Annotated in this window: 32 protein-coding genes (1 of these 32 cut by a window edge); 9 read left to right on the top strand and 23 right to left on the bottom strand. The window is 63.1% G+C overall.

The genetic code is table 11. The features are described from left to right. The 14 genes from typA to AC07OK_RS15830 form a co-directional block, all read right to left on the bottom strand. Positions 1-1,788, bottom strand: partial view of a translational GTPase TypA gene (gene typA, locus AC07OK_RS15895; protein ID WP_494691226.1) — the 5' portion only. Its footprint begins 45 nt before the window's first position; only the first 1,788 of its 1,833 coding nucleotides appear in the window; the start codon lies at positions 1,786-1,788; its stop codon lies beyond the left edge, outside the window. Between the two features lie 141 nt (positions 1,789-1,929). Then, complete coding sequence (gene truB, locus AC07OK_RS15890; protein WP_494691225.1) at positions 1,930-2,865, bottom strand: tRNA pseudouridine(55) synthase TruB; 936 nt, start codon at positions 2,863-2,865, stop codon at positions 1,930-1,932. Between the two features lie 13 nt (positions 2,866-2,878). After that, a complete protein-coding gene (gene rbfA / locus AC07OK_RS15885; protein WP_116993391.1) occupies positions 2,879-3,295 on the bottom strand; it encodes a 30S ribosome-binding factor RbfA in 417 nt (138 codons plus the stop codon). Between the two features lie 90 nt (positions 3,296-3,385). Further along, positions 3,386-6,256 (bottom strand): translation initiation factor IF-2, encoded by a 2,871-nt coding sequence (gene infB, locus AC07OK_RS15880; protein ID WP_494691224.1) that lies wholly within the window; start codon positions 6,254-6,256, stop codon positions 3,386-3,388. A gap of 46 nt (positions 6,257-6,302) precedes the next feature. Then, positions 6,303-7,868 (bottom strand): transcription termination factor NusA, encoded by a 1,566-nt coding sequence (gene nusA / locus AC07OK_RS15875; RefSeq protein WP_008445733.1) that lies wholly within the window; start codon positions 7,866-7,868, stop codon positions 6,303-6,305. Further along, complete coding sequence (gene rimP / locus AC07OK_RS15870) at positions 7,865-8,353, bottom strand: ribosome maturation factor RimP (protein ID WP_026335094.1); 489 nt, start codon at positions 8,351-8,353, stop codon at positions 7,865-7,867. Before rimP ends, nusA begins: the two co-directional genes overlap by 4 nt. A gap of 285 nt (positions 8,354-8,638) precedes the next feature. Beyond that, on the bottom strand, positions 8,639-10,870 hold the full coding sequence (locus AC07OK_RS15865; protein WP_494691223.1) for a pseudouridine synthase: 2,232 nt from the start codon (positions 10,868-10,870) through the stop codon (positions 8,639-8,641). Further along, positions 10,863-11,636 (bottom strand): SMC-Scp complex subunit ScpB, encoded by a 774-nt coding sequence (gene scpB / locus AC07OK_RS15860; protein ID WP_494691222.1) that lies wholly within the window; start codon positions 11,634-11,636, stop codon positions 10,863-10,865. The genes AC07OK_RS15865 and scpB overlap by 8 nt, the downstream gene beginning before the upstream one ends. Positions 11,637-11,957: 321 nt before the next feature. Continuing rightward, positions 11,958-12,983 carry a glucokinase gene (locus AC07OK_RS15855; RefSeq protein WP_494691221.1) on the bottom strand — a complete coding sequence of 342 codons (1,026 nt, stop codon included), beginning with the start codon at positions 12,981-12,983 and terminating at the stop codon, positions 11,958-11,960. A gap of 222 nt (positions 12,984-13,205) precedes the next feature. Then, entirely contained in the window at positions 13,206-14,159 is a 954-nt protein-coding gene (locus AC07OK_RS15850) for a VTT domain-containing protein (RefSeq protein WP_494691220.1), read from the bottom strand. Between the two features lie 25 nt (positions 14,160-14,184). After that, on the bottom strand, positions 14,185-15,882 hold the full coding sequence (locus AC07OK_RS15845) for an ABC transporter ATP-binding protein (RefSeq protein WP_494691219.1): 1,698 nt from the start codon (positions 15,880-15,882) through the stop codon (positions 14,185-14,187). Next, positions 15,882-16,982, bottom strand: coding sequence for an ABC transporter permease (locus AC07OK_RS15840; RefSeq protein ID WP_494691218.1), 1,101 nt, complete (start codon positions 16,980-16,982; stop codon positions 15,882-15,884). Before AC07OK_RS15840 ends, AC07OK_RS15845 begins: the two co-directional genes overlap by 1 nt. Continuing rightward, positions 16,979-17,917 (bottom strand): ABC transporter permease, encoded by a 939-nt coding sequence (locus AC07OK_RS15835; RefSeq protein WP_494691217.1) that lies wholly within the window; start codon positions 17,915-17,917, stop codon positions 16,979-16,981. Before AC07OK_RS15835 ends, AC07OK_RS15840 begins: the two co-directional genes overlap by 4 nt. Further along, the gene (locus AC07OK_RS15830) at positions 17,914-18,765 is read right to left on the bottom strand and encodes a periplasmic substrate-binding domain-containing protein (protein WP_494691216.1); all 852 of its coding nucleotides are present in this window, start codon (positions 18,763-18,765) and stop codon (positions 17,914-17,916) included. Before AC07OK_RS15830 ends, AC07OK_RS15835 begins: the two co-directional genes overlap by 4 nt. A gap of 492 nt (positions 18,766-19,257) precedes the next feature. On the opposite strand from AC07OK_RS15830, the gene AC07OK_RS15825 reads away from it, so the two are divergent. Next, positions 19,258-22,128 carry a TonB-dependent receptor domain-containing protein gene (locus AC07OK_RS15825; RefSeq protein ID WP_494691215.1) on the top strand — a complete coding sequence of 957 codons (2,871 nt, stop codon included), beginning with the start codon at positions 19,258-19,260 and terminating at the stop codon, positions 22,126-22,128. 444 nt (positions 22,129-22,572) lie between these two features. Beyond that, positions 22,573-25,443 (top strand): TonB-dependent receptor domain-containing protein, encoded by a 2,871-nt coding sequence (locus AC07OK_RS15820; RefSeq protein WP_494691214.1) that lies wholly within the window; start codon positions 22,573-22,575, stop codon positions 25,441-25,443. Positions 25,444-25,492: 49 nt separating this feature from the next. Here the strand turns inward: AC07OK_RS15820 and AC07OK_RS15815 are convergent, their stop codons facing one another. The 5 genes from AC07OK_RS15815 to AC07OK_RS15795 all read right to left on the bottom strand — a co-directional run bounded on the left by AC07OK_RS15815 (position 25,493) and on the right by AC07OK_RS15795 (position 36,544). Further along, positions 25,493-28,405: a TonB-dependent receptor domain-containing protein gene (locus AC07OK_RS15815; protein ID WP_494691213.1), complete on the bottom strand. Its 2,913-nt coding sequence runs from the start codon at positions 28,403-28,405 to the stop codon at positions 25,493-25,495. Between the two features lie 279 nt (positions 28,406-28,684). Beyond that, on the bottom strand, positions 28,685-29,764 hold the full coding sequence (gene aroG, locus AC07OK_RS15810) for a 3-deoxy-7-phosphoheptulonate synthase AroG (RefSeq protein ID WP_494691212.1): 1,080 nt from the start codon (positions 29,762-29,764) through the stop codon (positions 28,685-28,687). Positions 29,765-30,035: 271 nt separating this feature from the next. Next, the gene (gene tldD / locus AC07OK_RS15805; protein WP_494691211.1) at positions 30,036-31,496 is read right to left on the bottom strand and encodes a metalloprotease TldD; all 1,461 of its coding nucleotides are present in this window, start codon (positions 31,494-31,496) and stop codon (positions 30,036-30,038) included. A gap of 40 nt (positions 31,497-31,536) precedes the next feature. Then, positions 31,537-32,334 (bottom strand): carbon-nitrogen hydrolase family protein, encoded by a 798-nt coding sequence (locus tag AC07OK_RS15800; protein WP_494691210.1) that lies wholly within the window; start codon positions 32,332-32,334, stop codon positions 31,537-31,539. A gap of 16 nt (positions 32,335-32,350) precedes the next feature. Next, complete coding sequence (locus AC07OK_RS15795) at positions 32,351-36,544, bottom strand: YhdP family protein (protein ID WP_494691209.1); 4,194 nt, start codon at positions 36,542-36,544, stop codon at positions 32,351-32,353. A 197-nt stretch (positions 36,545-36,741) separates the two neighbouring features. On the opposite strand from AC07OK_RS15795, the gene glnE reads away from it, so the two are divergent. The 4 genes from glnE (at position 36,742) to AC07OK_RS15775 (ending at position 46,251) form a co-directional block, all read left to right on the top strand. Continuing rightward, positions 36,742-39,489 carry a bifunctional [glutamate--ammonia ligase]-adenylyl-L-tyrosine phosphorylase/[glutamate--ammonia-ligase] adenylyltransferase gene (gene glnE / locus AC07OK_RS15790; protein WP_494691208.1) on the top strand — a complete coding sequence of 916 codons (2,748 nt, stop codon included), beginning with the start codon at positions 36,742-36,744 and terminating at the stop codon, positions 39,487-39,489. Between the two features lie 120 nt (positions 39,490-39,609). Beyond that, complete coding sequence (locus AC07OK_RS15785; RefSeq protein WP_494691207.1) at positions 39,610-40,071, top strand: cache domain-containing protein; 462 nt, start codon at positions 39,610-39,612, stop codon at positions 40,069-40,071. 188 nt (positions 40,072-40,259) lie between these two features. Further along, complete coding sequence (locus AC07OK_RS15780) at positions 40,260-43,181, top strand: TonB-dependent receptor domain-containing protein (protein ID WP_494691206.1); 2,922 nt, start codon at positions 40,260-40,262, stop codon at positions 43,179-43,181. A gap of 250 nt (positions 43,182-43,431) precedes the next feature. Continuing rightward, positions 43,432-46,251: a TonB-dependent receptor plug domain-containing protein gene (locus AC07OK_RS15775; RefSeq protein ID WP_494691205.1), complete on the top strand. Its 2,820-nt coding sequence runs from the start codon at positions 43,432-43,434 to the stop codon at positions 46,249-46,251. A 91-nt stretch (positions 46,252-46,342) separates the two neighbouring features. On the opposite strand, the gene gap is transcribed toward AC07OK_RS15775, so the two are convergent. Both gap and tkt read right to left on the bottom strand, forming a co-directional pair. After that, the gene (gene gap, locus AC07OK_RS15770) at positions 46,343-47,353 is read right to left on the bottom strand and encodes a type I glyceraldehyde-3-phosphate dehydrogenase (RefSeq protein ID WP_176655548.1); all 1,011 of its coding nucleotides are present in this window, start codon (positions 47,351-47,353) and stop codon (positions 46,343-46,345) included. A gap of 48 nt (positions 47,354-47,401) precedes the next feature. Then, on the bottom strand, positions 47,402-49,369 hold the full coding sequence (gene tkt, locus AC07OK_RS15765; RefSeq protein WP_494691204.1) for a transketolase: 1,968 nt from the start codon (positions 49,367-49,369) through the stop codon (positions 47,402-47,404). Positions 49,370-49,547: 178 nt separating this feature from the next. Between tkt and AC07OK_RS15760 the strand changes: the two genes are divergently transcribed. Together AC07OK_RS15760 and AC07OK_RS15755 are read left to right on the top strand one after the other, a co-directional pair. Then, positions 49,548-50,273, top strand: coding sequence for a 16S rRNA (uracil(1498)-N(3))-methyltransferase (locus AC07OK_RS15760; RefSeq protein ID WP_494691203.1), 726 nt, complete (start codon positions 49,548-49,550; stop codon positions 50,271-50,273). A 147-nt stretch (positions 50,274-50,420) separates the two neighbouring features. Beyond that, positions 50,421-51,725 carry an aspartyl/asparaginyl beta-hydroxylase domain-containing protein gene (locus tag AC07OK_RS15755; RefSeq protein WP_494691202.1) on the top strand — a complete coding sequence of 435 codons (1,305 nt, stop codon included), beginning with the start codon at positions 50,421-50,423 and terminating at the stop codon, positions 51,723-51,725. A gap of 119 nt (positions 51,726-51,844) precedes the next feature. Here AC07OK_RS15755 and AC07OK_RS15750 read toward each other — a convergent pair whose 3' ends face one another. Together AC07OK_RS15750 and AC07OK_RS15745 are read right to left on the bottom strand one after the other, a co-directional pair. Then, the gene (locus tag AC07OK_RS15750; protein ID WP_494691201.1) at positions 51,845-54,778 is read right to left on the bottom strand and encodes a TonB-dependent receptor domain-containing protein; all 2,934 of its coding nucleotides are present in this window, start codon (positions 54,776-54,778) and stop codon (positions 51,845-51,847) included. Positions 54,779-55,225: 447 nt separating this feature from the next. Then, positions 55,226-55,417 carry a hypothetical protein gene (locus tag AC07OK_RS15745; RefSeq protein ID WP_494691200.1) on the bottom strand — a complete coding sequence of 64 codons (192 nt, stop codon included), beginning with the start codon at positions 55,415-55,417 and terminating at the stop codon, positions 55,226-55,228. 576 nt (positions 55,418-55,993) lie between these two features. Here AC07OK_RS15745 and AC07OK_RS15740 point away from each other — a divergent pair. After that, positions 55,994-57,634 (top strand): NAD(P)/FAD-dependent oxidoreductase, encoded by a 1,641-nt coding sequence (locus AC07OK_RS15740; RefSeq protein ID WP_494691199.1) that lies wholly within the window; start codon positions 55,994-55,996, stop codon positions 57,632-57,634. The last annotated feature ends 37 nt before the right edge of the window (positions 57,635-57,671 follow it).

Genomic DNA, 57,671 nt, shown 5'->3' with positions numbered 1-57,671 from the left:
GCGCTTGCGCAGGCGGATCGATTTCGGGGTGATTTCCACCAGTTCGTCGTCGGCGATGAATTCGACTGCGTATTCCAGCGACATCTGGATAGGCGGCACCAGGCGCACGGCTTCATCGGTACCCGACGAACGCACGTTGGTCAGCTGCTTGCCCTTGATCGGGTTGACGACCAGGTCGTTGTCGCGCGAGTGGATGCCGATGATCATGCCTTCGTACACTGGGTCGTTGTGGACCACAAACATACGGCCGCGATCCTGCAGTTTCCAGATGGCGTAGGCGACGGCGGCGCCGTCGTCCTGCGAGATCAGCACGCCGTTGCGACGGCCGGCCATTTCGCCACGGCTGTTGTCAACCGGTGCGTATTCGTCGAACACGTGCGACATCAGGCCGGTACCGCGGGTCAGGGTCATGAATTCGCCCTGGAAGCCGATCAGGCCACGCGCTGGAATCTTGTATTCCAGACGCACACGGCCTTTGCCGTCCGATTCCATGTTCTGCAGGTCGCCACGACGACGGCCCAGTTCTTCCATCACGCCGCCCTGGTTGGCTTCTTCGACGTCAACGCTCAGCTGCTCAAACGGCTCGTGGCGCACGCCATCGACCATCTTGAACACCACGCGTGGACGCGACACGGCCAGCTCGAAGCCTTCGCGACGCATGTTTTCGATCAGGATGGTCAGGTGCAGCTCGCCGCGGCCCGACACTTCAAAGATGGTGTCGTCGTCGGTCGGCGCTACGCGCAGGGCAACGTTGGCTTTCAGTTCGCGGTCCAGGCGGTCGCGCAGCTGACGGCTGGTGACGAACTTGCCTTCGCGGCCGGCCAGTGGCGAGTTGTTGACCATGAAGTTCATGGTCAGGGTAGGCTCGTCGACGGTCAGCATTTCCAGCGCATCCGGGGTGTCCGGCTGGCAGATGGTCGAACCGATGCCGATTTCGTCGATACCGTTGATCAGCACGATGTCGCCGGCGACGGCTTCGTCAACCAGCACGCGCTCCAGGCCCTTGAAGTTCAGCACCTGGTTGATGCGGCCCTTGATCGGGGTCGAGTCAGGACCGTTCAGGACGATGACGTCCTGGCCGGACTTGATGCGGCCGCGCGAGATACGGCCAATGCCGATCTTGCCGACGTAGGACGAGTAGTCCAGCGAGGTCACTTGCATCTGCAGCGGGCCGTCTGGATTGTCGTCACGCACAGGCACGTGCTTCAGGATCGCTTCGAACAGCGGGGTCATGTCGCCTTCGCGGGTTTCCGCGTCCAGGCTGGCGTAACCGTTCAGTGCCGATGCGTACACAACCGGGAAGTCCAGCTGCTCGTCGGTGGCGCCCAGTTTGTCGAACAGTTCGAAGGTCTGGTTGATCGCCCATTCAGCGCGCGCGCCCGGACGGTCGATCTTGTTGACCACGACGATAGGCTTCAGGCCCAGCGCCAGTGCCTTGCGGGTCACGAAGCGGGTCTGTGGCATCGGGCCTTCCTGGGCATCGACCAGCAGCAGAACCGAGTCCACCATCGACAGTACACGTTCCACTTCGCCGCCGAAGTCGGCGTGGCCTGGGGTGTCGACGATGTTGATGTGGGTGCCTTCGTACTCAACCGCGCAGTTCTTCGACAGAATGGTAATGCCGCGTTCTTTTTCGAGGTCGTTCGAGTCCATCACGCGGGTTTCAACTTGCTGGTTTTCGCGGAAGGTACCGGATTGACGCAGCAGTTTGTCCACCAGGGTAGTTTTACCGTGGTCAACGTGGGCGATGATGGCGATGTTGCGAATTGCGCGTTTTGTAGTAGACATGGTCGTTATATTTGCTGAAAAACTGCGGGTGCGTACTTATCGTACGAGAGTGGCCAATTTCTGGAACCGCGTAGTATAGCATGTTGCGGTGCAACTCCCTCTGAAATACTGAATATTTTCAAAGAGTTGCTTTATTGGGGCTTAGGGTTGGACAAAGGCGATCAAACGTTCCGGCGCCAGGATGCTGTACTCGCCCAGCATGGCGGTGCCGAGCAGCTTGTCGTCGAGGTAGACGCGGACCCTGCCTTCTTCGGCAGGCACCGGGTTTGCCAAATTCGCTTCCTCCTTGCCCAGCGCCAGGCGCTGGCCATTGAGGAAGCGCTTGGCCAGCTCGGCGTTCAGTTGCACGGCCGGGAAACTGGCCAGCAGCGCATCGACCGGCGCCAGCAGGCTGAGCGGCGCCTCGTGCGCGCTCAACTGCTCCAAGGTCAGCATGCCCTCCATGGTCAGCGGACCGACCTGGGTGCGGCGCAGCGCGTTCAGATGGGCGCCGCAGCCGAGTGCGTCGCCGATGTCCTGGCCCAGCACGCGGATGTAAGTGCCCTTGCTGCACGTGACCACCAGCTTCAGGAACGGCGCCTCGTAGGACACCAGCTCCAGCTTGTGGATGATGACGTTGCGCGCTTCGCGCTCGAGCGTGATGCCGGCGCGGGCGTACTCGTACAGCGGCTTGCCGTCGCGCTTCAAGGCCGAATACATGGGCGGCACTTGCGCGATCGGGCCGCGGAATTTTTCCAGCACGACGTGGATCTGCTCCAGCGTGACGTTGACGTCGCGACTGGCGATGACTTCGCCTTCGGTGTCGCCGGTGTCGGTGGTCTGGCCCAGGTGCACCGTGGTTTCGTAGGTCTTGTCGGCTTCCAGCAAGTCCTGCGAGAACTTGGTGGCCTCGCCAAAGCACAACGGCAGCAGGCCGGTGGCGAACGGGTCGAGCGTGCCGGTATGGCCGGCCTTCTTGGCGTTCAGCACGCGCTTGGCCTTGATCAGTGCATCGTTGCTGGAGAAGCCAACCGGCTTGTCGAGCAGCAGCACGCCGTCGACCAGGTCGCGGACTTTTTTAGGATGGTTTTGCTTCATCGGTGCAGCGTGCTTACTCGCCGTCCTTGTTCTCTTCGGCTGGCGCCTGGTCGTCGTCGAGCGAGCGGGTGCTGTTGGCCTGGTCGATCAGCAGGGACAGTTCCATGCCGCGCGCGGTCGAGGTGTCGTGCACGAAGTGCAGCATCGGCAGCGTGTGGATGTGCAGGCGCTTGCCCAGCTGGCCACGCATGTAGCCGGCCGCGGCGGACAGGCCGTCGACGGTGTTCTTGACCTGCTCCTTGCTGTCTTTCAGCATGGTGAAGAAGATCTTGGCGTGCGCGTAGTCCGGGGTCACCTGCACTTCGGTGATGGTGATCATGCCGACGCGCGGGTCCTTGAGCTCGTAAGCGATGATTTCGGACAGGTCGCGCTGGATCTGGTCGGCCACGCGCTGACCGCGCTGGGGTATGTTTTTACTATGTTTAGCCATGATATACGGTACTGCTTTCCATAAACGCCAAGTGGACGGTAGCAAGTATGCTCCCGTCCACCCGGTTAAAACTACTCTAATCGCAACTGATTACAGCGTACGAGCGATTTCCTGAACTTCGAACACTTCCAGGGAGTCGCCCACCTGGATGTCGTTGTAGTTCTTCAGCGACAGACCGCACTCCAGGCCGGCGCGTACGTCTTTCGCGTCGTCCTTGAAGCGTTTGAGCGAGTCGATCTCGCCGGTCCACACCACGATGTTGTTGCGCAGCAGGCGTACCGAGGACGAACGCTTGACCACGCCATCGGTGACCAGGCAACCGGCGATGGCGCCGACTTTCGAGACCAGGATGACCTGGCGAATCTCGACCTGACCGATAACGGTTTCGCGCTTCTCCGGTGCCAACATGCCCGACAACGCCGATTTGATCTCGTCGATCGCATCGTAAATGATGTTGTAGTAGCGAATGTCCACGCCGTTCGACTCGGCCAGCTTGCGCGCCTGTGCATCGGCACGGGCGTTGAAGCCGATGATGACCGCTTTCGAGGCGACCGCCAGGTTGACGTCCGATTCGGTGATGCCGCCGACCGCTGCGTGCACAACCTGTACACGCACTTCGGAAGTCGACAGTTTCTGCAAGGAGCTGACCAACGCCTCTTGCGAACCCTGCACGTCGGTTTTGATGATCAGCGGCAGGTTCTTGACTTCGCCTTCGGCCATCTGGTCGAACATGTTTTCCAGCTTCGCGGCTTGCTGCTTGGCCAGTTTCACGTCGCGGAACTTACCTTGACGGAACAGGCCGATCTCACGGGCTTTACGCTCGTCAGCCATGACCATGACTTCTTCACCGGCTTGCGGCACTTCGGTCAGGCCCTGGATTTCGACCGGGATCGAAGGACCGGCTTCGTTGATCGACTTGCCGTTTTCATCCAGCATCGCACGAACGCGACCGAAGGAGGAACCAGCCAGGATCACGTCGCCGCGCTTCAAGGTACCGGACTGCACCAGGATGGTCGCGACCGGGCCCTTGCCCTTGTCCAGACGTCCCTCGACCACCAGACCGCGCGCAGGCGCATCGATCGGGGCTTTCAGTTCCAGCACTTCGGCCTGCAGCAGCACTTGTTCCAGCAGGGCGTCGATACCGACACCGGTCTTGGCCGACACCGGCACGAATGGCGATTCGCCACCGTATTCTTCCGGCACCACTTGTTCGGCAACCAGTTCCTGCGTCACACGGTCAACGTTGCCGCCCGGTTTGTCGATCTTGTTGATCGCCACCACCAGAGGCACGCCGGCCGCTTTCGCGTGGGCGATCGCTTCCTTCGTCTGCGGCATCACGCCGTCGTCCGCCGCCACCACCAGGATGACGATGTCGGTGGCTTTCGCACCGCGGGCACGCATGGCCGTAAAGGCTTCGTGACCTGGCGTATCGAGGAAGGTGATCATGCCGCCTGGCGTGTTCACGTGGTACGCGCCGATGTGCTGGGTAATGCCACCAGCTTCGCCGGACGCCACTTTGGCGCGGCGGATGTAATCCAGCAGCGAGGTCTTGCCGTGGTCGACGTGACCCATGACGGTGACCACCGGAGCGCGCGGCAGCGATTCGAAGTGAGCGTGCTCACCCTGGTCGGCCAGCAGTGCTTCCGGATCGTCCATCTCGGCGGCGAACGCCTTGTGGCCCATTTCCTCGACCAGAATCATCGCGGTTTCCTGGTCCAGCACCTGGTTGATGGTGCACATCTGGCCCAGCTTCATCAGTTGCTTGATGACTTCGGAAGCCTTGACGGACATCTTGTGCGCCAGTTCGGCCACGGTGATGGTTTCCGGCACGTAGACGTCTTTGATGACGGCTTCGGTCGGCGCCTGGAAATTGGTTTCGCGGTCATCGGCGTGCGAGCCACGACGGCCGCCACCCTTGCCACCACTGCGCCAACCGTCACGGCCACCGGAACCGGTGTTGCCACGACCCTTGTTGGCGGTGCTGCCAGGTGCGCCGCGTTTCTTGGCGTCGTCCTGCCAGGTCGACGAGACATTGGCCGACTTGATCGACTTCTTGTCCGCGGTGACCGGCTTCTTGTCGCCAGGCTTGTCGCCAGGTTTGGCAACGGCGCCGGTGGCTGGCTTGTGCAGCGTGCCTTCGGCAACCTTGGCCTTGACCGGCACCGGCACTGGTTCAGGGGCTTTGATGGCGCGGCGCGGCGCGTTCATCATGGCCTTGATCTGGGCAACTTCGTCAGCCACGGCTTTGCGTGCCAGCTCGGTGGCGGCCGCTTTGTCGGCGGCTTCCTTGGCGGCGACGGCAGCCTTCTTCTTGGCTTCGTCGGCAGCGGCTTTCTTCTTCTCTTCGGCGGCGGCGTCGGCCACAACCGGCGCAGCGCCGGCAGCGGTGGCGGTCGCGGCGGCAGCGGCCTTGGCGGCGGCTTTCTTCGCTTCGGAGTCGGCTTCCTTCTTGGCTTCGGCTTCGGCGGCGGCGGTGGCTCTCGCTTGCGCTTCCTTCTCCGATTCCAGCTTGGCCAGGCGTTCCTGCTTCTCGCGCAGTTCAGCTTCCTGGCGTGCGATCAGTTCTGCTTGCTTACGTGCGTCTTCTTCACGGCGAGCGACTTCAGCGGCGTCAACCACCGGGGCGGCAGGCGCCACCGGCGCGGCGGCGACCGGCTCGTCGCGCTGGACGAAGGTGCGAACCTTCTTCACAGCGACCTGAATCGTGCGGGCCTTGCCATTGGCGTCGGCCTGCTTGATTTCAGTGGTTTCTTTGCGCGTCAGCGTGATCTTCTTCTTTTCGGTATCAGCCGATGCACCGTGGGTACGGCGCAAGTGATCAAGCAGCTTATCCTTATCATCTTTCGACAATGGATCTGACGTCGAACTTTTTTCGACGCCGGCAGAACGCAGCTGCGTCAGCAGCAAATCTGCAGGCATCTTCAGTTCGGTGGCAAATTGGGCTACGTTGTTACTCGCCATTCAGTCCTCTTTTCTATGTGTCGCGGAGATGATAAAGATACTCAAATTAAGCCTTTGCGGATTCGGCAAGACTCCATGCCTTGGCTTGCAAGCCTTTGGCACGATCGTCGTACTTTGAGTCAACCAACTTCATCTCATCGTCGGTCACATCTTCAAATTCACTCTTAATCAGTTCTCGTGCACGGTCGGCGGACAGGGCCAGGATGGCGCCAAATTCGTCGTAAGCCAGTGCAGCAAATGCTTCTACAGTCTTGATACCAGCCAGGCCCAGCTTGCCGGCGGTGATGCGGTCCATGCCTTCCAGACCGACCAGCGCCTCGTCCATGCCTTCCAGGCCTTCTTCCGAAGCGATCGCTTCGGTGACCAGGGCGTCACGGGCGCGGGTGCGCAGTTCGTTGACGGTATCTTCGTCGAACGATTCGATTTCCAGCATTTCGGAGATCGGCACGTAAGCGATTTCTTCCAGGCTGGCAAAGCCCTCTTCCACCAGGATGTCGGCGACTTCCTGGTCGACGTCCAGTTTTTCCATGAACAGTGCACGCACCGCCGCGGTTTCCTGGGCTGCCTTGTCGGCCGATTCTTCGGCCGTCATGATGTTGATCTTCCAGCCGGTCAGGTCGGAAGCGAGGCGCACGTTCTGGCCGGAGCGGCCGATCGCGATCGCCAGGTTTTCTTCGTCGACCACGACGTCCATCGCATGCTTCTCTTCGTCGACCATGATCGACGAGACGTTGGCCGGAGCCAGCGCGCCGATGACGAACTGCGCCGGATCTTCGGACCACAGCACGATGTCGACGCGTTCGCCGCCCAGCTCGCCGGTCACGGCCTGCACGCGCGAACCGCGCATGCCGACGCAGGTACCGATCGGGTCGATGCGCTTGTCGGCCGTGTAGACGGCGATCTTGGCGCGGACGCCGGCGTCGCGCGCCGCCGATTTAATTTCCAGCATACCCTGCTCGATTTCCGGCACTTCCAGCTCGAACAGCTTCATGATGAAGTCTGGAGCGGTGCGCGACAGGATCACTTGCGGGCCGCGCATATTGCGGTCGATACGCAGGATGAAGGCGCGGACGCGGTCACCGATACGCAGGTTTTCTTTCGGGATCATCTGGTCGCGTGGCAGGCGGGCTTCGATCTTGCCCGACTCGACGATCGCGTCGCCGCGTTCCATGCGCTTGATGGTGCCGGTGACGAGCGAGTCGCCGCGCTCCAGGAAGTCCACCAGGATCTGTTCGCGCTCGGCGTCACGCACGCGCTGCAGCACGACCTGTTTGGTGTCTTGAGCAAAGCGGCGGCCGAATTCGACGGACTCGATAGGCTCTTCGATGTGGTCGTCCACTTCGATGTCCGGAATCTGTTCCTTGGCTTCGAAGTGCAGAATCTCCTGGTCCGGCAGTTGCAGGCCAGCCTCGTCGGGCACAACGTGCCAGCGACGGAAGGATTCGAACTCACCCGACTCGCGGTCGATCGAAACGCGAATATCGACTTCACCTTCATAGCGTTTCTTCGTGGCTTGCGCCAACGCGAACTCCAACGCGCCGAAAACCACATCTTTATCGACGTTTTTCTCACGCGCCAGCGCGTCTACCAATAACAAAACTTCGCGACTCATGCTTTGCGTCCCTTAAAAACCACCTGTGGCACCAAGCGTGCCTTATCCATATCGGCGAGCGTAAACTCCAACAGCGCCGGACCATCAGTACCTTCAAATTCCAACGACAAATTATCGCCCTGGGGTTCTTGCAGAATCCCCTGGAACGATTTCCGGTTGTTCGTACCCGGCATTGCGGTGCGCAGTTTGACGATTGCTTCGCAACCGGCAAAGCGCACGAAATCTTCCAGCTTGCGCACGGGGCGATCCAGCCCTGGCGACGAGATTTCGAGACGCTCGTAGTTCACGTTCTCGACCGTCAGCACGTGCGACAACTGGTGACTGACCGTAGCGCAATCTTCTACGGTAATCGGGCCTTTTTCCTCGGCATCGGCGGCGGTGAAATCGATAAAGACGCGCAGCACTCCGCGCTCGGCCCGTTCGACATCAACCAGCTCATAGCCCAGACCGGCGACGGTCTTTTCAATTAAATCCGGCAGCTGCAAGAAATTCTCCAAATCAAGGCCTGTTTCCAACTTATTAAAAACAGGCCGTTCAAAACGGTTCACCAAAAAAAAAATGGGCATCTGCCCATCTTCTTGTAATACCAACCAGATGAAAGCATTCTCAGGGAAGGACCCTGCGAAGAACTTTTACTAGGCTGGTTATTATAACCTTATATGATCTGCGCTGCAATGCCGCACGGGGCGGAAAAGCAGGCTTACAACAATTCATAACCGGCTACAAGCCTTACAAACAGGGGCTTGCGCCCCATTTGCACGCGGCGGGACTTAACCCTTGCGGCGACGCGGCATGCCATGATCGATGGCGCCGCCACGCGGTGGCTGGTTGCGGCGCGGCGCGCTGGCATTACCAAAACCGAAGGTGGTTTGCAGCGGATCCGGCTGACGCGGACCGCGGCTCGGACCCTTGGCCGATTGACCGCCGCCCTGACCACCTTGGCCGCCTTGGCCGCCTTGACCGCCCTGCCCACCCTGGCCGCCTTGCGGACGACCCTGACCCTGTGGACGACCACCCTGGCCTTGCGGACGCGCCGGGCCTTCGCCCAGCGGACGGCCGCCGGCGTAACCGCCGATGCCTTGTGGACGACCGCCTGGACGGCTGGACGTCTGCGCGCCGGCAGGACGCCCCTGGCCATTGCCGTTGCCGCCTGGGCGACCGCTGCCCTGGGCGCCGCCTGGACGACCCTGTCCACCACCACCCGGACGGCCCTGGCCGCCGCCGAAACCGCCCTGGCCACGGCCATTGCCGCGTGGGACCTTGGCGAATGGCATGGCGTTGTCATTGCTGACGTCGGCGCGGTTGAAGTTCGGTTCGTCGTGATCATCCTCGTCATCGTCGAAATCGCGATCGTCGCGCTCGGCGTTGCGGCCGCGCTGCGGACGCTGCTCAGGACCCTTGTTCTGGGCCGGCTTGGCTTGCTGCGGGCCTTTGCCTCGCGGCGCGGCTGGCGCATCGCTGCCCTTCTTGTCGACGCCGTACGCGCTCAACATGTCGCGCACGGTGTTTTCTTCCAGCTCTTCCCAGCGGCCGCGTTTCAGGCTGCTTGGCAGGCTCATCGCGCCGTAGCGGGTGCGGATCAGGCGCGACACGGTCAGGCCGATCGCTTCGAACATGCGGCGCACTTCGCGGTTACGGCCTTCGCCGATGATCACGCGGTACCACTTGTTGATGCCTTCGCCGCCGCCGTCGGCGATCTTAGTGAACTGCGCCAGGCCGTCTTCCAGCTCGACACCGGCCAGCAGCTTCTGGCGCATGCCCTCTTCCAGCACACCCAGCGTACGCACCGCGTACTCACGGTCGATGTGGTAGCGCGGGTGCATCAGGCGGTTGGCCAGGTCACCGGAGGTGGTGAACAGCAGCAGGCCTTCGGTGTTGAAGTCCAGGCGGCCGACGGCCAGCCATTTACCTGCCTTCATGGTCGGCAGGCGATCGAACACCGATGGACGGCCTTCCGGATCGTCCATCGAAACGATTTCGCCGGCAGGCTTGTGGTACACCAGCACGCGCGGCGGCTTCTTGCTGACGCGGCGCTGGATCAGCTTGCCGTTGATGCGCACGGCATCGGTCGGCAGGATGCGCTGGCCGATGTGGGCCGGCTCGCCATTGACCGACACGCGGCCGGCAACGATCAGGTCTTCCATGTCGCGGCGCGAACCCAGACCGGCTTCGGCCAGGACTTTGTGCAGCTTCGGTGCGTCGTCGTCCGAGGTCAGGTCGCGGCGCACCACTTTCGGCGCGGCGTGACGGCCCTTGGCCGGCTCGTCGCTATCGAAGGCGTCCGAGGTGACGTAGGAGAATGCGGCATCCGCATCGTTGGGCTTGGCGCCGCCGGCGTTCGGGCCGCCGCGTTGCGGCTTGCCGTTCTTGCCTTTGGCGTTCTTGCCGTTGCGCTGGCCGTCGGGACGCGGACCGCGCTCGTGGCGCGGCTTACCGCCTTCGACCGGCGCTGCGCCGTCGACTGCGGCAGCGGCTTCGCCCTCGACGGCTGCCACTGGTTCCGGACGCGGCGGCATCAGGGCTTCACGCACGGCGCGCTGCTCGCGCATCTGGCGTGGGCCACGTGGACCGCGTGGGCCGCGCGCTGCACGTTCGCCTTCAGCAGGAGCGGCTTGCGCTTCAACTGCTGGAGCCAGGGCTGCGGCTGGGGCGGCTTGCGCTGCATCCACTGCCGGCGCGGCGGCCGGCTTCTTGGCGCGCGGAGCCTTGACCGGCGCTTCGGCTGCCGCTGGCGCGGCGGCTTGCGGCGCCGCTTCGACGGCCTCGACCGACTTGGCGGCCGGCTTGGCGCGCGGCTTTTTCACTGGGGCCGGCGCATCGGCGGCGGCCACTTCGGCTTCCGCCTTGGGCTTGCGCTTGGCCTTGGCGGCGACTGGCGCATCGGCGGACGCGGCGGCTGCCGAATCGGCTTCAATCTGGGCTTTGGTGCGACGTTTAGGCTTGACGGCCACTTCGGCCGGCACTACGTCGTTGACTGTCTCTGGGGAATTAGGATTATTCATTATTCGTTTCTTGGTTGTGCTCAGCGTCAACCGTTACATCGGGCGCGGATTGTGTTTGTGCTTCGTGGCCGGCTTCCGGGCTAGTCGCGGCTTCTGCTTCGGCCACTGGCAACTCGCTTTCCGTACCATCTGTTTGTTGCGCGGCATTGTGTGCCGCCTTGTCAAAGTTTTCCTGCAAGGCCGCTTCCAGCGCTGCCATGTCCGGGCCACCGCCTTGCGTATCACTGATTTGCTGCAAAGGAGGCAGCTGGGACAGCGAATTCAAACCCAGATCATCTAAAAACTGCTTGGTGGTGCCCAGCAATGCCGGGCGGCCGACGACGTCGCGGTAACCGATGGCATCTACCCAGCCACGGTCTTCCAGCATCTTGATCGTCTGCGAATTGACGGCTACGCCGCGTATCTCTTCAATATCACCCCGCGTCACCGGCTGCCGGTAGGCGATGATCGCCAGTGTTTCCAGCGTCGCCCGCGAGTACTTGGGCGGCCGTTCCGGGTTCATGCGATCGAGGTACAACTTCATCTCGGGGCGGCTCTGGAAGCGCCAGCCGGTCGACAGGCTGATCACTTCAACACCCTTACCGGCCCAGTCCAGCCTCAATTCTTCGAGCAATTCCTTGATCGTATCGGAACCGACTCCGGGTCCGCGCGGCCTGTCCTGGTCATCCACCTCGACAAACAGCTTCTTCAGACTGTGGATCGACAATGGCTCACGAGCGCATAGCAAAGCGGTTTCGAGGACTCTTTTAGCCTCTGCTGTATCCATAGCAATCTTGTGGTTGCATTTTCATGCAAGAAAGAATTCAATCACATTCAGTGAGGCAATAGCGGCATCTACGATGCTGCCTGCAGGTATAACTCGCTGAAGCTGTTTTTTCCGACGCCTGGGCCGATGTGCGCCAAGCGGGAGAGAGGGACATGCCGGCAATGGCCGAGGCCCTTGCTTTCTACGTGAAACGTGGCCGGGGAGCGCGGTTTTCGGGCGAAAACACACGTGACCGATCAAAGACATTTCATCCAACAAATCGAATTGTACCTGATAAAACGGCAAAAAGCGCATTTCGCCGTCATCGAAATGTAACTAGCCTTACGCGGCAGCAAGTCTTTCCGACAAGATTGCGGAAACACCCACAAATGCGGGGTACTCGGCGGTGATGACCCAGGTCGGCACTTCGGACAGGTAATGGCAGAAACGGCCCTTGGCTTCGAAGCGGGCGCGGAAGCCGGAACGGTCGAAACGCTCGCCCAGGCGCGGGACGATGCCGCCGCCTATATAAATGCCGCCCTGCGCACCCAGGGTGATCGCCAGGTTGCCGGCAACCGTGCCCAGCATGCAGCAGAACGCTTCGATGACTTCGTCGCACAAGGTGCATTCGCCGGCCAGCGCGCGGCGCGAGATTTCGGCGGCGCTCAGCTTTTCGGCCGGCATGTCGGTGTGGTCGGCCAGGGCGCGGTAGATCAGTTCGATGCCGGCGCCGGACATCAGGCGCTCGGCGGAGACGTGGTCGAATTCTTTCCAGGCGAATTGCAGGATGGCGACTTCGGTGGCGTTGGCCGGCGAGAAGGTGACGTGGCCGCCTTCGCTCAGCAAGGCGGTCCAGCCGTCTTTGCCCGGGATCAGGCCGGAAACGCCGAGGCCGGTGCCGGCGCCGATCAGGCCCAGCGGCGTGCCGGCGATGCCGTTGCCGCCGCCGACCTGGTGTTTCTGGGAGGCCGACAGCTGCGGCAAGGAGCTCGCCAGCGCGGTGAAGTCGTTGACGACGACCAGGATGTCGAAGTTGACTTCGCGGCGCAGCGCCTCGATCGAGAATTCCCAGTGGTGGTTGGTCATGCGCACCATGTCGCCGGTGACCGGATTGGCGATAGCGATCGCGCCATTCCGGATACCGCTGACGCCGGCCTGGGCGACGGTCGGCGAGGCCAGATAGGCAACCAGGGCGGCGGCCAGGGTTGGATATGCGGCGCAAGCCAATACTTCGATCGCCTCAATCTTGCCCGGGGCGGTCTCCAGCGCAAAGCGCGCGTTGGTGCCGCCGATGTCCGCCAGCAGACGCGGGCCACCAGGGAAAGCAGTGGTCAGGGAGGGAGGCGTTTGGAGGGACTGAGCTGTCATGATAGATCGAAAATAGTTGAGGCCTAAGCTTAAGGTATTTTCACTCCGCGAGGCAAGCGAAGTTTGTAGTTTTAGTACACATGCAGCAGCTTTGCCACATGAAATTACAAATTGGAATTTTTTTTGCGTAGTATGACTACGATTTTTAAGATGACGGCAAACAGTGGCAGCGCTTCCATTTTCGGGCAAAAAAAACCGCCCAAACGGGCGGCGACCGCGGGATCAAACCGAGGCCGTGCTGCCCTCGTTTACCTCGCGGGGCGCGCCGAAGGCGGCGTTCCAGGCGTCGAGGCCGCCGTGCAGCGGCTTGGCGTGCTGGTAGCCGTGGCCGATCAGTTCCTTCGCCACGTGGGCGGCGGTGACGTCGTTCGGGCAGCTGCAATAGACGATGATGTGGTGGTTCTTGTCCAGCGCGATCAGCTCCGGGATCGGCTCGCCGCCGTTGAACAGCAGCGCGCCCGGCACGGCCGGCTCCAGCATCTGCGCCGTCACGCTGCGGGCGTCGACCAGCACCGGCGCCTTGCCCTGCTCCAGCAATTTCTTCAGGTCGTCGATGGTGATGCGGTCGATCTCGACCGACTGGCGGAAACGCTTGCGCTCGATATATTTAAAACCGATGAACAAAACCAGCAACACGCCCAGCACCATCAGCGCGGTGGTGCCCATGGTGCTGAGGATCTCCAGCACCTGGTCGATCTGGGTGTGGAAGCCGGCGCCGATGGCGATGCCGGTGCCGCTCCAGACGATGGCGCCGGCGACGCTGAATCCGAGGAAGACGCCATTGCTGGTGCCCATGGCGCCGGCCAGCGGCGGCGCGATCGTGTTGAATCCGGGAATGAACTTGGCCACCACCAGCGCCTTCGGGCCCCAGCGGTTGAAGTTGTCTTCGGTCTGGCTGACGCAGTAATCGGGGGACAGCGAAATCTTGCACAGCAGGCGCAGGATGCGCTTGCCATAGTAGCGGCCGGCGCGGAACCAGAAATAGTCGCTGATCAGACAGGCGATCACGCTCACCGACAGCACGGCCAGCCAGTTGCTGTCGCCGTCCACCGACAGGGCACCGGCCACGATCAGCAGCGGGAACGCGGGAATCGGCAAGCCGATCTGCTCAACCAGCACGATCGCGAACACGATCAGTACGCCGTACTCTTGCAATAAAAGGATTAAATTCGCCATCTGGATATCTTATCTTAAAAAGCGCTTAACCGTGCCGCGGGATCGCCGCCAGCAGCGCCCGCGTGTAGGGGTGCGTGGGGTCGCGGTACAACTGGTCCGAATCGGCCATTTCCACCACTGCGCCCTGGTGCATCACCATCACCTGGTCGGCGATGTATTTCACCACCGACAGGTCGTGCGAGATGAAGATGTAGGACAGGCCGAACTCGTCCTGCAAATCCTGCAACAGGTTCAGCACCTGCGCCTGCACCGACACGTCCAGCGCGGACACCGACTCGTCGCACACCAGGATCTCCGGCTTCATCGTCAGGCAGCGCGCGATGGCGATGCGCTGCCGCTGGCCGCCGGAAAACTCGTGCGGGTAACGCTGGAAGGCAGATGCGGGCAGCCCGACCTTTTCCAATAGCCCATGGGCGATGGCGGTGCGCTCGCGGTCGTCGGCGCCGATGCGGTGGATGCGCATCGGCTCCAGCAGAATCTGCCCCACCGTGAAGCGCGGGTTCAGCGACGCATACGGGTTCTGGAAGATGATCTGGATGCGGCGCTTGTATGCCTGGAATTCGCGCGCGGTCATCGCCAGCAGATCGCGGCCGTCGAACATGGCGCTGCCGCCGGTGGCCTGGTGCAGCCGCAACAAGGTCAGGCCGACGGTGGTCTTGCCGGAACCGGATTCCCCCACCACGCCCAGGGTCTTGCCGCGCGCCAGCGTGAACGACACATCCTTCACGGCCTGGAACTCGCGCTTGCCGAACCAGCCTTGGCGCAGATAGAAGCTCTTGCTCAGATTGTTCACCACCAGCACCGGCTGGTCGTCCGGACGGTAGCCGCGCTGGCGTTCCAGCGGATGCAGCGGGTGCAATGGCGTCACGCCCTGCCCTTCGGCGAGGTAGTCGGCGATCACCGGCAGATGCCATGGCCGCGCGTCCAGCGATGGACGGCAGTGCAGCAGCGCCTTGGTGTAGCTGTCCTGCGGCCGCTCCAGCACGTCCTGCGCGGGGCCGGCTTCGCGCACCTCGCCGTGGCGCATGACGACCACGTGGTCGGCGATTTCCGCCACCAGCCCCAGGTCGTGGGTGATGAACAGCACCGCCATCGCATGGCGTTTTTGCAGACGCGCCAGCAGCTCCATGATCTGCTTCTGGATCGTCACGTCCAGAGCGGTGGTCGGCTCGTCGGCGATCAGCAGCTTGGGTTCGCAGGCGATGGCCATGGCGATCATCACCCGCTGCTGCTGGCCGCCGGACATCTGGTTCGGGTAGGCGTCGATCTTGACGGCCGGATCGGGGATGCCGACTTCATCCAGCAATTCCAGCGTGCGGCGGCGGGCCTGGGGCGCGCTCATGCCCATGTGCAGGCGCAGCACCTCGACGATCTGCGCGCCGACCGTGAAGACCGGATTCAGCGACGACATCGGCTCCTGGAAGATCATCGCGATGTCCTTGCCGCACAGGGCGCGGCGCTCATCGGCGGACAAGGCCAGCAGGTCGCGGCCGTCGAAGCGGATGCGGCTGGCAGGATCGATGACGGTGGTGTCCGGCGGCAGCAGGCCCATCACCGCGAGCGAGCTGACCGACTTGCCGCTGCCAGATTCGCCCACCAGCGCGACCGTGGCGTTGCGCGGGACCCGGAACGACACGCCCCTGACCGCCTCCACCGTGGTGCGGCGGTCGACGCGGAAGGCGATGCGCAGGTCGACGATCTCCAGCAGGTAGTTATCGCTCATCATTTCACCTTGGGATCGAGGGCGTCGCGCAGCGCGTCGGTGAACAGCGAGAAGGCTGTCACCAGCAGCGCCATGGCGATGGCGGCGGCGCTCAGCTGCCACCAGCGGCCGAGTATCAGTTCGTTCTGCGCCTCGTTGAGCATGCTGCCCCAGGACACCACGCCGACCGGCACGCCAAAACCGAGGAAACTGAGGATGACCTCGGCCTTGATGAAGCCCACCACCAGGATCGACATCTGCACCAGCGCCACATGGCTGACGTTGGGGAAGATGTGGGTGAACATCCTGCGCCAGTGCGAGGCGCCGATGGCGTCGGCGGCCAGCACGTATTCGCGCGCCTTGTGCTTGATGTACTCGGCGCGGATCAGGCGGTACGGGCCGGTCCAGCCGGTCAGGCCGAGGATCAGCACGATGGTCAGCACGCCCTTCTGCTGCAAGACGGCGGCCACGGCCAGTATCATCAGCACCGACGGGATGGCGGTGAAGATGCTGTAGAACCAGTTGAAGATATCGTCCACCACGCCGCCGAAGTAGCCGGACAAGGCACCGAACAGCGTGCCCAGCCCCACCGCCAGCAAGGCCGCCACCAGGCCGACCACGATCGAGGTCTCGCCGCCCTTGATGGTTTTCTTGATGATGTCGTGGCCCCATTTGTCGCCGCCGAACGGCAGCGTCGCCAGACGGCCAGCGCCAGCAGGGCTTGCGGCGACAGCTCCCGCCCGCCCGCGCAGCTGCGCCAGATCGTCGGCCAGCGGATCGGCCACGCCGTACATGTCGGGCGCGCCCTCGCCCGCCAGTTGCGCGCGCAAGGCGCGGATGTCGTCGGCCAGCGGATCGAAGGGATTGTCGGGCAAGGCTTGCGCCGCCTGGACCGGCGCCAGCGGCGCCGCCGGCATGGCGCCGACAAAGCCCGGCGGCGCATAATTGACGCCGACCTCGTCCTCCCAGTCCGCCGCGATCAAGCCGCCGGCCGACAGCACCAGCATCAGCAGGAAAACCGCGACCACGGCCAGCGACACCATGGCCACACGGTCCGCGCACAGGCGCCGCCAGGCCAGCCGCCACAATCCGGGCGAGACGTGATGCACGACGGCCGTCATGTCAGCTGCACCCGCGGATCGACCGCCTGGTACATCAAGTCCGTCAACAGGTTGAACAGCATGGTGGCCGCCGCCACATAGACGGTGATCGCCTTGATCACCGGGAAGTCGCTGCGCTCGACCGCCAGGATCACCTCGCGGCCGATGCCGGGAATGCCGAAGAAACGCTCCAGCAGGAAGGCGCCGATCAGCAGCGCCGGCAGGTTGGCCATCACGTGGGTGATGATGGGAATGGCCGCGTTGCGCAGCACGTGCACCCACATCACGCGGCGCTCGCTCAGACCCTTGGCGCGCGCGGTGCGCACGTAGTCCTGGCCCACCTCGTCCAGCACGAAGCTGCGGTACAGCCGCAAGGTCGGCGCGATCGACACGGCCAGCCCGATCAGGATGGGCAAGGTGGCGTAGCGCAGCAGGTTTTCCCAGAAGCTCACACCCCAGCCCTGCACAGGGAACAGGCCCAGCTTGTAAGCCAGGCCGTACTGGAACACGATGATGTACACCAGGATGCTGATCGACATGCCGACGGTGCAGGCGATCATCACCGCGAGGTCGGTCAGCGAGCCGCGCACGAAGCCCACCGTCAGCGCCAGCGCGATGCCCAGCAAGGTCTCCAGTATGGTCAGCGGCAGCAGCACCGTCAGCGACGGCCCCAGCCGCGTGGCGATGATGTGGGACACCGGCTCGCCCGTCGCCCAGCTCAGGCCGAAGTCAAAGGTGGCGATCTGCTTGATGAAGATCCACAGCTGCACATAGGCCGGCTCATCGACGCCGAGCTGGTGGCGGATGTTGGCGATGCTCTCGGCGTTGGCCATCTTGCCGGCCAGGATGAAAGCCGGATCGCCGCCCACCCAGTTGAACAGCGCGAACACCAGCAGCACCACGCCCAGCATGGTCGGCAGCATCTGCCACAGGCGGCGCACAACATAAGCAATCATTCCTGGTCCTTGCGCTCGATATCGATGTACTTCCATTCCTGGTGCAGGATGGGATGCTTCTTATACCCCAGCACGGACGGTTGCGCCAGCATGCTGCGGTAGCGCGAATAGGCCGGCATGGCCGCCGCCTGCACTTCCAGCAGCCGCGCCATCTTGCGGTACAGCGCGTCGCGCTGCGGTCCGGGCGGCATGCGGTGGCTGGCCTCGTACCACTGGTCGAACCGGGCGTCCTGGTAGCAGCCGTTGTTGTTCTGGTTGATGTTCTTGCCGTAGAACAGCTGCATGAAGTTGTCGCCGTCCGGATAGTCGGCCATCCACTGGTAGGTGCCGTAGCGGTCCAGCAGCTGGTTGGCCAGCGCCGGGTCGCGCATATTCCAGTAGTAATAGGTCAGCACCGGATCGACGATGCGCGACAGCTGGATGCCGCGCGCGGCCAGCTCCGGCCGCAGCTTGCCGTCGACCAGGCCCTTGGGTGACAGCGGGCCGTCCAGCCAGAACAGGTCGGCCTCGCCGCTGGTGAAGGACAGCCAGCGCGACTGGTCCTCCAGCTGGATGCTGATCTCGATGCGGCCGATCTGCAGGATCTTCTCGCCCTTCATCTGGCGCACGATATGTGCGTCGTCGGCGCGGTGGCCGGGGTTTTCTTCGAGCACGGCTGCCGCGCAGCCACTGGCCCAGCCGGTAGACGCCGGTGCCGACCGGATGGCCGGGTCGGGCGTGAAGTGGACGCCCGGCTTCAGGCGGATCAGATCGCTGCGGCCGTCGGCCGACACTTCCGGCAAGGCGGCCGGCGCGGCCAGGCACCAACAGGCGGCGGCCACCGCGGCGGCGAATTTGATGCACTGCATACGCTTCCTCAAGCCGCTGGTAAGTGCCGAAACAATACAACAAATTTTCCGTGGCTGAAATGGCGGCTTGATAGCGATTAACTAAGGGCCGGTTCCGAAAAGCCAAGTCTTGTCGCATAAATGTAACGTTGCATTTCAGAATGAACACAGGTTCACGGGATTGCCACGCACCAACTTGTTGCATCCAACCGACGAGCCTGCAAGATATTCGTTTCTTTTTTGATTGTCATGCAATGTTTCACGTCATTTTTTTGCCGGACGCACCAAATTAGAGCGCTTTTTAGGGCATTTTTGGCACATTGTTGATAACGAGTAAATAATGATAATGAGATATCGCTTTGAAAGTTTGTCCGTTGACAGCAAATGTCGCCGGGTGATCTGATGACTGGATGAAAAGAACGTCAGTGTTTTTTTCGAACGGCAAAGCAGCGCCGATAAAAAAGACAAATCACAAATGTGTGTTTCTTCGTTTTGAATTGGGAGCAGAAAATAATGATGGTTGAAACTGTATTGTCCCGCTCTGTGCGCCTGATGTGCGCCGGCGGCCTGGTTTTGGGTATGCATGCCGCCGTGGCGCAGACCGCCGACACCAACAACGTCGCCCGCGTAGAGATCACCGGTTCGTCCATCAAACGTATCGCCAAAGAAGGCTCGCTGCCAGTGCAGACGCTGACCCGCGCCGATATCGAGCAGAGCGGCGCCAACAACGTGGCCGACCTGGTCGCGCAACTGCCGTCGATGCAGGGCTTCATCACCTCGTCGACCTCGGTCAACGGCGGCGGCGGCGGCGTACAGACTGCCTCCATCCACGCCATCGGCACCCAGTACACGCTGGTGCTGCTGAACGGCCGCCGCATGGCGCCTTACGGCACCGGCAGCGCGGTCAACCTGGCCAGCATTCCGCTGTCGGCCGTCGAGCGCGTCGAGATCCTGACCGACGGCGCCTCGACCTTGTACGGCTCGGATGCGATCGCCGGCGTGGTCAACTTCATCCTGAAAAAGAACGTCCAGGACCTGAGCATCGAAGGCACCGTCAACGCGCCGCAGAAATCGGGCGGCAAGAGCACCAACATCGCCATCACCAAAGGTTTCGGCGACCTCGAGACCGACGGCTACAACGTGCTGCTGGCCTATAGCCACGACGAGCAGAAGGAACTGAACGCCAGCCAGCGCGATTTCGCCAACTCCGGCGTGCATAAATTCACCAACAACGGCAAGCAGTACGCGACCTGGCAAACCAGTATCAACTCGACCCCGGCCAACGTCGAAGTGGTGACCGCCAACGACGACGTCGTGCTCAACACCGACCTGCTGAACAAAGGTTCGTGCACCCAGCCGCACACCTTCTCGCGCAGCGGCGCCTGCCGTTTCGACTACGCGTCCACGGTCCAGCTGCTGCCTGAGCTCAAGCGCGACAGCGTGTTCGCATCGGGCAAGCTGCGCGTCGGCAAAGAGACCACCGTGTTCAGCGAACTGGTGCTGTCGAAGTTCACCAACACCGCGCGCTACGCGCCGGCCGCCCAGCCGCTGACGGTGTTCAGCACCGATCCGGTGTCGGGTGTGAAAACCACCAACAACAGCTACATCGGTGCCTACAACAAGAGCATCGTGCCGCTGCTGGCCGGCCAGGGCATCAATTCGGCCGACGTCACCGACGCGCTGTGGTACTACCGCGGCGCCGACGCCGGCGGCCGTACCGACGAGTACCGCACCGACGCCGCCCACTTCGTGCTCGGCATCGACAGCGCCTACGCTGGCTGGGATGTCGGCGGCGCCTTTACCCATTCGCAAAACAAGCAGACCGACCGCGCCATGGCCGGCTACATGAGCGGCGACAAGTTCGAGGAACTGGTCCGCACCGGCGCCTACAATCCCTTCGTCTCCACCAGCGGCGCTGCCGCGCTGCTGGCCCCGGCCGTGCTGCGCCAGGACCTGGACGTGACCAAATCGAAGATCGACGTGGTCAGCGCGCACGCCTCGCGTGAAGTGTTCGACCTGCCGGGCGGCGCCGCGTCGCTGGGCGTGGGCGCCGACTTCACCAAGCAATCCTACCAGGACACGCCGGCGAAGATCGCCATGGGTCCAGGCCCTGGCAACCCAGGCTGGACCGACGTGGAAATCGGCGGCGGCACGGGTTCGCAGGCGCTCGACGCCAGCCGCAACAACTGGGGTAGTTTCGCCGAGTTGCTGATGCCGATCGCCAAGAACCTCGAAGCGACCACCGCCGTGCGCTACGACAGCTACGCCGCAGTCGACAAGAAGAACGTCAGCTACGACACTGTCGGCAACGCTTCGCCGGCGGGCAAGGTCGGCGAAGACGTGGCCAAGGCCACCTACAAGCTGGCCGTGCGCTACACCCCGACCCAGGCGCTGCTGCTGCGCAGCTCCTACGGCACCGGCTTCAAGGCGCCGACCATGAACAACATCGCCGACCCGCTGAAGAACGCCGGCTCGTCGAACGCCTTCCCTTGCCCGATCAAGGCCACCACCGATCCGCGCTCCGTCTACTGCCGTCCGGGCTCGTCGGAATACGGCCTGCTCGACAGCGGCAACCCGTCCACCGGCGCCGGCGCGCTGAAAGCGGAAGAATCCAAGCAAGCCACGCTCGGCTTCCGCCTGGAGCCTAGCAGCATGATCTCGTTCGGCGTGGACATGTGGGACGTCAAGCTGAAGAACCAGATCCGCACCTTCTCGCAAGATCAGCTGTTCACCAATCCGGTGCTGGCCAACCAGTACATCACGGTGTATGCCGATCCTATCCAGAAGAGCAATGTGCTGGTGGCGGTCCGCAAGCCGCTGAACCTGGCCTCCTCGCACTTCCGCGGCCTGGACTGGGACAGCACCTTCCGCGCCGCCACGCCGATCGGCAAGGCCAGCGTGAACTGGACCGGTACCTACATGCTCAAGGCTGAGCAGGATGTGCCTGGCGTCGGCACGGAAAAATCGATCGGCCGCTTCGACTCCTATGACGACGTGGTGTTCCGTGTGATTTCGAAAGTGGTGTTCGCGCTGAAAACGTCCGACAAGCTGAGCAACTCGCTGACCGTCAACTACCGCTCCGGCTACCACGACAAAGTGCTGACCGCGGATGACGCAGCGGTGCGCGTGGTCAAAGACGACGGCAGCATCGGCGGCGTGGCTGCGATGGAACGCGACGTCAAGGCGTACACCACCGTGGACTACCAGATCAAGGCCAACTACATCAAGAACCTGACCCTGACCGCCGGCATCAAAAACCTGCTGGACCAGGACCCACCGTTCTCGGTGCGTAACTCGGGCGGCGGCAACCAGGTGGGCTACGACGGCCGCTACGCCGATCCGTTGGGCCGCACTTTCTACCTGACCGCGGCGTACAAGTTCTAAGCCCCAGGCCGTCGGCGCCACGCCGACGGCCTTGCAGCCCCGTCTTTTTCGGAAGACGGGGCTTTTTGCGTTCTGGGCGGCGACAACTGTGGCGTTAATGTAACGCTCTGTATCATTCTGCAAGCAAATATACGGCCGCGCGCCCGCACCAACTTGTTGCATCCCCGCTAAGCCAGCGCCGTACTTTCCCTTCTTTTTACAAAATAAACAATGTTTTATTACCAAGCGTGCCATCTGCACCAAATTAGAGCGCTTTTCTGCGCTGAAATAGGGTGCAGTTGTCTAGACCGTCTCCGGCGTTTTTTTGCCCATTCATAAATGTTTGCAACATTGACAGTAAATACGGGCAGATGCTCTGATGAAGAAGTGAAGAACAAATGGTTCTTTTCACAAGAAACTAAAGACACTTGGGTGTTCATCGTTTTTACATGGGAGAGCAAGATAATGATGGTTGAAACAGTATTGGCGCGGTCGGTGCGTCTGATGTGCGCCGGCGGCCTGGCCTTGGGCATGCATGCGGCGCTCGCGCAAACGAGCGACGTCAACAATGTGGCCCGGGTCGAGATCACGGGTTCGTCGATCAAACGTATCGCCAAGGAAGGTTCGCTGCCGGTGCAGACGCTGACCCGCGCCGACATCGATCAAAGCGGCGCCAACAACGTGGCCGACCTGGTCGCGCAACTGCCGTCGATGCAGGGCTTCATTACCTCCTCGACCTCGGTCAACGGCGGCGGCAACGGCATCCAGACCGCGTCGATCCACGCCATCGGCACCCAATACACGCTGGTGCTGCTGAACGGCCGCCGCATGGCGCCTTACGGCACCGGCAGCGCGGTCAACCTGGCCAGCATTCCGCTGTCGGCCGTCGAACGCGTCGAGATCCTGACCGACGGCGCCTCGACCTTGTACGGCTCGGACGCGATCGCCGGCGTGGTCAACTTCATCCTGAAAAAGAACGTCCAGGACCTGACCATCGAAGGCAACTTCGACGCCCCGCAGAAATCGGGCGGCAAGAGCGGCAACATCTCCATCACCAAGGGCTTCGGCGACCTCGAGACCGACGGCTACAACGTGCTGCTGGCCTACAGCCACGACGAGCAGAAGGAACTGAACTCGCGCCAGCGCGAGTTCTCCAAGACCGGCGCGCGCCGCTTCACCGAAAACGGCAAGCAGTACGCCACCTGGCAAACCAGTATCAACTCGACCCCGGCCAACGTTGAAGTGCTGAACTCGAAGACCGACCTGGACGAGGTACTCAACACCGACTTGCTGAACAAGGGTTCCTGCACCCAGGCCAACACCTTCGCGCGCAACGGCGCCTGCCGTTTCGACTACCCGGCCACCGTGCAGCTGCTGCCTGAGCTCAAGCGCGACAGCGTGTTCGCCTCGGGCAAACTGCGCCTGAACAAAGAGACCACCGTGTTCAGCGAACTGGTGCTGTCGAAGTTCGCCAGCACCGCGCGCTACGCGCCGGCCGCCCAGCCGCTGACGGTGTTCAGCACCGACCCGGTCACCAACGTCAAGACCACCAACCAGAACTACATCGGCGCCTACAACAAGAGCATCGTGCCACTGCTGGCCGGCAAGGGCATCAACCCTGCCGAGCTCACCGACGCGCTGTGGTTCTACCGCGGCGCCGACGCCGGCGGCCGTACCGATGAGTACCGCACCGACGCCGCCCACTTCGTGCTGGGCATCGACAGCGCGTACGCCGGCTGGGATGTGGGCGCGTCCTTCACCCATTCGCAGAACAAGCAGACCGACCAGGCGCTGGCCGGCTACATGAGCGGCGACAAGTTCGAGGAGCTGGTGCGCACCGGCGCCTACAATCCCTTCGTCTCCACCAGCGGCGCCGCCGCCGTGCTGGCCCCGGCCGTGCTGCACCAGCAGCTCGACGAGATCAAGTCCAAGCTCGACGTGATCGGCGCGCACGCCTCGCGTGAAGTGTTCGAACTGCCGGGCGGCGCCGCCTCGCTGGGCGTGGGCGCGGACTTCACCAAGCAAACCTACCAGGACACGCCGTCGAAGATCGCCATGGGCCCAGGCCCCGGCAATCCGGGCTGGACCGATGTGGAAATCGGCGGCGGCACCGGCGCCCAGGCGCTCGACGCCAGCCGCACCAACTGGGGCGCGTTCGGCGAGCTGCTGCTGCCGATCGCCAAGAACCTGGAGGCGACCACCGCCGTGCGTTACGACAGCTACTCCGCCGTCGACAAGAAGAACGTCAGCTACGATTCGAACGGCAAGGCTTCGCCTTCGGGCAAGATTGGCGAAGACGTGGCCAAGGCCACCTACAAGCTGTCGGTACGCTACACCCCGACCTCGCAACTGCTGCTGCGCAGCTCCTACGGCACCGGCTTCAAGGCGCCGACGATGAACAACATCGCCGACCCGCTGAAGAACGCCGGCTCCTCGAACTCCTTCCCATGCCCGGTCCACGCGCCTGATCCGCGCGCGGTCTACTGCCGTCCGGGTTCGTCGGAATACGCGCTGCTGGACGTCGGCAACCCGGCCACCGGCGACGGCGCGCTGAAGGCGGAGGAATCCAAGCAGGCGACGCTGGGCTTCCGCCTGGAGCCGACCAGCATGATCTCGTTCGGCCTGGACCTGTGGGACGTCAAGCTGAAGAACCAGATCCGCACCTACTCGCAGGACCAGCTGTACACCAAGGCTGAACTGAACCAGTACATCGCCGTGTACGCCGATCCTATCCAGAAGAGCAATGTGCTGGTGGCGGTCCGCAAACCGTTGAACCTGGCTACCTCGCACTTCCAGGGTCTGGACTGGGACACCACCTTCCGCGCCGCCACGCCGATCGGCAAGGCCAGCGTGAACTGGACCGGTACCTATATGCTGAAAGCGGAGCAGGAAGTGCCGCTGGTTGGCACCGAGAAGAGCATCGGCCGCTTCAACTCCTACGACGACGTGGTGTTCCGCGTGGTGTCGAAAATGGTGTTCGCGCTGAAGACCTCGGAGAAGCTGACCAACTCGCTGACCGTCAACTACCGTTCCGGCTACCATGACAAGCCGATCACGGAAGACGACCAGGCCGTGCGCGTGATCAACGCCGACGGCAGCATCGGCGCCGTGACGGCCCTGGTGCGCGACGTCAAGTCGTACACCACCGTGGATTATCAGGTCAAAGCCAACTACATCAAGAACCTGACCCTGACCGCCGGCATCAAAAACCTGCTGGACCAGGACCCGCCACTGTCGGTGCGTAACTCCGGCGGCGGCAACCAGGTCGGCTACGACGGTCGCTACACCGACCCGCTGGGCCGTACCTTCTACGTCAACGCTTCGTACAAGTTCTGATCGTACTTTCCCAAGTGAGCCCCCGGCCTGAGCCGGGGGCTTTTTTTTGTCAGAACGTGTAGTTGCCGGTCAGGTAGAACGAGCGTCCGGCCGGATCGGTGTAGCGGCCGTCGTAGCCCAACTGGTTGCCGCCGCCGGCGTTCTGCAAGGTCAGCGGTGGATTGCGGTCGAACAGGTTCTTGATGCCGCCGGTCAGCGTGAAGCGGCCGAAGTCATACTTGCCCTGCCAGTCGACCGTGGTGTACGACGGCGTCCACAAGCCGCCGAAAGCCACCGAGTCGCCCACGCTGCCGTCCGGGTTGACGGCGAAGATGGCCGTGTCCACCGGATAAGCCTGGTCGTGGTAGCCCGACTTGTAATGCGCCGTCAGGCTGTTGGTCAGCTTGCCGTTGGTCAGGCTCAGCGCCAGGTTGCTTTGCACACGGAACACCACCGCATTGTCCGGGCCGAAGCGGCCCAGGTCGGAATTGATGTCGCCGCCGGCCTGGGTGGTGTAGTTCTGCTTGATCATATACGTGCCGGTCCAGGCCGCCTTCCAGTCGCCGAACGGCGACTTGTTGCGGTAGCTGAAGTCCCAGTCGACGCCGCGGTAATTGGCCACGCCGCCGTTGATCGGCGCCTGCAGGTAGCCGATCGTGGTGTAGCCGGCCGGATCAGGATAGGGATTGACGAACAGGCGCTGGTACTGCTGCGGATTGGCGAAACCGACCTGCTCCGGAATGCCGGCCGACAGCACCTGGTTGCGGATCTGCACATTCCACAAATCCAGTCCCAGCGACAGGCCGCGCAGCGCCTCGATGCGCCCGCCCAGGGTCCACTGCTTGGATTTCTCCGGCTGCAAACCCTCGCTGCCGCTGGCGCCGTTCGGGCCGATCAGCAGGTCGTATTGCGCCTGGCCGACCAGGCAGCCGGGCGAGCCGGGGAACGGGCAGGCGTAGCTGCCGGCGGTGCTGCCGGAATAGGTCGGCGCGCCGGCGATGTCGCTGATGTTGGGCGTCTTGAAGCCGGTGCCGTAGGCGGCGCGCAGCAGCAGCGTCTCGACCGGGGTCCAGCGGGCGCTGACCTTGTAGGTGCCGGCGCTGAAGGAGTTGCCCACCTCGCCGGAGGCCAGCTGCGGCCGCAGGCCGCTGGCGTCGGCCAGCTTGGCGAAGATGAAGTCGCTGTGGGTCTTGTCGTAGCTGTCGTAGCGGCCGGAGACGGTGGCCTCAAACGTCTTCGCCAGCGGCAGCAGCACCTCGCTGTAGATGCCCCAGTTGTCGCGGCGGGCGTCGAACGGCACCTGGCCGTAGGTGCCGCCCACCGGGTAGTTGGCCGACGCCGGCTGGCTGGCGTAGCCGGAATTGGCCAGGATGGTCGGATGGTAGGCGATCTGGTAATGCGTCTTGGAATAGTCGCCGCCCAGCGAGATGATGGAGCTGCCGCCCGGCAGGCTGAACAGGTCGTGCTGCGCGCCCGCGTGCAAGGTGTTGAGCTTGGAGGTGTTGGTCGAGAAGGTGGTGCCGTTGACCAGCGCGCCGCGCAGCTGGTCGGCGCCGCTGCCCATCACCGGATCGTAGACGCCCGACGCCACCAGCGCGTTGAGCTTGTCGAAGTCCGAGTAGCCGCCGGCGGCGTTGTCCTTGATCTTGTTTTCCGACAGGATCAGGCTGGCGTTGTAGTTCCAGCCCCAGGCGTTGCCGTCGACGCCGACCGCGAAGTGGCGGGCGTCGGTGATGTACTCGTCGGCGCGGCCGCCGATCAGCACCGAGCGGTAGCCCAGCGTGCCGTCGCCGGTCGGGTTCTCCAGGTTGTTGGCGTCCAGGTAGGGCTGGATGTAGCGCTGGTACAGCTGCGGGAAGCGGTCGGTGGAATTGACGCCCATCGGCTGCGCCGACGGCGCGTACTGCGCGGTCATCGAATAGCTCGACAGCACCAGTTCGCCCCACAGCTGGGTGTCTTGGTTCAACTGCCAGGTGCCTTTCAGCAGGCCGCTGTCGCGCCGCGAGCCGGGCACATCCTCGACGGTGGCGCCGTAGTTGAAGCGGCACTGCGTGCCCAGCGGGCCGGCCAGCGGGCCGCCGCAATTGCCCTTGGCGGCCAGGTAGGGATTGATCGCCACGCCGCTGGTCTCGACCGAGTCGGCCGAGCCGCGCGGGCGCACATTGAAGGTGATGTTGGCCGGTTCGGTATTGCCGGTGCGCTGGTCGAACCAGTACTGCTGGCCGCCGCTGCCGAACTTGAAGAAGGCGCCCGGCGCCGAGAAGGGGCGCTGCAAGGCCGTCAGGCGCTGCTGCTCGTCGTGGCTGTAGGAAAACAGGATGTTGAATTTGTCGGTGTCGAGATCGCCCCAGCCCTTGGTCAGGCCGGCGCTGGACCAGCGCCCGCCGGACTTGCGCGGCTGGCCATAGGTGGCGTAGGCCTCGCCCTTGGTCAGATTCTTTTTGAGGATGAAGTTGACCACGCCGGCGATCGCGTCCGAGCCGTACAGCGCGGAGGCGCCGTCGCCGAGGATCTCGACCCGCTCCACCGCCTCCAGCGGAATGCTCTCGATGTTGACGGCGTAGCCGCCGCCCTGGCCGGTGCCGAGCAGGCTGGGCGCCACGCGCTGGCCGTCCAGCAGCACCAGCGTGTACTTCGACGGCAGCGAGTGCAGCGCCGCCGTGGTGACGCCGGCGCCGCCACCGTTGACCGAACTGGACGCCGGCACAAAGCCCTGCATCGACGGCAGCATCTGGATCAGGTCGGTCGCGGAGGTGGCGCCGCTCTGCTTGATGTCGGCGCTGGTCAGCACCTGCACCGGCAGCGCGCCCTCCTTGGCGATGCGCTTGATCGCCGAGCCGGTGATCTCGACCCGTTGCATGGGTTGCCTGTCGGCCGCGCTGTCCTGCGCGATGGCCGGCAGCGCCAGCCACCCCAGGCCGGCAATGGCGCCGCCCGAAAACATCAACCGCAAGGAACGCGACAGCATTGTTTCTTGAATCATGACTTACCTCCGCTATTATTTTTGGATACACCCGTCCGACGCCCGCTGCCGCACTGGCAACAGGTCGCTCTGAAAAACCGGACAGGTGAATAAACGTAGGAAGGTGTTCGACGACACCACCCATGCTTTATATAAAAACATGCGAGGAAGTCAAGGTCAATCGAACTCGTGTCACATTCGTGGTTCTTACAACACTATTGATAGCGTTCCACAAAAACAAAGGGACCCATATAGCCATTGGGTCCCTTTGTATCTAGAGTGTAACGGTGCGACGTTTTGTTACTTGGACGCGGCCTCCGCCGCCTGGGTGGCGAGGCGGCGCTGGCGCACGGCGGCGGCCAGGCCGTGCAGCACTTGCACGCTGCTATCCCAGTCGATGCAGCCGTCGGTGACGGACTGGCCGTAGGTCAATTCCTTGCCCGGCACCAGATCCTGGCGGCCCGCCACCAGGTGCGATTCGACCATCACGCCGACGATGCGGTTGTCGCCGCCGGCCACCTGGCGGCCGATGTCGGCGCACACCGGCACCTGGTTCTCCGGTTTCTTCGAACTGTTGGCGTGCGAGGCGTCTATCATCAGGCGCGCCGCCAGGCCCTGGGCCGCGATCGCCTTGCAGGCTTCGTCGACGCTGGCAGCGTCGTAGTTCGGGGTCTTGCCGCCGCGCAGGATGATGTGGCAGTCCTCGTTGCCGTTGGTCGACACGATGGCCGAGTGGCCGCCCTTGGTCACCGACAGGAAATGGTGCGGCTGCGAGGCGGCCTTGATCGCCTCGACCGCGATCTTGACGTTGCCGTCGGTGCCGTTCTTGAAGCCGACCGGGCACGACAGGCCGGAAGCGAGCTCGCGGTGCACCTGCGACTCGGTGGTGCGGGCGCCGATCGCGCCCCAGCTGATCAGGTCGGCGATGTATTGCGGGCTGATCACGTCCAGGTACTCGGTGCCGGCCGGCAAGCCCAGCTCATTGATGTCGCGCAGCAGCTCGCGCGCCATGCGCAGGCCGTCGTTGATGCGGAAGCTGCTGTCCATGTAGGGGTCGTTGATCATGCCCTTCCAGCCGACCGTGGTGCGCGGTTTTTCGAAGTAGACGCGCATCACGATCTCGAGGTCGCCCGCCAGTTCGCGGCGCAGCACCACCAGGCGGCGCGCATATTCCATCGCCGCCTTGGGATCGTGGATCGAGCACGGGCCGACCACCACCATCAGGCGGTCGTCCTGGCCGTGCAGGATGCGGTGCAGCGCGATGCGGGCGTCGGCCGCGGTCTGCTCGGCGTTTTCGGTGCACGCGAATTCGCGGATCAGATGGGATGGCGGCGTCAATTCCTTCATTTCGCGGATGCGCAAATCATCGGTACGGGGCATGCTGTTCTCCAGGTAATGAATCTTCTAAAAGTCAGGGTAAAAAAAAACCGCCTCGGGAGGCGGTTTTTTAGGAATTTGCAGGAACTCGTCTTTGCTTCTACGTGTACCGGCCGCTACTCCACCGCCTCGAGGTTGGAATCGCTAAAGTAAAAGTAGGTGGTAAAGAAGAAGCGGGTCATGATGATGTTCCGTAAGTATTGGATTGACTATAACGCTATTGCCGACGGCTTGGCAAGTAGTTTATGGCTATAAGCTAATGCCACTCCCCGCCTTACGCCGTGCCGCCGACGGTCACGCCGTCGATGCGCAGGGTCGGCTGGCCGACGCCCACCGGCACGCTCTGGCCTTCCTTGCCGCACACGCCCACGCCCGGATCGAGGCGCATGTCGTTGCCGATCATGGAGACGCGGTTCAGCACTTCCGGACCGTTGCCGATCAGCGTGGCGCCCTTGACCGGGTAGGTCACCTTGCCGTCTTCGATCATGTAGGCCTCGCTGGCCGAGAACACGAACTTGCCGTTGGTGATGTCGACCTGGCCGCCGCCGAAGTTGACCGCGTACAGGCCGTTCTTGACCGAGGCCAGGATTTCCGCCGGGTCCTTGTCGCCGCCCAGCATGTAGGTGTTGGTCATGCGCGGCATCGGCAGGTGGGCGAACGATTCGCGGCGGGCGTTGCCGGTCACCGGCATCTTCATCAGGCGCGCGTTCATGGTGTCCTGGATGTAGCCCTTCAGGATGCCGTCCTCGATCAGCGTGGTGCACTGGGTCGGGTTGCCCTCATCGTCGATGTTGAGCGAGCCGCGGCGGTCGGCCAGGGTGCCGTCGTCCACCACCGTCACGCCCTTGGCGGCGACGCGCTGGCCGATCATGCCGGAGAAGGTCGACGAACCCTTGCGGTTGAAGTCGCCCTCGAGGCCGTGGCCGATCGCCTCGTGCAGCAGGATGCCGGGCCAGCCCGGTCCCAGCACGACGGTCATCGGGCCGGCCGGCGCCGGACGCGCGTCCAGGTTGACCACCGCCGACTTGACGGCCTCGGCCGCGTATTCTTCCAGCAGGGCGTCGCTGAAGTAGCCGTAGTCGTAGCGGCCGCCGCCGCCGGACGAGCCCATCTCGCGCCGGCCGTTCTGCTCGACGATCACCGTCAGCGACACCCGCACCAGCGGGCGGATGTCGGCCGCCAGCACGCCGTCGCTGCGCACCACCAGCACCACGTCGTATTCGCCGGCCAGGCTGGCCATCACCTGCACCACGCGCGGGTCCTTGGCGCGCGCCATCTTCTCGACGCGCTCGAGCAGCTTGACCTTGGCGGTCGCGTCCAGCGAGGCCAGCGGATCGTTGGGCAGATACAGCGAGCGGCCGCCGGTCGGCGTCATCGCGCCGGCGACCTTGATCTTGCCGGCGCCGGCGCGGGCGATGGTGCGCGTGGCCGAGGCAGCATCCATCAGGGCCGCTTCCGAGATATCGTCCGAATAGGCGAAGGCGGTCTTGTCGCCCGAGACGGCGCGCACGCCGACGCCCTGGTCGATCGAGAAACTGCCGGTCTTGACGATGCCCTCTTCCAGGCTCCAGCCTTCGTTCTTGGTGAACTGGAAATACAGGTCGGCGTAGTCGACCTTGTGGGTGAACATCGAGCCCAGCGTCTTGAGCAGCTTGGCTTCGTCCAGCCCGAACGGCGTCAGCAGGATGTCGCGCGCCACGGCAAGGGTGGACAGATTCGGTTCAAATGGCTTCATGATGGTGTCTTCTAGTAGTGTGGTGCAATTGTAGCGGAGTTCACATAGTCCGGTGCTTGAGCGCCGGCAGGCTCTGGCGCACGCTGTCCATGAACATCAGGTCGATGTCGCCGTGGACCACGCCCTCGCCCTCGGCCAGCACGGCCTTGACCGCGCCCCACGGGTCGATCAGCATGCTGTGGCCCCAGGTGCGGCGGCCGTTCGGATGGCTGCCGCCCTGCGCCGCCGCCAGCACATAGCACTGGTTTTCGATGGCGCGCGCGCGCAGCAGGATTTCCCAGTGCGCATGGCCGGTGGTGTAGGTGAACGCGGCCGGCACGACGATCAGCGCCACCGGCCCCATCGCGCGGTACAGCTCGGGGAAGCGCAGGTCGTAGCAGACCGACATGCCGACCTTGCCGAACGGCGCCTCGAACACGCCGACATGCCGGCCCGGCACGATGGTCTTGGCTTCGTCGTAGGACTCGGTGCCCTTGCTGAAGCCGAACAGGTGGATCTTGTCGTAGCGGCCCACGTGCTCGCCCTGCGGGTTGTAGACCAGCGTGGTGTTGATGACTTTTTCCGGATCATCGGACGCCAGCGGCAAGGTGCCGCCGATCAGCCAGATCTCCAGCTCGCGCGCCAGCGCCGACATGAAGTCCTGGATAGGCCCCTGCCCCAGCGGCTCGGCGACGGCGACCTTGTCGCTGTCCTGCAGGCCCATGATGGCCCAGTATTCCGGCAGCAGCACCAGGGTGGCGCCGGCCTCGGCGGCCTGGTGGACCAGGCGGCGCGCGGTGGCGATATTGTCCGTCACGGACGGCGAGGAAATCATTTGTACTGCGGCGACTGTGTGCATGGCTGTCCCGTTCAATTTAGTGCATGCCCTTGGCGGCGGGCGGCGGTTCCACTTTGGATGCGTCGAGCTTGGTCACCACCGGCGCCTTCCACGGCCCGGTGACCTGCATATGATAGGTCAAGGCCTTCATCACCGGCGCGCTGAGGAACAGCTGCGCCAGGAAACTGCCCAGGCCGATCACCGGGTTGACGGCCAGCGCGTACACCAGCGGCGCCGTGCCCAGATTCACTTCCGGTATCACCACCACATGCAGGTTGGTGGTTTCGTTGGCGATGTCGGCGGTGCCGTCCATCAGCACGGTGGCGGCCACGCCGTGCATCTTCAGGTTGTCGGTCTTGGCGATGCCGTGGTTGATGGCGGCGTCGGCGGTGATGCCGTCGAAGGCCAGGCCTTCCGAGAAGACGTCGTGGAAATCCAGCTTGAGCAGGCGCGGCAGGGCTTGCAGGCTGAGCACGCCGAGCAGCTTGGCGGCGCCCGGGTCCTGCTTCAGGAACTGGCCTTTTTCCACGTTGAGCTTGATGTCGCCGGACAGGCTGGGCAAGTCCAGCGAATACGGCAGGCCCTTCCAGGCGATGTCGCCGTTGAGCGTGCCCTTGCCGTTGCGCAGCGTGCCGACGAAGCCGAAGCGGTCCAGCAACTTGCCGGCGTCGGCGATGTCGAGGTTGAAGTTCAGGCTGGTGGTGTGGACGCCATCCTTGGTCACCCATTTGCCGGTGCCCTTGAGCTCGCCGTCCGGATTGGCCAGCGACAGCTTGCCGATCCGCCATTCGCGCGCGTTCGGCAGCTGCGCGTTGCTGGCCTGCAGTTCCAGCCGGCCCAACTGCTTGTTGAACAGTTCGAAGCGCTCGACCACCACGTCCAGCGCCGGGATGGTGGCGGCCGCGCTCTTGCCGTCCAGCAGATCCTGCACATCCTTTGACGCCGATTCCGGGATCACCAGCGAGGACAGGCGCGCCGTCACCTTGCCCAGGCCCTGGCCGGTGGACGGTTCGCTCCAGGTCAGGTAGCCGTTGGCCTGGCTGGAATCGACGCTGGCCTGCCACACCGATTTCTGGCGGCTGACGCCGACCACCACGTTGTCCAGCTTGCGGTCGCCGATCACCAGTTCGCTGGCGCGCGCGGCGATGGTGTCGGGCATCACGTATTGGGCGACGTCGGCGCCGTCGGCCCCGGTAGATGGTTCGGCCTTGCCGGCGATCTCGCTGCCGAAATCCAGCCAGGCGTCGACGTTGAGCGCGCGCAGGCTGACGTTGAAGGACATGCCGCTGTCCGGCTCCGGCGCCGGCGCGTTGACGCCGATGCCGCCGCGCACCAGCTTCCACGGCGTCTTGCCGAGCTTCTGGCGCTGGTAGCGCGCGTTGATATTGTTGCCGAGCGTGATGCGCATATCGTCATGCACGGCGCCGGCGGCGTCCGGCGTCAGCGCACTGCTGAGCACGAAGCGCACCGGCAGCGCATCCGGCGCGGCCTTCCTGACCGGCGCCGGCAGTTCGATGCCGAGGCCGCTGAGCGTGGAGTCCACCGCCACCACCACCTGGTGGTCGCGCGCCGTGACGGTGCCGGTGTAGCGCGTGCCGCCCGAGAAATGGCCGGCCAGGCGCTGCATGGCCGGCATCGGATAGGTCTTGCGGAAACCGTCGGCCGTCATCGCGCCGGCCAGCTTGACGACGATGGCGTTGTCCTTCTGGCTGCCGCCGGTGATGCCGACCGGTCCGCCGAGGAAGTTGCCCGACAGCTGGTTCAGGTTGACGCCGTGCTCGTTGAACTCGATCTTGCCCTGCGACGCCTGCACCGGCGGCAGGTCGTTCATCAGCGTGATGTCGTTGTTGGCCAGCTGCAGCGCGCCCTGTACCTTGGCGTCGATCAGGTGCGACAGCGGCAGGCGCAGGCTCAGCGCCAGCTTGGCGTTGCCGCTGGCCTGGGTTTCGTCGGTGAAGTGCGAGATCCATTCCAGCACCGGGCTGATGCTCATGTACTTGAGGAATTCCTGCATGGGCCCGGCGGCGTTGCCGTCGATTTCCAGCATCGCATCGTGGATCGTCAGGTCGGGGATCACCGCCTTCACGCCGGACAGCGCGACGCCGGCGGTGGTGGCGGTGTCGCCGCGGATTTCCATGCGGGCGCGGTCGAACACGAAGCTGCCCTTGATGTGCTCGGCCTGCGGCCACAGCGGCAGCGGCTTGCCGTCCTTGCCCAGCTCCTTGCCCTCGTGCAGCAAGTGGCTAGGGGAATAATTGAGCTTGCCTTCGCTCAGCTTGCCGGCCACGCGGAACTCGCCGCGCGCCTTGTCGGCGCCGCTGTCGCCGTGGAAGGGGAAGTGTGCCAGGTCGCCGCGCAGGCGCAGCGTGACCTCGCTGGCAACGCCGTCTTCGAGCGCGCCGGTCAGCCAGGCGCGCAGGTCGTGCGGGGTCTGCAGCGGCAGGTAGTTGTCGATGCGGTTCAACTGGAAGCCGTTCAGCGTGCCGGTCAGGTCGACCTGGCCGGCGCCCTTGCCGCCCAGCGGCATCTTGTGCGAGCCCTGCAGCGTGCCGCTCAGGCCGTTTTGCAGGAAGTCCATGCTGTCGATCTGGAACAGCAGCTGGTTGTCCGGTTCGAACGACCAGCGCGCCTTCAGGTTCAGGCGGTCGAACGGCATCGCCGCTTCGCTGAAGTAGTCCGGCATCTGCAGCACCAGCTGGGTCGAGGCCAGGCTGAAGCTGCCGCCCTTGTCGGTGGCGTCGATCGCGCCGCTCAGGTTGTCGAAGCCGGGGATGGCCGGCAAGGCGGCGCTGGCCGGCGACTTGGCGGTCTTCGCTTGCGCCAGGCGCGGCGGCTGCGGCTTCAGGCCCAGCCCGGCCAGGTCTCCCTTGACGCGGTAGGACTGCAAGGCCGGATACGCGCCCTGCCATTCGGCGGAAAAGTTCTGCAGCAGGCCGCGCGGCGCGAAGTCGGCCAGCAGCTTGCGCTGGTGCTCGTTCAGCGGCAGGCGCTCGGCCAGGCCGGCCATGGTTTGCAGGTCCAGCTGGCGGGCGCGGATTTCATAGCGCTCCGGCTTGGCGCCGCTGGCGGCGCTGTAGTGTTCGGACAGCGAGGTCGGCGCCATCAACAGGCCGTCGCTGGTGGTCAGGGTCAGGTTGCTCAGCTCGACGCTGTGGCCGAGCGCGCCGAAGCGCGGCCGGACCGCGCCCTTTTTGACCAGCGGCGCGTTGGCGGGCATTTCTTCGCGGGCGGCGATGCGGCCGCTGAGCTGGCGCAGGTCCAGCAGCGGCAGCTCCTTGCCGAGCACGGCGGAAACATCGCGCAGGCCGACATCGGCGGTAAAGCCGGTCACGCGCGACTGCTCGATGCCGACCCAGGCGCGCAGCGAACCGCCGCCACTGTTGAGCTCGAACGGGAAGTCCAGCCAGGGCTTCCACGCCAGCAGGTCGGTGCCGCGCACGTCGGCGTACAGCTCGCCCTTCCACATCGACAGGTTGGACACCCGCGCGCCGAAGGCGGGATGGCTGAAGTCGGCGCGCACGTCGAGCGGCGCGGCCAGCGTGGCCGGCGGCGTCGCCTTCAGCGCCAGTTGGTGATGCAGCCACTGGTTGCGCAGCAGGATGCTGACGCCGTCCAGCGCGAGCGGCGGCGCGTTGCGCTGCAGGTCGGTCCATTGCAGGCGGCCCTCGCGGATGACGATCTCGCGCTGCGACAACAGCCAGTCGGCGCCGCGGCCGTCGCTCGGCTTGCGCGGATCGATGTAGATGCCGGCCACCAGCAGACGGCCGTCGGCTTGGCGCCGCACGTCGAGCTCGGGGCGCACCAGTTCCAGCGATTCGAAGCGCACCGCGCCGGCCAGCACGCTCCACCACGACAGGGTGGCCGACACGCTGGGCAAGGTCAGCGCCTGCTGGCCCTGCTGGTCGTGCAGCACCACGTCGCCCAGGAACAGGTTGGGGCGCAGGCCGGTCCAGGAAGCGTAGATGCGGGCGATGGTGACGCGGTTGCCGACGGCGCCGCTGGCCAGGCGCTCGATATCGCCCTTGTAGTGGTCGATATTCGGCAGCACCACGTAACGCAGCGTCAGGAACAGGATGGCGAAGGCGAAATACAGCAGCAGGAACAGCTTCAGCGTGAAGCCCAGCACGTGATGGCTGGCCAGGTTGCAGATGCGATAGGCGGCACGCAGCCGGTGCCAGCGCGCGGCCAAAGGCCCCTCGCCTGTCACAGTCTCCTCTTCTGGTTTTTGCATCAATAAGCTAATAAATCAGGCCATGCGTCAAATAAATCGCTAAACTCGGTTTCAAGCTTTTATGCCTGCGCAGCAATTCTACCGCATCACCTGTGCTAGCCAGCGCCGCTTAGGGCGGCCGTGCACCGGTTTTACGTGCTTTACATGCTGTTACCGATTAACCGTCGTTTACTATCGTTTCAGGAAACACGTTGCCCATGATTGCACCAACCGCGTCACGTTTTTACCAGCGCTGGCTGGCCGCCGCTCCCGACCGCGCCGCCAAGGCTGATGATTTAGCGCAATTATCGCTTGCCCAGATTAATCTTGCTGACTATTTAGCAAAAGAAGCCGCCAACGTGCCGGCCGGCGCCCCGCCGCTGCCCTTGCCGCGCGCCATGCGCCGACTGCGCAACCTGCTGGTGTGCGTGCTGATCCGCCGCGACCTGGAAGGCAAGGCCAACCTGGCCGAGGTGGTGGAAGCCATGACCCGCTTCGCCGATTTCGCCATCCAGCAGCACATGGTCGAGATTTACGCAGAAATGACGGCGGCGCACGGCACGCCGATCGGCCGCGATTCCGGCCTGCCGCAGGAGCTGATCGTGCTGGGCATGGGCAAGCAAGGCGGCGGCGAGCTGAACGTCTCGTCCGACATCGACCTGATCTTCGTCTACCCGGAGGATGGCGACACGGTCGCCGGCCCGGGCCAGCGCAGCCTGTCCAACCATGAATTCTTCATCCGGCTGGGCAAGAAGCTGATCGCGGCATTGTCGGAGATAACGGAAGATGGCTACACATTCCGGGTCGATATGGCCTTGCGGCCGAACGGCGGCTCGGGTCCGCTGGCCGCCAGCCTGAGCATGGTGGAGCAATACCTGATCGTCCAGGGCCGCGAGTGGGAGCGCTACGCCTGGGTCAAGGCGCGCGCCGTGACCGGCCGCGCCGAGGACATCGCCGCGCTGGACGCCATCGTGCGGCCGTTCGTGTTCCGCCGCTACCTGGACTTCGGCGTGATCGACGCCATCCGCAATATGCACGCGCAGATCCGCGCCGAGGTCAACCGCCAGGAGCGGCTGCACCCGGACCGCAGCAACAACGTCAAGCTGGGCCGCGGCGGCATCCGCGAGATCGAGTTCCTGGCGCAGGTGTTCCAGCTGATACGGGGCGGCCGCGACGCCGCCCTGCGCGACCGCTCGACCCGCACCACGCTGCGCATCATCGCCGAAAAAGGCTTGCTAAGCCACGCCATCGTCTATCAACTGCTCGCTTCCTACACCTTCCTGCGCAACCTGGAGCATCGCCTGCAATACCTGGACGACGCCCAGACCCACACCCTGCCGGCCAACGACGCCGACCGCCTGCTGGTGGCGCAGATGATGGGCCTGGCCGACACCGCCACCCTGCTGACCCAGATCGAAGCCCACCGCCAGTTCGTCGCCGGCCAGTTCGATGAAATGTTCTCGGACAAGACCAGCGGCAGCGACCACGACATCAATCCGCAGTCCAGCAACGAGTGCGCCGATCCCGACAACCTGGAAGCCATGGTGTCGCGCTTCGCCGCGCTGGGCTTCACCGATCCCGAGGGCGCGGCCAAGCGCCTGATCTCGACCTGGCAGGCGCCGCGCCTGCAATCGCTGCCGGAAGCGAGCCGCAACCGCTTGTTGGGACTGGTCAACGCGGCGCTGCCGCTGATCGTGCAATGTTCGCTGGAATCGAGCGGCGGCAGCCAGCAGGCCACGCTGGGCCGGCTGCTGGATTTCCTGGAAGCAATCGCGCGCCGCTCGGCCTATCTGTCGCTGCTAACCGAATATCCGCACACGCTGGCGCGGGTGATCCGCATGGTGCACGCCAGCGGCTGGGCCGCGCAATTCCTCAGCCAGCACCCCATCCTGCTCGACGAGCTGCTCGACGACCGGGTGCGCAACGCCGTGTTCGACCCGGTGGCGCTGGCGGCCGACCTGGAACTGCAACTGGCCTCGGCGCCCGGCGACACCGAGCGGCAGATGGATATCCTGCGCGAAATCCACCACGCCCAGCTGTTCCACCTGCTGGCGCAGGACCTGGCCGGCGACCTGACGGTGGAAAAGCTGGCCGACCACCTGTCGGCGCTGGCCGACACCATCGTCGCCGCCGCCATCAAGGCGATCTGGCAGATGGTGGCCACGCGCCACCGCGAGGTGCCGCAGTTCGCGGTGATCGCCTACGGCAAGCTGGGCGGCAAGGAGCTGGGTTATGTGTCCGACCTGGACGTGATCTTCCTGTACCACGACAGCGACCAGGAGGCGCCGGCCCAGTACGCCAAGCTGGCGCAGCGCTTTATTACCTGGATGACCTCGCACACCTCGGCCGGCATCCTGTTCGACATCGACACCGCGCTGCGGCCGGACGGCGCCAGCGGCATGCTGGTGTCGAGCGTGTCGGCGTTCGAGAAATACCAGAGCGGCTCGGCCTGGGTGTGGGAGCACCAGGCGCTGACCCGCGCCCGCTTCTGCGCCGGCGACGCGGCGATCGGCGCGCGCTTCGAGGAAATCCGCGAGGCGGTGCTGCGCAAGGAACGGCCGGCCGACGGCCCGCTGAAGCAGGAAGTCATTGCAATGCGAAAACGAATGGTCGACGCCAAGCCGAATCACAGCGAGCTGTTCGACCTGAAACAGGATCCGGGCGGCATGATCGATATCGAGTTCATCGTCCAGTTCCTGGTCCTGCAGCACGCGGCGGCCTACCCGCAGCTGACCGCCAATTACGGCAATATTGCGCTTTTGAAAATGTGCGGCGAGCTGGGTTTGATCGATGCCGGACTGGCTGCGCGCGTCGGCGACGCCTACCGGAAGTTGCGCAAGTTACAACACCAGCTGCGCCTGCAAGGCCAGGACCTGGCGCGCGTCGAACCACAATTGGTGGCCGTTCACGCGGCTCAGGTTTTGGCATTGTGGCGCACTATCTTTGAAGGCAACGTTGCCATATAACAACGAACCCTTTGTTAAATTGCCGCTGTTGCGATTTAAACTCGGCAACTACAGTAATATTGAAAACCACAACAGCAGAGCGCCCAGCGCCGTCGCAGTTTTATTCAAAGGAGAAATGATATGAAAGCATTATTCGGTGCCGCAGCGTTAAGCTTAAGCATGTTTGCAATGTCATCGACCGCTGTGGCCGCCGACAAGGGAACGCCTGACGAAGCGGTCGCCATGGTAAAGAAAGCGGTGGCCCTGATTAAATCCGATGGCAAGGAGAAAGCTTTCACCGCGATTTCCGATCCGGCCAATCCGGCTTTCCATGATCGCGACCTGTATATTTATGTGTACGATTTAAATGGCATCGCTTTAGCCCACGGCAATAATCCTAAAATGGTCGGCAAACCTTTGATTACCCTCAAGGATAATGAAGGCAAACCCATGATTAAAGAAATGGTCGACCTCGCCAAATCCAAGGGCAAGGGCTGGGTGGATTTCAAATGGCCGAATCCGGTCACCAAGGCGGTGGAAGCCAAGTCTGGCTATATCGAGAAAGTCGACGACATGTTGGTCGGCTCCGGCATCTACAAATAAAAGCAGTAGCGCGACGCAACAACCGGGACGATGTCCCGGTTTTTTTTCGCCTTCATTCTGGGATCATGCCAAAAATTGGCGCGTAAACGCCAGAAATGAGCTTACAGCCGGGGGAACTCTTCGGCAGCCTAGTCAGTCTATCAGCGGTGACATTCAAAATAACCGTGACATACCCTAGGAGCCGGATAATGAACCATGAAACCACGATCGCCCGCGCCATTCGCCTGCTGTGCATAGTCGGCCCGGCATGCGGCGCGCAAACCGCGATGAGCCAGGAAACCGCCGAACCCATGCAGAAGGTGCTGATAACCGGCTCCCGTATTGCCTCGCCGGCGGCGGAATCGCCTTCGCCATTGCAGATATTAAACTCGGTGGATATTGCCGCTTCCGGCGCCACCAATCTGCAAGATTTATTACAAAAGAATCCAACGATGGGGACGCCGACCATCAGCCGCGCCAATTCCAATTTCCTGACATCGAGCGCGGGCGTTTCCACGGTTAATTTAAGAAACCTCGGCGATTCCCGCACCCTGGTATTAATAAATGGCCGGCGTTTTGTTTCCGGCGTACCAGGAGATACTGCGGTCGACCTCAACACTATTCCCACGGATTTTATCGACCGGGTGGAATTATTAACCGGCGGCGCCTCGGCCACTTATGGCTCGGACGCCGTGGCCGGCGTGGTCAATATTATCTTGAAGAAAAATTTTAATGGGGTGCTGCTCGATGCGCAAACCGGCCGCAGCAACGAAGGCGACGACTTTAAAAAGAAACTGTCGCTGACTTTCGGCACCACCAGCGCGGACGGCGCCAGCAATGTCATGGGCCATTTCGGCTACTCGAAACAGGGCATGGTGGCCTCGCGCGACCGTCCGGCCTCGGCCGTCGACCAGACCTCGGCCATCACCCAGGGCCACCCGGAACTGGCGTTCGTGGTCAAGCGGCCCAACTTTTCCGGCTATGCGCCGCAGGGCCATTTCTTCGGCGACAGCGAAGATTTCACCTATGATGCAAATAACAACATTATCCCGTGGAATCAAAATGGCGCGGCCGGCAGCGGCGCCGGCGCCACCGGCTTCAACCGTTCAGCCTACCGCCTGATCGCCGTCCCGACCGAGCGCTACCTGTTCGCCACCAACGGCAACTGGGCATTCAACGACAGCCACAGCGCGTTCTTCGAGGGCACCTACGCCTCGTCCAAGGTCGATGCCAATATCGAACCCTTCGCCCTGGGCTCGGACCTGGTGTACAAGCCCAGCGGCCAGGTGCCGGCCGCCTCCCTCGTCAACGGCGTGCTGGTCAAGAATCCGCTGGTGCCGCAGTATTTATATGACCGCATCAGCGACACCGACGGCGACGGCGTGCCGGACTACTTCTTCACCCGCCGCCTGTCCGAGTTCGGCCCGCGCCATTCGACGGTGGACCGCGACACCTTCCGCCTGGCAACCGGCCTGAAGGGCACGGTGCGCGACTGGAACTATGAGGCCTACCTGGCCTACGGCAAGACCAAGGAGGCGCAAAACTCCACCGGCCAGGTCAATGTGATGAGCTTGCGCAATGCGCTGGAGGCGATACCCGGTCCGGACGGCGCGCCGGTATGCCGCGACGTGCATGCGGTGGCCGAGGGTTGCGTGCCGATCAACATCTTCGGCTACCACAGCATCACCCCGGCCGCGCTCAAATACGTGACCGCGCCCGGTTCGCTGGAAACGGCGATCACGCAGAAGCTGGTGGGCGGCTCGGTCACCGGCGAGGTGCCCGGCCTGGCCGCCGGCCGCATCGGCATCGCCGCCGGCTTCGAATGGCGCAGCGAGGATTCCAGTGCGATTCCCGATCCGCTGACCCAGTCCGGCCTGAACGCCGGCAACGCCCTGCCCCCCACTTTCGGCAACTTCCTGGTGCGCGAAGTGTTTGTCGAAACCAGGGTGCCGCTGCTCAAGGAGCGGCCGTTTGCCCGCGAGCTGAGTTTCCTCGGCACGGTGCGGCACGGCGACTATTCCACCGTCGGCAGCACCAACAGCTGGAACGCCGGCCTGGAATGGGGCGTCAGTTCCGACGTCAAGCTGCGCGGCACGCGCGCGCAATCGACGCGGGCGCCCAATATCAACGAGCTGTTCCAGGCGCCCAGCCAGGATTTCCCGACCGGCCTGGTCGATCCCTGCGAGGGCGTGGCGTCTTCCGGGACCAGCGCGCTGGCCGTCAATTGCCGCAATGCGCCGGGCGTTGCGGCCAATATGGCGGCACATGGCGGCGTGTTCACGTTAAATCAGGCGGACCAGCAAGGCATCAGCGGCTACAACAGCGGCAACCCCAATCTCAAGGCGGAAAAAGGCCGCTCCACCACCATAGGCCTGGTGGTGACGCCGCGCTCGGTGCCGCTGCTGCGCCGCTTCACTTTTACGGTCGACTATTTCACCATCAAGATCGCCGACGCCATCGTCAGCACCGATCGCCAATATGCGCTGGATCAATGCTACAACCAGAACAATCAGGCGTTTTGCAGCTTCATCACGCGCCGCCCCGCGGCCGTGGGCAACCTGAGCTCAGGCTCCATTCGATATAGCAACATCGCCTCCACCAACAGCGGCGGCTTCGGCACCGAGGGCGTCGACCTGACGGCCTCGTGGTCGGACAAGGTCGGCCCCGGCAACCTGAGCGCCCGCCTGGCCTGGACCTGGCTGCGCCAGCTGTGGCAGAAGGCGACGCCGGAGGCGGAGAAGAACAGCGACGTCGGCGAGATCACGGCGGCCAACACCAATGCGCCGCGCAACCGGGCCGGCCTCAACCTCGCCTACAAATGGGGCCCGGCCGGCGTCAACTGGACAGCCACCTACACCGGCCCGGTATCGCTGGACGACCAGTTCCTGAAGAGCCTGAGCATCGCGCCGGGCACGGTGGGCGTGGGTTCGCGCACCTACAACGATTTCCAGTTCACCTATGACGTGAAGAAATACCTGCAACTCTACCTGGGCATCGACAACGCCTTCAACGCCAAGGCGCCGCCCATCATCAGCGGCCTGCCCGGCAACCAGACCGGCACCGAAACCGATACCTCGACCTACGACGCGATCGGCCGGCGCTACTACCTGGGCTTGCGCATCACCTTGTAGCGCAAAAGGAACAGCAACGTTATTTTTTTGATTATTTTGTCATTTTATGTTTACAGAAATGCCATCAACCCAATACATTGGCAGATCGGAAAAAAATGTTTTTCCGACAATTTGCAATCGCGAATGAAAATTGGAGGAGTTGGTAATGATCAAGGAAACAACGTTGTCCCGTTCTGTACGCATGATCTGCGTGGGCGGACTGGCGCTCGGCTTACAAGCCGCCCATGCGCAAGAAGCAGCTGCGGATAGCATGCAAAAAGTACAAATCACGGGTTCCCGTATTTCGTCGCCCGGCGCCGACTCGCCGTCGCCTTTGCAAATCCTGTCGAGCGCCGATATCGCGGCCTCGGGCGCCACCAATTTGCAGGATTTGCTGCAAAAGAACCCGACCATGGGGACGCCGACCCTGAGCCGCACCAACTCCAACTTCGTCACCTCCAGCGCCGGCGTGTCCACCGTCAACCTGCGTAACTTGGGCGACTCGCGCACCCTGGTGCTGGTCAACGGCCGCCGCTTCGTCTCCGGCGTGCCGGGCGATACCGCGGTCGACCTGAACACCATTCCGGTCGATTTCATCGAACGGGTCGAACTGCTGACCGGCGGCGCCTCCGCCACCTACGGCTCGGACGCGGTGGCCGGCGTGGTCAACATCATCCTCAAACGTAACTTCAACGGCCTGATGTTCGACGCCTCGACCGGACGCAGCTCGGAAGGCGACGACTTCAAGAAAAAACTGGCGCTGACCTTCGGCACCTCCAGCGCCGACGGCAACAGCAACGTCATGGGCCACTTCGGCTATTCCAAGCAAGGCCAGGTCGCCTCGCGCGACCGCGCCATCTCGGCCAACGACCAGGTCTCCAAACTGACCAAGACCGGCGAAGCCGGCGACGCCTTTACCCCGGTGCGCAGCCTGTCCGGCTTTGCGCCGCAAGGCCACTTCTTCCACGACACGGGCGACTTCACCTACGACCGCGCCGGCAACATCATCCCATGGAACCAGAACGGCGCCGGCGGCGCGACGCCAACCGGCTTCAACCGCTCGGACTATCGCCTGATCGCCGTTCCGACCGAGCGCTTCCTGCTGGCCACCACGGGCAATCTGTACATCAACGACAAGGCCACCGCCTTCTTCGAAGGTAACTTCGCCTCGTCCAAGACCCGCACCAACACCGAACCATTCGCGCTGGCGTCGGCCGACATCTACAAGGGTTCGGATGGCCTGGTGCCGGCCGAGACCATGGTCAACGGCAAGGCCATACGCAATCCGCTGGTGCCGCAATATCTGTACGACCGCATTTCCGACAACGATGGCGACGGCCTGCGCGACTACAGCTTCAGCCGCCGCATGTCCGAGGTGGGCAGCCGCACCCAGACCGCCGACCGCGACACCTTCCGCCTGGCCACCGGCCTGAAGGGCACCGTCGGCGACTGGAACTACGACACCTATATCGCCTACGGCAAGACCAAGGAAGCGCAGAACTCGTCCGGTCAAGTAAACGTGCTGAACTTCCGCAACGCGCTGGAGGCCATCCCCGACATCAACGACGTCAACCACAACGGCAGCACCAGCGACGTCATCTGCGCCGATGCCAATGCGCGCGCGCTCGGTTGCGCGCCGATCAATGTGTTCGGCTTCAACTCGATCAGCCCGGAAGCCTTGAAATACGTGCTGGCGCCGGGCTCGCTGACCACGGCCATCACCCAGAAGCTGGCGGGCGGCTCGATCAGCGGCGAATACTTCGACCTGCCGGCCGGTAAGATCGGCTGGGCGGCCGGCTTCGAATGGCGCGACGAACAATCGAGCGCGATTCCCGACCCGCTGACGCAGGCAGGTTTGAACGCCGGCAATGCCCTGCCGCCGACCGAGGGTGGTTACCATGTGCGCGAATTCTTCATCGAAACCCGCGTGCCGCTGCTGAAAGACGCGCCGTTCGCCAAGTCGCTGGCCTTCAACGGCGCTTTCCGTAATGGCCACTACTCCACCGTTGGCAACACCAACAGCTGGAACGCTGGCCTGGAATGGGCGCCGACTTCGGACATCAAATTCCGCGGAACGCGCGCGCTGTCGACCCGTGCGCCGAATATCAACGAACTGTACCAGGCGCCTAGCCAGACCTTCCCGAGCGACCTGTCCGACCCGTGCGAAAACGTGACCGCCACCTCGACCGGCAAGTACGACGCGGTCTGCCGCACCGATCCCGGCGTGCGCGCCAACATCGCGGCCAACGGCCAGGTCACGCTGACCCAGCCGGACAAACAGGGCATCAGCGGCTACGACAGCGGCAACCCCAATCTGAAGGCAGAAAAAGGCCGTTCGACGACGATCGGCGTGGTGTTCACCCCGCGCTCGATTCCCATGCTGAGCAAGTTCACCTTCACGGCCGATTACTTCAGCATCAAGATCGCCGACGCCATCCTGCTGGGCGACCGCCAATACACGCTGAACCAGTGCTACAGCGGCAATGCCGCCTATTGCAAGTTCATCACCCGCCGCACCAGCACCGTGGGTGATTCCAGCGCCGGCGCCCTGAAGTACATCGACAGCCAGAACCTGAACTCCGGCGGCACCTCCACCAAAGGCATCGACATCACGGCGTCATGGTCGGACTACGTCGGACCGGGCCGTCTGAGCGCGAATATCGCCTACACCTACCTGAAGGACTTCTGGGATCGCCAGCAGCCCGACGCGGACCGCAACTACTCGGTCGGTGAAATCGGCTTCGCCCGCAACAAGGCCGTCATCAACCTGGCGTACAAATGGAACAAGTTCGGCGCCCACATGACCACCAGCTACACCGGTCCCGGCGCGCTGGATGACCAGTTCATGATCACCAACGGCCTGGCACCGGGCGCGGTCAAAGTGGGTTCCAAGACCTACAACGACTTCCAGTTCACCTATGACGTGGCGAAGAAAATCGAACTTTACCTGGGGATCGACAACGCCTTCAACGCCAAGCCTGCACCGATCATCACCGGTTTGCCGGGCAATACCACTGGCGCGGAAACCAACGCCAGCGTGTACGATCCGATCGGCCGCCGCTTCTACCTGGGCGTGCGCGGTACACTGTAACCTCGCACCACCATAAAAAAAACCTCCATCTGCACTGAGCGCGCTCTTGAGCGCGTTCAGGCTGATGGAGGTTTTTTATTGGTGGACCGGATTACTTGGCGGTCATCAGCGCAACAGTGGTGTCGAGCATGCGGTTCGAGAAGCCCCACTCATTGTCGTACCACGACGATACCTTGACCAGGCGGCCCGACACTTTGGTCAGGGTCGAGTCGAAGTTCGACGAGGCAGGATTGTGGTTGAAGTCGATCGACACCAGCGGTTCGGTCTGATAGGTCAGCACTTCCTTCAGCGCGCCTTCGGCGGCGGCCTTCATCAGCGCGTTGACTTCGTCCACGGTCGTGTCGCGCTTGGCGATGAACGACAGGTCGACCAGCGACACGTTGATGGTCGGCACGCGGATCGCGAAACCGTCCAGCTTGCCGTTCAGCTCAGGCAGCACCAGGCCGACCGCGGCGGCGGCGCCGGTCTTGGTCGGGATCATGCTCATCGTGGCCGAACGGGCGCGGCGCAGGTCTTCATGCATCACGTCCGACAGCACCTGGTCGTTGGTGTAGGCGTGTATCGTGGTCATCAGGCCGGTTTCCACGCCGATGGCGTCGTTCAGCGGCTTGACCAGCGGGGCCAGGCAGTTGGTGGTGCACGACGCGTTCGAGATCACGGTGTCGCTAGCTTTCAGCACGTGCTGGTTGACGCCGTACACGATGGTGGCGTCGACGTCCTTGCCGCCCGGTGCCGAGATGATGACTTTCTTGGCGCCGCCCTTCAAGTGGGCCGAAGCCTTCTCTTTGGTGGTGAAGAAGCCGGTGCACTCGAGCACCACGTCCACGCCCAGATCGCCCCATGGAATTTCCGCCGGGTTGCGCTGCGCGAACACGCGGATCACGTCGCCGTTCACGATCATGTTGTCGCCGTCCACCGTCACGGTGCCTGGGAACTTGCCGTGGGCGGTGTCGTAGCGGGTCAGGTGGGCGTTCGATTTGGCGTCGCCCAGGTCGTTGATCGCAACGATCTGGATGTCTTGTTTCTTGCCGCCTTCGTAGAAAGCGCGCAGCACATTGCGGCCGATGCGGCCGTAGCCATTGATTGCAACTTTGATCGTCATACTATGCTCCTGATGAGAAAAATAGGTAATTCAACAAGCAATTATAGATTATGCAATGACAGATTTGACTTTCGCCACGACGTTTTCCACCGTGAAGCCGAAGTGCTTGAACAGCACGCCTGCCGGAGCCGATTCACCGAAGGTATCGATGCCGACCACCGCGCCTTCCAGGCCGACGTATTTGTACCAGAAATCGGTCACGCCGGCTTCGATCGCCACGCGTGGCAAGCCTTTGGTCAACACGCTGGCCTTGTAGGCGGCGTCCTGACGGTCAAATACATCGGTCGACGGCATCGACACCACGCGTGCCGCGATGCCTTCGCCGGCCAGCGCCGCAGCGGCGGCAACGGCCAGCTCGACTTCCGAACCGGTGGCGATCAGCGTGACCTTGGCGCCGGCCACTTCGCTCAGCACGTAGCCGCCGCGGGCGACGTCGGCGATCTGCTGGGCCGAACGCTCCTGGTACGGCAGGTTCTGGCGCGAGAAGATCAGGGTCGACGGACCGTTCTTGCGCTTGACCGCCTCGCCCCATGCGACCATCGACTCGACGGTGTCGCACGGACGCCAGTTGTCCAGGTTGGGGATCAAACGCATCGACGAGACGTGCTCGACCGACTGGTGGGTCGGGCCGTCTTCGCCCAGGCCGATCGAATCGTGGGTGAACACGAAGATCGAACGCAGCTTCATCAGCGCGGCCATGCGCAGCGCGTTGCGGCTGTAGTCGGAGAAGGTCAGGAAGGTGGCGCCGAACGGGATGTAGCCGCCGTGCAGCGTGACGCCGTTCATGATGGCCGACATGCCGAACTCGCGCACGCCGTAGTTGACGTGGTTGCCCGGCTTGCCGGAACGCAGCGCGACGCACTCTTTCCAGTTGGTCAGGTTGGAGCCGGTCAGGTCGGCCGAGCCGCCCAGGAATTCCGGCAGCACCGGCGCCAGCGCCTGGATGGCGTTCTGGCTGGCCTTGCGGGTGGCGATGTTTTCTTTCTTGTCGACGCAGGCGGCGATGCCGGCCGCCAGGGTCGCGTCGAACGCGGCTGGCAGGTCGCCGGCCATGCGGCGGCTCAGTTCGGCGGCTTCGGCCGGGAATTGCTTGCCGTAGGCGGCGAAGGTCTCGGCCCACTCGGCTTCCAGCTTGGCGCCGGCGGCCTTGGCGTCCCAGGCGGCGTAGATGTCGGCCGGGATCTCGAACGGCGCGGCGCTCCAGCCGATGTATTCGCGCACGGCGGCGATTTCCTTGTCGCCCAGCGCGGCGCCGTGCACCTTGTCGCCGCCTTGCAGGTTGGGCGAACCCTTGCCGATGATGGTCTTGCAGCAAATCAGGGTCGGCTTGCTGGAGGTCTTGGCGGCGGCGATGGCGGCCGAGACGGCGGCGACATCGTGGCCGTCGACGGCGCGGATCACGTTCCAGCCATAGGCTTCGAAACGGGCCGGGGTGTCGTCGGTGAACCAGCCTTCGACCTTGCCGTCGATCGAGATGCCGTTGTCGTCGTACAGGGCGATCAGCTTGTTCAGGCCCAGGGTGCCGGCCAGCGCGCACACCTCGTGCGAGATGCCTTCCATCAGGCAGCCGTCGCCGACGAAGGCGTAGGTGTAGTGGTTGACGATGTCAAAGCCGGGCTTGTTGAACTCGGCGCCCAGCAGGTACTCGGACAGCGCCATGCCGACCGCGTTGGCGATACCCTGGCCCAGCGGGCCGGTGGTCGTTTCCACGCCGGGCGTGACGTCCACTTCCGGGTGGCCCGGGGTTTTCGAATGCATCTGGCGGAAGGACTTGATGTCGTCCATGCTCAGCGCATAGCCGGACAGGTGCAGCAGCGCGTAGTGCAGCATCGAGCCGTGGCCGTTGGACAGCAGGAAGCGGTCGCGGTTCACCCATTTCGGGTTGGCCGGGTTGTGGCTGTAATGGCCACTCCACAGCGCAACAGCGATTTCGGCCATGCCCATCGGCATGCCTGGGTGGCCGGAATTGGCCTTCTGGACGGCGTCCATTGCCAGCGCGCGGATCGCGTTAGCCATTTGGGTGGTTGGAAGCATAGAAGTCATCGTTGGTCTATCACGGAAGTATGGAAACTGGTGGCAATGGAATGCTGCTGTCGTTACGGCTCTGTGCTGCACGCCTGCTGAACCCATTATTTTACCAGACCGAGGCGTCCAGCATTTAAAATTGCGGAACTCAAACCGACCGGATTCGCGCATGCCCCGCTTTTATATCTCCCAGCCTTTGGCCATCGGCCAGCTCGTCAGCCTGCCCGAGGCGGTCGCCCACCACATCCAGGTGCTGCGCCTGGCGCCGGGCGAACTGGTCACGCTGTTCAACGGCCAGGGCGGCGAATACAGCGCCACGCTGAGCGAGATCGGCAAGCGCCACGTCAGCGTCGAGGTCAAGACCCACCAGCCGCGCGAGGTCGAGCTGCCGTTCGGCATCACGCTGGCGCAGGCCCTGCCCGAGGCCAGCAAGATGGACTGGATCATCGAGAAGGCGATCGAGCTGGGCGTGTCCGGCGTGCAGCCGCTGGCGGCGCAGCGCTGCGTGGTACGGCTGTCGGCCGAACGGGCGGAAAAGAAGATGGCGCACTGGCAGGGCATCATCGAGTCGGCCTCCGAGCAGAGCGGCCGCAACCGCCTGGCCCAGCTGGCGCCGCTGCAAGACTACAAGCAATGGATCACCCAGCAGGACATGCACCGCCGCATCATCCTGACGCCACGCGCCGAACAGTCGCTGGCCGACTGGGCGCGCCACCAGAGCCCGCAGGCGGTGACGCTGGTGATCGGCCCCGAAGGCGGCCTCAGCGACGCCGAGGAAAGCCTGGCGATCCAGCACGGCGCCCTGCCGCTGGCCATGGGCCCGCGCATCCTGCGCACCGAGACCGCCGGCTTGTCGGCGGCCGCCATTTTGAGCGGGCTGTGGGGAGGCATGTAACGGCCTGCGGCGAAATCTAAGCCAATGATGCGGAATTCCAACACTTGATCTGGTTTCATGCCGCCCTTGCCGCTGGAGGCTGGGGCGACGGGCTATAATTTTTTGGCAAGCAACAAAGCTTCCTTGCCAACCCGTCAACGACTAGAAATGATCACCTCCATGCACCATCCGCACACGGCAACTGAAGTCGCCATCCTGGAGGCCGCAGCAATCAAAGCCAGCAAGGCCGGACAGGAGGAAGAAGCCGGCCGCACCTGGGCCCGCATCCTCGAACTGCAGCCGGCCCATGTGCTGGCGCTGAGCTCACTGGGCAAGCGCGCCTTCCGCTACAACGACATCGACACCGCCCGCCGCGCCTTCGAACGGCTGGCGCAGGCCGCGCCCGACGATCCGCAAAGCTGGATCAGCCTGGCGCTGGCCTGCCAGCGCCAGCAGGATGAAAAAGCCGAGGAAATCGCCATCCACAACGCGCTGGTGGCCGACCCGTCGCACATGGTGGCGCTGATACTGCGCGCCAACCTGCTGGAACGGCAAGGCAAGACTCACCAGTCGGCTTCGGTGTATGGCGCGGTGGCGGCGGTGGCGCCGCCGGTCGAGCAGCTCGACCCCGGCATGCGCGACGCCGTCCAGCATGCGATGCAGTATGTCGACCAGTACCACGCCGGCTACGGCCGCTTCCTCGACCGTTTTCTGGAACAGCAATACCAGCAGTATGCCGGTGAAGACCTGCGCCGCTTCCGCGAATCGGTGGACCTGATGGTGCGCCGCAAGCGCCGCTACGAGTCGGCATCGATGATGTACCACTACCCCGGCCTGCTGCCGCAAGCCTTCCTGCCGCGCGAGCAGTTCCCGTGGCTGGACGCGATCGAAGCCGGCACCGACGCCATCCGCGACGAATTCCTGCAAGTGCTGCAAGCCGAGGCCGGCTTCACGCCCTACCTGACCTACGCCGCCGACGTGCCGCACAACCAGTTCGCCGAGCTGAACAACTCGCCACGCTGGAGCGCCTTTCACCTGCTCAAGGATGGCGTGCCGGTGCCGGACAACGCCGCGCAATGCCCGCGCACGATGGAACTGCTGGGCGGCGCGCCGCAGCCGGACCAGCCCGGCCGCACGCCGACCGCGATGTTCTCGCTGCTCAAACCCAAGACCCGCATACCGGCCCACGTCGGCGTCAGCAACGCGCGCCTGGTCACGCACCTGCCGCTGATCGTGCCGCCGGGCTGCCGCTTCCGCGTCGGCAACGACACGCGCGCGTGGGTGCCGGGCCAGGCCTGGGTGTTCGACGACACCATCGAGCACGAAGCCTGGAACGACAGCGAGCAGCTGCGCGTGGTCTTGATCTTCGACATCTGGCATCCGCAGCTGTCGCTGGCCGAGCGCGCGCTGATCACCGCGCTGACCGACGGTATCAACAGCTTCCGCGGCCAGCAGGGCGGCTTCGACCTCTGACGGCCACGCGCCACGCCACGACGGCGCCTGCGGGCGCCGTTTTTTTACGTCCGTCCGCAGCGCGAAAAAAAACGGCACCCGAAGGTGCCGTTCTTGGAGCTCGCTAGCGACTAATCAGATTAGAAGCGCGCGGTCAGGTTCAGGTACATGAAGCGACCCAGCGAATCGTACACCTGTGGGTAGCCGTTACCGTTAGCAGCACCTGCAGCAGCGGTCACAACGGTCGACACGATCGGTGGATCTTTGTCGAACAGATTGTTGATACCGGCGCTCAGGCTGATCTTCTTGGTGATCGGATACTGAACGTTCAGGTCGAAGTAGTTACGACGGCCCAGTTGAGCTTCGATTGGAGCCACTTGGACCACACCTTTATCGTCAACGTTCTTCAGCTGATCATCCGAGCTGAAACCTTCCTGCTTGGTCGAACCAACATAGCGCCAGGTTGCCGATACGTCGAGTTTCCAAGGAGTCGACCAGGTCACACGGGCTTTATGGCGCCATTCCGGAGTTGGCGTACCGCAGGTGGCACCGAAGTAGCCTTTGCAGTCATACGAGCCCAGGCCTGGCACGTTCTCCGTCGTCTGCGAACGCATGTAGGTGCCGTTCAGGTTGAAGTTGAACGTACCCAAGTTAGCAGCGCGCATCACATAGGCGGCGCCCACGTCCAGACCGGACACGCCGACCGAGCCGATATTGGCTTTGGTGGCGGTGACATAGCCCAGAGGACCGTTAGGCGACAGCCACAGGCTGCCGAACTCGTCGCGTTTGACCAGCGCGCAGAAACTTGGAGTCGCTTTGGTCAAGCACTGAGTCAGAGCAACGGTAGGATCAACGGTCGAGATCGTGTTTTTGATGTCGATCTTGAACGCGTCCAGTGTGATGGTCAGGTTTTTAATCGGGTTCAGCACCAGGCCCAGGGTATAGGTCGTCCCTTCTTCTGGGGCCAGGGTCGGATTACCGCCGGTCAAACTGGAGTGCTGGTTGGCCGAATTGTAGTCGATATGACCGTATTGGGCAGCGGTGACGCCGGTGTTGGCGCAAGCAGCAGCGCTAGCACTTGGGTGATGATGCTTTGGATCGCTGTCCAGCACGCCTTCGCATGGGTCGATCGCTGCACCGCCATTGCCGATCGAACGTGGGTTGTACAGGTCAGGAATGGTTGGAGCACGAACGGCGCGCTGATAGCTGCCGCGTACACGCACCAGGTCCGCCACCGGCGCCCAGTCCACGCCCACACCGTAGGTGTTGGCGGTGTGGTCGGTGCTGTACTCGGAACGACGGAACGAGCCCGACAGATCCAGCGAATCAGCAAATGGCTTTTTCTCCACCAAAGGAACGCGGGTCTCGGCGAAAATTTCCTTGACCGAGTAACCGCCGACAACCGGTGGCGATGCGCCGCCAGCGCCAGACAGGTCGCCCGACAGGGTGGTCTCATCCGGACGATAGACCAGCTTCTCAGCACGGCGTTCTACGCCGAACGACACGCCGATACCGTTGCTCGACCATGGCGTCTTGATGCCATATACGCCCAAGTCGGCGCCCATGGTACCGCCCATGATGATCTGTTGGGTGTAACCGGTGTTGAGACCCGAAGCGCTCAGGTACTTCAGCATCTCCGGGGTGATCGCACCGCCGTAGAGGTTGTAAGGTACGCAACCTTTATCGGCACCACTGACCGCCGATGCGCAAGTCGCCTTACCACCGACATTGACCACGTCGAAGGCTTTGGCGATCCTGCTCGCCGAGAAGTAATTGACATTCGATTCGGCGTGGCTGACACGTGCGAACTGACCGAATACGTCATACGACCAGTTGCTGATCTCGCCCTTGACACCCAGCACTTCGCGGAAGGAGTTGTCGTTGATCGAGTCGATACGTGGACCACCTTCGACGTTACGCTTGGAGATGCCGACGGTAGTTTTCGAGGTTGGCGAATTGGTCAGGCCCAGCGCAGTACGCCATGCGTCGCTCAGCATCGGGTTGTCGCCGAAGATCGTGGCGCGGATGCCGACGAAAATACCGCCAGGCGCCACTTGCGCCTCGGTCGAGTAATTGTGGAAACCAAATTCCTGGTAAACGCGCGCCTTGTCATTGATATCGTAGTGCGCCTGGGCGTTGAAACCATACATCTGCGAAGGACGCTGCAGATAGTTCAGCGGACCAAAGTTGTAAGCGTCGGCGACGCCGTCGTACGGCTTGACACCGCCTTTACCGTCGTTGGTGAAGCCGCCGACGCGACCGCTTGCCTGGGTACCGGAACCAACGCAGGTGAAGCCGGCGTTGCCGCCTTGCAATGAGCACGAGCTGAAGTCACGCGCCGATTGCAGCACGGCGTTGGTTTCTTTGTAGTTAAAGAACAAGGTGGCGTTACCCTTGTTGTTGTCGAAGTTACTACCCAACAGAACGCTGGCGTCCTTGGTGCGGCCGTCGAAGTTGACGTTGCCTGGAACCGGGAAGCCACGCTTGGACACTACATCGGCAACGGCATTGTGCTGGTCGTGATTGAAGCCGGCGACGTTGGCCTGGACTTCAACGCCTTCGAAGTTGTCGCGCAGGATGAAGTTAATCACGCCTGCGACCGCGCCCGCGCCGTACACCGCGCCGGCGCCGCCGGTCAGCACTTCAACACGCTTGATCAGGCCACCTGGAATTTCGTTCAAGTCCGGTGCGGAATCCTTCACGCTACCGGCTGGCAGACGCTTGCCGTTGACCAGCACCAGGGTGCGGTCGGAGCCCAGGCCGCGCAAGTTGGCGGTCGCGGTACCGGATGCGCCGTTGGAGTACGCGGCGCCCTGCGAAGCAAACACTTGCGGCAGGTTGTTGAGCATGTCTTCGACATTGCGTACGCCATCGATCTTGATGTCTTTGGCGCTCAGGACTGTCACTGGGCTGGCGCCCTCGGTGTTCAGGGTTGGAATGCGCGAGCCGGTCACCTCAACTTTTTGCATCGGCTGGTCCGGTGCCTGCTGCGCGGACGCGGCATGCATACCCAGCGCAATCCCGCTGACAAATGCCACGCGGATCGAGCGAGACAATACTGTTTCCTTGATCATTATATTGAATTCCCTTGGTGTGTTTATTAGAACGTTTAACGGCATCTTTTGGATAGCAACTAAAAACGACCCATTTCTTTGTTTAACCTCTACCGACTGAGAATAGTCTGGATAAGACTATTCATTCACCGGCTACTTCTCTTTCTCTGCCCCAGGTAAAGATCGGCGCTTGCGTCATCGTTGATGAAATAAAGCCAAACTTTTCCGCTGTTCATAAAAACATAGCAACTCGGCTATTGTCAATGAACCTTACACAGTCGGAACGAGCGCGCGGATGGCGGCAGTTTCTGCGCACTGGCGTGGTGCGATGCGGCAAAGCACGGGCGCAAAGATTCAGGTAGATGTATTTTAGTTAACTTTTAAGGTTGTCTCGTTCATACAACATCGCAGTAGCATGTTACTCAGATTGCCAAAAAACACTTCCAAAAAGACATTTTTAATTTCCTATCAAATAACGAAATGATCGCAAAAAAACAACAACCCGCTGTACTTGCGCCATTTCCCGTCGTACTGCAGCACGTTGCGTGCAAGTACACCAAAATTTTCACCCGTCAAGCCACAACCGGCGAAAATCAATGGAAAACCGGGGCTTCCCAGAACAAAGCGCATCCCATATGCCAAGGCCAACGGGTTTTTCATCGCTGGCGATGCGCCACGAAATTTCCCAAAGGCAACTAAAACACCCCGGATCCCGGATCAAAACCGGCATCTGTCCGTTTTGGTGCTAGTCGTCTTTTTGCAACAAAATATCAGTTATTTCATTTATAAATAATTTCCAAATTACAACACTCGGGGCGGGCCGAATTGTTTATAAGCGAAAATTTTCTGGTTTTGGCGATGCGGCCATTAGTTCCAAATTGTTTATAGATGGGCATTCTAATTCTGAAGTTTAAATATTCTCAGAATAAACAAACAGAATAAGAAACTGGTTCCATTAAATAAATCCGGTTTATCTCGGATGCGCGAAAATATGCGCCGGAACAGCAATGAACGCCCGGCCGATGAACTGAATATCTCGCCAGCCCCGCCCCAACGTCTTATATTGAGCATGCCGCGTTGGCGCCACGATCCAACCGGCGGGCACAGCCGGAACAGCTGCAATTGGCGGCCATTGCGGGTAAAATACGGGGTTTTACGGGCCGATCCGGAGCAGCACGCCGCCGCGCCGGCCCGACGATCATGGCGCCTAGACAGCGCCCTCTCAGGAAGCCATCCATGTTGCGATTAAACGAAGTCAAACTCCCGCTGAATCACGCCGAGGCCGACCTGCCGGCCGCCATCCTGGCGCGCCTGGACATCGCCGCCGACGCCCTGCTCGGCTACACGGTATTCAAACGCAGCTACGACGCCCGCAAGAAAACCGCGATCGTGCTGATCTATTCACTCGACGTCGAGGTCAAGGACGAAGCAGCGCTGCTCAAACGCCTGCAGCACGACGCCCACCTGATGCCGGCGCCGGACACCTCCTATCAATTCGTCGCCCACGGCGAGCAGTTGGCCGGCCACGACCAGAACCCGCGCCCGGTCGTGATCGGCACCGGCCCCTGCGGCCTGTTCGCGGCGCTGATCCTGGCGCAGATGGGCTTGCGTCCCATCATCCTCGAGCGCGGCAAGCAGGTGCGCGAACGCACGGTCGACACCTTCGGCTTCTGGCGCAAGCGCGAGCTCAATCCCGAGTCCAACGTGCAGTTCGGCGAAGGCGGCGCCGGCACCTTCTCGGACGGCAAGCTGTACAGCCAGATCAAGGACCCCAAGCACTACGGCCGCAAGGTGCTGACCGAGTTCGTCAAGGCCGGCGCGCCGGAGGAGATCATGTATGTCAGCAAGCCGCACATCGGCACCTTCCGCCTGGTCAAGATGGTCGAGCAGATGCGCGCCAACATCGAGCAGATGGGCGGCGAATACCGCTTTGAAAACAAGGTGGTCGACATCGAGATCGAGCAAGGCCCGGACGGCGGCCAGGTGCGAGGCCTGACGCTCGAAAGCGGCGAGAAGATCGTCACCAACCACGTGGTGCTGGCGGTCGGCCACAGCGCGCGCGACACCTTTGAAATGCTGTACCGGCGCGGCGTCTACGTCGAGGCCAAGCCGTTCTCGATCGGCTTCCGGGTCGAGCACCCGCAATCGCTGATCGACGCCTGCCGCTTCGGCCCCAACGCCGGCCACCCCATCCTCGGCGCCGCCGACTACAAGCTGGTGCACCATGCCTCCAACGGCCGCGCCGTGTACAGCTTCTGCATGTGCCCGGGCGGCACGGTGGTGGCGGCCGCGTCCGAACCGGGCCGCGTGGTCACCAACGGCATGAGCCAGTATTCGCGCAACGAGCGCAACGCCAACAGCGCCATCGTGGTCAGCATCTCGCCGGAAGTCGACTACCCCGGCCACCCGCTGGCCGGCATCGAGTTCCAGCGCCGGCTGGAGGAAAAGGCGTTTGAGCTGGGCGGCGGCACCTACAATGCGCCGGGCCAGCTGATGGGCGACTTTGTCGCAGGCCGCGCCTCGACCGAGTTTGGCAGCGTGGTGCCGTCGTACAAGCCGGGCGTGCACCTGACCGACCTGGCGACCATCCTGCCGGAGTTCGCCGTGACCGCGCTGCGCGAAGCCTTCCCGGCGTTCGACAAGCAGGTCAAGGGCTACTTCAAGCACGACGCCGTGCTGACCGGGCTGGAGACGCGCACCTCGTCGCCGATCCGCATCAAGCGCCGCGACGACACGCTGCAAAGCCTGAACACGCGCGGCCTGTTCCCGGCCGGCGAAGGCGCCGGCTACGCCGGCGGCATCCTGTCGGCCGGCGTCGACGGCATCAAGGTGGCCGAGGCGGTGGCGCTGTCGATGGCCGCCGACCAGCAGCAATAATCCCCTCCCCCGGACCGGTCTCTGATACACATCTCCG

It is taken from the genome of Duganella sp. GW821-FHT07G03 (assembly GCF_059418605.1).
This window is presented reverse-complemented; position numbering and strand designations above follow the sequence as displayed.

Bases quoted from the DNA above. Each gene is read 5' to 3' on its own strand.
- aroG (WP_494691212.1), bottom strand. From the start codon at position 29,764: ATGCCCCGTACCGATGATTTGCGCATCCGCGAAATGAAGGAATTGACG.
- AC07OK_RS15815 (WP_494691213.1), bottom strand. From the start codon at position 28,405: ATGATTCAAGAAACAATGCTGTCGCGTTCCTTGCGGTTGATGTTTTCG.
- AC07OK_RS15835 (WP_494691217.1), bottom strand. From the start codon at position 17,917: ATGATTGCTTATGTTGTGCGCCGCCTGTGGCAGATGCTGCCGACCATG.
- AC07OK_RS15760 (WP_494691203.1), top strand. From the start codon at position 49,548: ATGCCCCGCTTTTATATCTCCCAGCCTTTGGCCATCGGCCAGCTCGTC.
- AC07OK_RS15785 (WP_494691207.1), top strand. From the start codon at position 39,610: ATGAAAGCATTATTCGGTGCCGCAGCGTTAAGCTTAAGCATGTTTGCA.
- AC07OK_RS15830 (WP_494691216.1), bottom strand. From the start codon at position 18,765: ATGCAGTGCATCAAATTCGCCGCCGCGGTGGCCGCCGCCTGTTGGTGC.
- tldD (WP_494691211.1), bottom strand. From the start codon at position 31,496: ATGAAGCCATTTGAACCGAATCTGTCCACCCTTGCCGTGGCGCGCGAC.
- nusA (WP_008445733.1), bottom strand. From the start codon at position 7,868: ATGAGTCGCGAAGTTTTGTTATTGGTAGACGCGCTGGCGCGTGAGAAA.
- AC07OK_RS15855 (WP_494691221.1), bottom strand. From the start codon at position 12,983: ATGACAGCTCAGTCCCTCCAAACGCCTCCCTCCCTGACCACTGCTTTC.
- AC07OK_RS15775 (WP_494691205.1), top strand. From the start codon at position 43,432: ATGCAAAAAGTACAAATCACGGGTTCCCGTATTTCGTCGCCCGGCGCC.
- AC07OK_RS15795 (WP_494691209.1), bottom strand. From the start codon at position 36,544: ATGCAAAAACCAGAAGAGGAGACTGTGACAGGCGAGGGGCCTTTGGCC.
- AC07OK_RS15750 (WP_494691201.1), bottom strand. From the start codon at position 54,778: ATGATCAAGGAAACAGTATTGTCTCGCTCGATCCGCGTGGCATTTGTC.
- AC07OK_RS15845 (WP_494691219.1), bottom strand. From the start codon at position 15,882: ATGAGCGATAACTACCTGCTGGAGATCGTCGACCTGCGCATCGCCTTC.
- scpB (WP_494691222.1), bottom strand. From the start codon at position 11,636: ATGGATACAGCAGAGGCTAAAAGAGTCCTCGAAACCGCTTTGCTATGC.
- glnE (WP_494691208.1), top strand. From the start codon at position 36,742: ATGATTGCACCAACCGCGTCACGTTTTTACCAGCGCTGGCTGGCCGCC.
- AC07OK_RS15755 (WP_494691202.1), top strand. From the start codon at position 50,421: ATGATCACCTCCATGCACCATCCGCACACGGCAACTGAAGTCGCCATC.
- AC07OK_RS15800 (WP_494691210.1), bottom strand. From the start codon at position 32,334: ATGCACACAGTCGCCGCAGTACAAATGATTTCCTCGCCGTCCGTGACG.
- AC07OK_RS15825 (WP_494691215.1), top strand. From the start codon at position 19,258: ATGATGGTTGAAACTGTATTGTCCCGCTCTGTGCGCCTGATGTGCGCC.
- truB (WP_494691225.1), bottom strand. From the start codon at position 2,865: ATGAAGCAAAACCATCCTAAAAAAGTCCGCGACCTGGTCGACGGCGTG.
- AC07OK_RS15740 (WP_494691199.1), top strand. From the start codon at position 55,994: ATGTTGCGATTAAACGAAGTCAAACTCCCGCTGAATCACGCCGAGGCC.
- AC07OK_RS15840 (WP_494691218.1), bottom strand. From the start codon at position 16,982: ATGACGGCCGTCGTGCATCACGTCTCGCCCGGATTGTGGCGGCTGGCC.
- AC07OK_RS15850 (WP_494691220.1), bottom strand. From the start codon at position 14,159: ATGGCGAATTTAATCCTTTTATTGCAAGAGTACGGCGTACTGATCGTG.
- gap (WP_176655548.1), bottom strand. From the start codon at position 47,353: ATGACGATCAAAGTTGCAATCAATGGCTACGGCCGCATCGGCCGCAAT.
- AC07OK_RS15865 (WP_494691223.1), bottom strand. From the start codon at position 10,870: ATGAATAATCCTAATTCCCCAGAGACAGTCAACGACGTAGTGCCGGCC.
- infB (WP_494691224.1), bottom strand. From the start codon at position 6,256: ATGGCGAGTAACAACGTAGCCCAATTTGCCACCGAACTGAAGATGCCT.
- AC07OK_RS15780 (WP_494691206.1), top strand. From the start codon at position 40,260: ATGAACCATGAAACCACGATCGCCCGCGCCATTCGCCTGCTGTGCATA.
- rbfA (WP_116993391.1), bottom strand. From the start codon at position 3,295: ATGGCTAAACATAGTAAAAACATACCCCAGCGCGGTCAGCGCGTGGCC.
- AC07OK_RS15745 (WP_494691200.1), bottom strand. From the start codon at position 55,417: ATGAAAAACCCGTTGGCCTTGGCATATGGGATGCGCTTTGTTCTGGGA.
- tkt (WP_494691204.1), bottom strand. From the start codon at position 49,369: ATGGCTAACGCGATCCGCGCGCTGGCAATGGACGCCGTCCAGAAGGCC.
- AC07OK_RS15820 (WP_494691214.1), top strand. From the start codon at position 22,573: ATGATGGTTGAAACAGTATTGGCGCGGTCGGTGCGTCTGATGTGCGCC.